Source organism: Teichococcus aestuarii (assembly GCF_042651065.1).
In the GTDB taxonomy this organism is placed as follows: domain Bacteria; phylum Pseudomonadota; class Alphaproteobacteria; order Acetobacterales; family Acetobacteraceae; genus Pseudoroseomonas; species Pseudoroseomonas aestuarii.
The window spans coordinates 1-57,477 of the sequence record NZ_JBHSCH010000011.1 but is presented as its reverse complement, the minus strand read 5'-3'; the positions used below and the strand labels follow the sequence as shown (position 1 = coordinate 57,477).

The window sequence follows — 57,477 nt, the reverse complement described above, 5'->3', positions numbered from 1 at the left end:
CCTGCACGACTATGGGCGCCGCCGCACCGGGCCGTTCGTGGCCATCAACATGGCCGCCATCCCGCGCGAGCTGATCGAGAGCGAGCTGTTCGGACATGAGCGGGGCGCCTTCACCGGGGCGCTGGCGCGCGGCGTCGGCCGCTTCGAGCAGGCGGCGGGCGGCACGCTGTTCCTCGACGAGATCGGCGACATGCCGTCCGAGGCGCAGACCCGGCTGCTGCGCGTGCTGCAGGAGGGGGAGTTCACTACCGTCGGCGGCCGCAACCCGATCAAGGCCAATGTCCGCATCGTGGCGGCGACGCACCGCGACCTGCGGCAGTCGATCCGCGGCGGCATGTTCCGCGAGGACCTGTTCTACCGGCTCAACGTGGTGCCCATCCGCCTGCCGCCGCTGCGCGAGCGGATCGAGGACATCCCGCTGCTGGCGCGCCACTTCCTGGACCGCGCCAAATCCGCCGGCTTGCCCTCCAAGCAGCTCGACCAGGGGGCGGTGGACCGGCTGCGGCAGCACGCCTGGCCCGGCAATGCCCGCGAGCTGGAGAATTTGATGCGGCGCCTCGCGGCGCTGTATCCGCAGGAGGTGATCGGCGCCGATGCCGTGGCCGCCGAGCTGGCCGAGGCGGAGCCGCTGGCCGAGCTGGAGCTGCGCACGCCGGAGACGCTGGAGCAGGCGGTGGAGCGCCACCTCTCCTCCTTCGTCGCCGCGCAGAAGGACGGGCTGCCGGTGCGCGACCTCTATGAGCGGGTGCTGGCCGAGGTGGAGCGGCCGCTGCTGCGCCTCGCCCTGGCCGCCACGCGCGGCAACCAGATCAAGGCCGCCGCCATGCTCGGCCTCAACCGCAACACCCTGCGCAAGAAGATCCGCGAGCTGGACCTGCCCGTGGTGCGCGGCCTGTCGTGAGCGACACGTCCTCCCGCCCCGGGCGCGGGGGGGAGGGCCAGCCTCCCTCCCAGCCGGCGCCGAGGCCCTCCTGGGCGCGGCGGCTGATGGACCTGCTGTTCGGCCGCGCCATGACGCTCGGTCTGGCCGTCGGCGCCCTGCTGCTCGGCATCGGCACCTTCACCCTGCTCTCCGGCGGCAGCCCCTTCGGGCCCACGCGGCCGGGGCAGGTGGTGGCCATGGTGCTGATCAACGCCGCCTTCCTGCTGCTGCTGCTCGTCTCGCTCACGGCCCGGCTGGTGCGGATGTGGGCGGAGCGGCGGCGCGGCTCGGCCGGCTCCCGCCTGCATGTGCGGCTGGTCATGCTGTTCAGCGTGGTGGCGGTGGTGCCGGCGCTGCTGGTGGCCACCTTCGCCGCCGTGTTCTTCAACCTCGGCATCCAGGCCTGGTTCAGCGACCGGGTGCGCGAGACGCTGGAGGCCAGCCTCGTCGCCTCCCGCGCCTATCTGGACGAGCACCGCAACACCATCCGCGCCGACGCGCTGGCCATGGCCGCCGACCTCAACCGCAACGGCCGCCTGCTGGACGACAACCAGTATGTCTTCGCCCGCATCCTGGCCAGCCACACGGCGCTGCGCGGCCTGACGGAATCGATCGTCTTCGAGCCGGTGCTGAACCGCGTGGTGAGCCATGCCGGGCTGACCACCACCGCCGTGCTCAGCCCGCTGCCCGCCTGGGCCATGGAGGTGGCGCGCAGCGGCGAGGTGGCGGTGCTGCCGGGCGAGACGGAGGAGGGGCGGGTGCGCGCCCTCGTCGAGCTGGACATCGGCCCCGGGCTGATGCTGCTGATCGGCCGGCCCGTCGATCCGGGCGTCATCGAGCACATGCAGCGCACCGAGCTGGCCTTCCAGCAATACGACCAGCTCGACCGCAACCGTTCCGGCCTCCAGGTCACCTTCGCGATGATCTTCGCCATCGCCGCGCTGCTGGTGCTGATGGCGGCGGTGCTGATCGGCCTGGTCATCGCCAACCAGATCGCCCGCCCGCTCTCCCGCCTCATCGTGGCGGCGGAGCGGGTGCGCGGCGGCGACCTCTCGGTGCGCGTCATCGAGGGGCAGGGGGATGACGAGGTCGGCTCCCTCAGCCGCGCCTTCAACCGCATGACCAACCAGCTCGCCGCCCAGCGCAGCGAGCTGATGGAGGCCTACCGGCAGATCGACGAGCGGCGCCGCTTCACCGAGACGGTGCTCTCCGGCGTCTCGGCCGGCGTGGTGGGGCTGGACATCGAGGGCCGCATCAACCTGCCCAACCGCCGCGCCGGCGAGCTGCTGGGGCTGGACCTGGAGAACGAGCTGGGCGTGCCGCTGGTGCAGGTGGCGCCGGAATTCGCGCCGCTGCTGGAGCCGGTGCTGGCGGCGCCGGACCGGCCGCGCATGGGCGAGATCCGCATCGGCCCCGCCAGCGAGCGGCGCACCCTGATGGCCCGCATCGGCGCCGAGACGCAGCGCGGCGAGGTGGTGGGCTTCGTCGTCACCTTCGACGACATCACGGAGCTGCTCTCGGCCCAGCGCAAGGCGGCGTGGTCCGACGTGGCGCGGCGCATCGCGCACGAGATCAAGAACCCCCTGACCCCGATCCAGCTCTCCGCCGAGCGGCTGAAGCGCCGCTACCTGAAGGAGATCCAGTCCGACCCCGAGACCTTCAAGGCCTGCACCGACACCATCGTGCGGCAGGTGGGGGATATCGGGCGGATGGTGGACGAGTTCTCCGCCTTCGCGCGCATGCCGCAGCCGGTGATCCGCCCCGAGCCGCTGGCGCAGGTGGCGCGGGAGGCGCTGATCCTGCAGCAGAACGCGCATCACGATCTCGTCTACACCACCCGCATCCCGGAGGATCTGCCGCGCGTGCCCTGCGATCGGCGGCTGATCGGCCAGGCGCTGACCAACCTCCTCGCCAACGCCGCCGATGCCGTCGCTGCCCGCCTCCAGGCCGAGGCGGCGGAGGGGCTGGAGCCCGCTCCGGGTGCCATCATCCTGTCGGTGGAGCCGCAGGGGGAGTGGGTGACGCTGGCGGTGGAGGACAATGGCGTCGGCCTGCCGCAGGGGGAGGAGCGGGAGCGGCTCACGGAACCGTATGTGACACATAAACCAAAAGGGACCGGCCTTGGTCTTGCCATAGTCAAGAAGATCATGGAGGACCATGGTGGACGGCTGTTGCTGGCCGAGCGGGAGGCAACGAAGGACGGCGTCGTGCGTGGTACCCGTGCGGCGCTGGTGCTGCCCCTGCGCGGTGTGCCGGAGGATCCCGGGACGGACATGGCAGGAAAGACTACGGAGATGCAACGGCATGGCGCATGATATCCTGATCGTCGATGACGAGCCGGACATCCGTGCGCTGATCGAGGGTATCCTGTCGGACGAGGGCTACGACACCCGCGTCGCGCAGAATTCGGACAGCGCTCTGGCGGCTTTCCGCGCCCGCCGGCCCAACCTCGTCATCCTCGACATCTGGCTGCAGAATTCGCGCCTCGACGGGCTCGGCATCCTGGAAGCGATGCAGCGCGAGGAGCCGCAGGTGCCGGTGGTGATGATCTCCGGCCACGGCACCATCGAGACGGCGGTGCAGGCGATCCAGCAGGGCGCCTACGACTTCATCGAGAAGCCCTTCAAGTCCGACCGGCTGATCCTGATCGCCGAGCGGGCGCTGGAGGCGGCGCGCCTCAAGCGCGAGGTGAGCGAGCTGAAGCTGCGCGCCGGGCCGGAGACGGAGCTGCTCGGCAGTTCCTCGCTGATCGGCCAGCTGCGCGGCGCCATCGACCGCGTGGCGCCCACCGGCAGCCGGGTGCTGATCTCGGGCCCCGCCGGCGCTGGCAAGGAGGTGGCGGCGCGGATGATCCATGCCCGCTCCCGCCGCGCCAACGAGCCCTTCGTCGCGCTGAACTGCGCCACGCTGAACCCGGGCCGCTTCGAGGAGGAGCTGTTCGGCGTCGAGGCCGGGCCGGATGGCGCGCCACGCCGCGCCGGCGTGCTGGAGCGCGCCCATGGCGGCACGCTGCTGCTGGACGAGGTGGCGGACATGCCGCTGGAGACCCAGGGCAAGATCGTCCGCGCGCTGCAGGAGCAGGGCTTCGAGCGCGTCGGCGGCGCCACGCGGGTGAAGGTGGATGTGCGGGTGCTGGCCACCACCAACCGCGACCTCTCCGCCGAGATCGCCGCCGGGCGTTTCCGCGAGGATCTCTACTACCGCCTCGCCGTGGTGCCGCTGCGCGTGCCCTCGCTGCGCGAGCGGCGGGAGGACGTGCCGGCGCTGGCGCGGCACTTCATGGCCCGCTCGGCCGAGACCTCCGGCGTGCCGGCGCGCGAGCTGTCCGAGGACGTGCTGGCGGCGATGCAGGCCTATGACTGGCCCGGCAATGTGCGCCAGCTGCGCAACCTGGTGGACTGGCTGCTGATCATGGCGCCGGGCGGCCCCGGCGAGCCGATCCGCCCCGAGATGCTGCCGCCCGAGGTGGGCTCGGCCGCGCCCGCCGCGCTGAAGCTCGACCGCTCCTCGGAGATCATGACCCTGCCGCTGCGCGAGGCGCGGGAGCTGTTCGAGCGGCAGTACCTGGAGGCGCAGCTGCTGCGCTTCGGCGGCAACATCAGCCGCACGGCGAACTTCGTTGGCATGGAGCGCAGCGCGCTGCACCGCAAGCTGAAGTTCCTGGGCGTGCAGGCCGAGGACCGCGCCGCGCCGGCCTGAGGCGGGACGGCGCGGCGGGGCCGGGGAAGGGGTGCCTTCCCGGCTTTTTTGCGCCCTGCGCCCATTGCCGCGCCGCGCCGATGGCGCGAAGCTGCGCCCCTCCTGCGAACCACGAGGAAGAGAGTCAGGGCATGTCCCGCATCGCCTATGTCAACGGCCGCTACGTCCCGCAGCGCGAGGCCAGCGTGAATGTCGAGGATCGCGGCTACCAGTTCGGCGATGGCATCTACGAGGTGGTCCATCTCTACAATGGCCGCTTCGTCGACGAGGACCGGCACCTGGACCGGCTGGAGCGCTCGCTGCGCGAGATCCGGCTGCCGATGCCGCTGACGCGCCAGGCGCTCTCCCACGTGCTGCAGGAGGTGGCGCGCCGCAACCGCGTGACCGAGGGGCTGCTCTACATGCAGGTGACGCGCGGCGTGGCGCGGCGCGACCACCCGTTCCCGGCCAGGCCTGTGCCGCCGGCGCTGGTCGTCACCGTCAAGCGCATCGCGCCCTATCCGGCGAGCGTGGACAACTGGGGCGCGGCGGCGATCACCATGCCCGACCTGCGCTGGGCGCGGCGGGACATCAAGAGCATCAACCTGCTGCCCAACGTGCTGGCCCGCCAGGCGGCGCGCGAGCAGGGCGCGGTGGAGGCCATCCTGTTCGAGGAGGCCACCGGCATCGTGACGGAGGGGGCGGCCACCAGCTTCTGGATCGTCGACGAGCACGGCACCATCCGCACCCGCCCGCTCTCGCACGACATCCTGCCCGGCTGCACCCGCGGCGCGCTGATGGCCGAGCTGAAGGAAGCCGGCATCGGCTTCTCCGAGGCGCCCTTCACGCTGGAGGAGATGCGCCGCGCGCGGGAGGCCTTCATCACCTCCGCCACCTCCTTCGTGAAGCCGATCGTCAGGATCGACGGGCAGGATGTGGGCGACGGCAAGCCCGGCCCGGTGGTGCGGCAGCTCTTCGACATCTTCGCGCGCCATGTGAAGGGCGCGGTGAAGAACGCGGCGTGAGCCAGGCCCCGCTGCCCCGCCCGCGGGCGATCCTGTGGGACTGGGACAACACGCTGGTCGATGCCTGGGCCGGCGTGCAGGCGGGGATGAACGCCGCGCTGCGCGGCTTCGGCCTGCCGGAATGGAGCCGGGAGGAGGTGCGGGCGCGCGCCCGCCTCTCGCTCCGTGAATCCTTCCCCGCCATCTTCGGCGCCGAGTGGGAGCGGGCGCGGGAGCTGTTCTACGCCGAGGTGCGCGCCCGCCACCTGGAGGTGCTGATCCCGCTCGCCGGCACGCTGGAGGCGCTGGAGGCCGCGGGCCCCTGGCCACTCGGCATCGTCTCCAACAAGCAGGGGCCGATCCTGCGGGCGGAGGCGGCGCATCTGGGCTGGGCCGAGCGCTTCGGCGCCGTGGTGGGGGCGGGGGATGCCGTGGCGGACAAGCCCGCCGCGGCACCCGTGCTGCTGGCGCTGGAGCGTCTTGGCGTGGCGCCGGGGCCGGAGGTCTGGTTCATCGGCGACACGGGGGTGGACATGCAGGCGGCGCGGGCCGCCGGCTGCTCCGCCGTGCTGCTGGGCGATGCCGCGCATGATGGCGGCGTGGCCGCTCTGGCACCCGATGCCCTCTTTACAGACGGCCATGCGCTCGCCAGATGTCTACGCGGCCTTGCCAAAACCCCCCTCCCTGCGTGATCTTGCGGGCGAACCGACAGGCACACCGCCTGCCGGGGCGGAGCCCCATGCCAGGGTGAAGGCCGGCACAACGCCGCCCGCCCAAAGGTGGCTCGCCAAGAAAAAGAAGGACCGAGCCCATGGCCGCCGAGAAGTCCCAGAATGTTCAGGATGTCTTCCTGAACCATGTCCGCAAGAGCAAGACGCCGGTGACCATCTTCCTGGTCAATGGCGTGAAGCTGCAGGGCATCATCACCTGGTTCGACAATTTCTCCGTCCTGCTGCGCCGGGACGGTCACACCCAGCTGGTCTACAAGCACGCCATCAGCACCGTCATGCCGGGCGCGCCGATCATGCTGTTCGATGCCGCAGCGGCCGGCTCCGGTGCCACCCAGGGCGCTCCCGCCCAGGGCGGCTCCGTGGCCGTGACGCGTGAAGGCACCATGACATTGCAACGTGAGGTCAATCCTGTCGGCTCCTCCGACTGAGAACAACGCGGCGACGGGCGGCAAGCCCACCCTCGCCGCGGTTCTGCTGCCTTTCGAACGCCCGACGCGCCCTGGCGGCGCCGAGGGCATTGTGCCCTTTCCCGAGGCCCGTGCCGCCAGCCGTGCGGCCGAGGCACGGCTGGCCGAGGCCGTCGGCCTCGCCGCCTCGATCGGGCTGACCATCGTGCACAGCGCGGTGTTCCCGCTGCGCGCCCGCCGCCCCGCCACGCTGCTGGGCGAGGGGCAGGTGGAGATGGCGCGCGAAGCCATCGACGAGCACCAGATCGGCGTCGTCGTCGTCGATGCCGCGCTGAGCCCCGTGCAGCAGCGCAACCTGGAGCGCGCCTGGGGCTGCAAGGTGATCGACCGCACCGGGCTGATCCTGGAGATCTTCGGCGAGCGCGCCCGCACGCGCGAGGGCTCGCTGCAGGTCGAGCTGGCGCATCTGGAATACCAGCGCACCCGCCTCGTCCGCTCCTGGACACACCTTGAGCGGCAGCGCGGCGGCTTCGGCTTCCTCGGCGGCCCGGGCGAGAGCCAGATCGAGATCGACCGCCGGCTGATCGGCGAGCGGATCGTCAAGCTCAAGCGCGAGCTGGAGCAGGTGCGCCGCACCCGCGGCCTGCACCGCGCGGCGCGCACCCGCGTGCCATTCCCGGTGGTGGCGCTGGTGGGCTACACCAATGCCGGCAAGTCCACGCTGTTCAACGCGCTGACCGGCGCGGGCGTGTTCGCGCAGGACCAGCTCTTCGCGACGCTGGACCCGACCATGCGGGCCATCCGGCTGCCCTCGGGCCGCACGGTGATCCTGTCCGACACGGTGGGCTTCATCAGCGACCTGCCGACGCAGCTCATCGAGGCGTTCCGCGCCACGCTGGAGGAGGTGGCCTCGGCCGACATCATCCTGCATGTGCGGGACGTGGCGCACCCGGACACCAGCGCCCAGCGGGCCGACGTGATGGGCGTGCTGAACGAGATGGCCACCGGCCCCGACCCGGCGCTGGACGAGAACTGGCCCGCCCGCACCATCGAGGTGCTGAACAAGGCCGACCTGCTGGGCGGCGTGGCGGATGTGCCGGGGGCGGACGATGCCACCTCGGTCGCCGTCTCGGCGCTGACGGGGGAGGGGCTGGAGGCGCTGCGCGCGGCGCTCGACGCCCGGCTGGCGGCGGGGATGGAGACGGTGGACTACACCCTCCCCACCACCGACGGCGCCCGGCTGGCCTGGCTCTACCAGCATGGCGAGGTGCTGACGCGCGAGGATGGGGAGGCGAGCATCCGCCTCAGCGTCCGCCTGACCCCCACTGACCGTGCCCGCTTCGAGCAGCAGAACTGACCGCGACAGGGAATAGAATGCGCTTCAACGAACGGATGGCGACCGAGATCGCCACCCTGCTGCGTGACGCCGCGCTGGCCGAGATCAAGCCGCGCTTCCGCCGCCTGGCGAGCGGCGCCATCCGCGCCAAGAGCAGCGCCACGGACCTGGTGACGGATGCGGACGAGGCGGCGGAGCGGGTCATCACCGCCGCCCTGACCGAGCGCTTCCCCGGCTGCGTGGTGGTGGGGGAGGAGGCCTGCGCCGCCGACCCCGCCGTGCTGGGCCGGCTGGCCGGGGCGGACCTCGCCTTCGTGGTGGACCCGGTGGACGGCACCGCGAACTTCGCTGCCGGCGTGCCGCTGTTCGGCTGCATGGCCGCCGCCGTGGTGAAGGGCGAGGTCGTCGCCGCCTGGATCCACGACCCGATGGGCGACGACACCGCGATCGCGCTGCGCGGCGAGGGCGCCTGGATCGAGGCGCCGGACGGGCACCGCACGGATCTGCGCGTGGCGGCACCGGTGCCGGTGAACCAGATGATCGCCGGTGTCTCCTGGACCTATATCGCCGAGCCGGTGCGCTCGCAGCTGACGGCGCGTCTGCCGCGCTTCGCCGGCGGGGTGCAGTTCCGCTGCGCCGCGCATGAGTACCGGCTGGTGGCCAGCGGCAACGCGCATGTGGTGGTCTACAACAAGCTGATGCCCTGGGACCACCTGCCGGGCTGGCTGCTGCACCGCGAGGCCGGCGGCTACAGCGCCCGCTTCGACGGCAGCGAGTACCGCCCTGAGCACACCGCCGGCGGCCTCATCGCCGCGCCGGACAAGGCGAGCTGGGGCGCGGTTCGAGAGGCGCTGTTCGGCGCCTGACGGCGGGAGGGGCGCGCCAGCGCCCCTTCCTCAGCCTCCGGCCTGCTTCACCTGCTGCCAGAGCGCCTCCATGCGCTCCAGCCCGGCGTCGGCCGGGCTCTGGCCCTCGGCCGCGAGGCGGCTCTCCACCGCGTTGAAACGGCGCTCGAACTTGGCGTTGGCGCCGCGCAGGCAGGCCTCGGGGTCGAGGTCCAGCTTGCGGGCGAGGTTGGCCAGCACGAACAGCATGTCGCCGAGCTCGTCCGCCAGCCGGGCGCGATCGGCGCCGGGCAGCTCGGCCCGCAGCTCGGCGGTTTCCTCGGCCAGCTTGTCCAGCACCGCCTCGGCATCCGGCCAGTCGAAGCCGACGCGGCCGGCGCGGCGGGTCAGCTTGGCGGCGCGGGTCAGGGCGGGCAGGGCGGTGGGAATGCCGGCCAGGGTGCCGGTCTCGGCGCGGGCGGCGCGCTCGGCCTGCTTCTGCACCTCCCAGGCCTGCACCTGGCCCTCCGTGTCGCGCGCCGCGGCCTCGCCGAAGACATGCGGATGGCGGCGGATCATCTTCTCCGAAATGGTGTCGGCCACCGCCGTGAAGTCGAAGGCCCCGGCCTCGCGTGCCATCTGCGCGTGATAGACGACTTGGAACAGCAGGTCGCCCAGCTCGTCCTGCAGCGCCGGCATATCGGCGCGCTGGATGGCATCCGCCACCTCATAGGCCTCCTCGATGGTGTAGGGCGCGATCGAGGCGAAGTCCTGCTCCCGGTCCCAGGGGCAGCCATCGGGAGCGCGCAGCCGGGCCATGATGGAGAGGAGGCGGTTCAGCGCGGCGGAGGCATCATCCAAGGCGGGAATCCTCGTCGGCAGGGTGGTTCACGCAAAACGTATAAGGAAGATTATGACAATTCTCAGGAGGCCAGGACATCGAGGATCAACCCGTCATACGCAGCCTCGATCCCCTCAGGGAGGTTCTGTCCAAGCCAGGACCAGTCGAGGTCATGCCCCATATGCGTCAACACCGTCCGGCGTGGGCGCAGCCTCTCCACCCACTCCCGAACAAGGTCCAGATGCGCATGCACCGCATGCGGCCGGCGCTGGAAGCAGCCCACCACCCAGGTGTCGAGACTGTGCAACTGCTCCAGGCTTTCCTCCGGCATCCGCACCACGTCCGTGGAATAGGCGAAGTTGCCGATGCGCAGCCCGAGCGTCTCCATCACCTTGTGGTCCTGGCGGTAGAGCTGCACGGGCAGCCCCGCCGCCTCCACCACCTGGCCGGGCCGCACCGGGATCGGCGTCAGCGCCGGGCGGAAGAAGGCCGGCGGCGTCGGTGCGCGGAAGGCATAGTCGAAGCGGGCCTTCAGCTCCTCCAGGGTGATCTCGGTGGCATAGACCGGGATGGCCGCGCCGATCGCCCGGTTGAGCGGCCGGAACTCGTCGAGCCCCATGATGTGGTCGGCATGTCCATGGGTGACGAGCAGCGCATCCACCCGGCCGATGCGGTTGGCCAGGAGCTGGTTGCGCAGGTCCGGCCCGGCGTCGATCAGCAGCCGCTGCCCATCCGGCGCCTCGATCAGGATGGAGGAACGGCCGCGGCGGTTGCGCGGCTCGGCGGGGTCGCAAGCGCCCCAATCGCCCGCGCCATCCGGGCCGCCCAGCATCGGCACCCCCGCCGAGCCGCCGCAGCCGAGGATGGTAACCTTCAAGTTCAAGCTCCTACGCAGCCTTCTTGAACAGGCGGCGGAAATTGGCCGTAGTGCTCTCGGCCATCGCCTCGGGGCTCAGCCCGCGCACCTCGGCCAGCACGCGGGCGGTGTGCGGCACATAGGAGGGTTCGTTGCGCTTGCCGCGATAGGGCGCGGGGGCAAGATAGGGGCTGTCCGTCTCCACCAGCAGCCGGTCCGCCGGCATGTCGCGCGCTATGTCGCGGATCTCCTGGGACTTCGGGAAGGTCAGGATGCCGGAGAAGGACAGATAGCCTCCCATTTCAACCGCTTCCTCGGCCAGCTTGCGGCCGGAGCTGAAGCAGTGGAGCAGGAAGTCGAACGGCCCGTCAGCGCGCTCCTCGCGCAGGATGGCGGCAATGTCCGCATCCGCGTCCCGGGCGTGCACCACCAGCGGCAGGCCGGTCTCGCGCGCGGCGCGGATGTGGCGGCGGAAGCCCTCCTGTTGCACCTCGCGCGGCGCCTTGTCGTAGAAGTAGTCGAGCCCGCTCTCGCCGATGCCGATGACCTTCGGGTGGTCGGCGGCGGCGACGATCTCGGCCACCTCCGGCAGCGGCCCCTCGCCCACATTCTGCGGATGCACGCCGACCGTGCCCCAGACCTGGGCAAATCGTTGCGCTATCGTCCTGACCGTTTCGGCCTGCGCCATGCGCACGCCGATGGTGACCATCTCGCCCACCCCCGCCTCGGCGGCGCGGCGCAGGATGTCCTCGATCTCGGCCTCGGAGAAATGGTCGAGGTGGCAGTGGCTATCGACGAGCATCAGGCGGCGGCGTCCTGGATCTTCTGGAACAGCGGGCTGGGCGGCGGCAGCGCCACCCCCTCCGGCAGTGGCGTGGCCAGCGCCGCGAGGTCGCGCGCCCCGGCCGGCACGGCGAGCTGGTCGAGCAGCTTCTCCATGGTCTCCGGCATGAAGGGCCGCAGCACCGTGGCGAAGACGCGCAGCGCGTCGTGCAGGTGGCGCAGCACGTCGCGCATCCGCGCCAGGTCGGTCTTCTTCAGCGCCCAGGGCTGCTCGCGGGTGATGTAGCCATTGGCCTCGCGGATGGACGTGAAGATCAACGTCAGCGCGGCGTCGAATTTCTGCTCGTTCAGCAGGGCATCGACCTTCTCCACCAGCCAGGCGGGGCTGCCGGCGGCGTCGGCATGGCCGGTGGCCGTCAGGAAGGCGGTGTCGGCTTCGGTCGGCGCCGCCACGGGCGCCGGCAGCGCGCCCTCGCAGTTGCGCTGGATCAGGCTGAGGGTGCGATTGGCGAGGTTGCCCAGCGCATCGGCCAGCTCGCCGTTCAGGCGGCCGACCAGCGCCTTGCGCTGGAAGTCGCCATCCTGGCCGAAGGGCACCTCGCGCAGCAGGAAGAAGCGCACTGGGTCCAGCCCGAACTCGTCGATCAGCGCCAGCGGGTCGATGACGTTGCCGAGCGACTTGGAGATCTTCTGCCCCTCATTGGTCCACCAGCCATGGGCGAACACCCGGCGGGGCGTGGGCAGGCCGGCGGCCATCAGGAAGGCCGGCCAGTAGATGGCGTGGAACCGGAGGATATCCTTGCCGACGAAATGAACATCCGCGGGCCAGAAGCGCCACAATGCTTCAGATTCAGAAGGATAGCCGAGCGCGGTGATGTAGTTCGTCAGCGCGTCGAGCCACACATACATCACATGCGCCTCGTCCCCCGGCACCTTCACGCCCCATTTGAAGGAGGTGCGGGAGATGGAGAGGTCGGTCAGGCCGCTCTTGACGAAGCTCATCACCTCGTTGCGTCGGGTTTGCGGCGCGATGAAGTCCGGGTTGGCCTCGTAGAAGGCGAGAAGCTTCTCCTGCCACCGCGACAGGCGGAAGAAGTAGGAAGGCTCCCTCACCCACTCCACCGGCGCGCCGGTCGGGGCGAATTTCTGGCCATCCTTCTCCGTGATCTCGTCCGGGCCGTAGAAGGCCTCGTCGCGCACCGCGTACCAGCCCTCGTAATGGCCGAGATAGATCTCGCCATTCGCCTCCAGCCGCTGCCACAGCGCGGCGCAGGCCCGCTTGTGGCGCTCCTCCGAGGTGCGGATGAAGTCGTCGTTGGAGTAGTTCATCCGAACGGCCAGTTCGCGGAAGCTCTGGCTCACCGTGTCGGTGAAAAGCTGCGGGTCCATGCCGCGTGCCTCGGCCGCCTTCTCCACCTTCTGCCCGTGCTCGTCCGTGCCCGTCAGGAAGTGCACGTCGTGGCCCGACATGCGGTGCCAGCGCGCCAGCACATCCGCCGCCAGCGAGGTGTAGGCGTGGCCGATATGCGGCTTGTCGTTGACGTAGTAGATGGGCGTGGTCAGGTAGATGGAGCGGCGCTCGCCGGTCATGATCAAGGTCCTCAACGCGAGGCCAGCTGCGAGAGACCGCTCAGCACCGCCTGCTTGCGGTCCAGATTCAGGGTTTCGGTCTCATCGGCCAGGCGGCCCAGGGTGTCCCACAGCGTCGCCCATTGGGCAAGCGGGCGGGTGGCGATCCAGGCAGGCGCCGGCTGGCCGCGGCCCGCGGCGCGAATCGCCTCGCCGAGCGACGTGCGCAGCAGCTCCATGAAGGTGACATAGGCGCTGCCGTCGCGCTTCGCCGCCAGCGTGTCGGCCAGGGCGTGCAGGGCGCGCGGGTCGGGGTGTGGCAGGGTGGCGAGGAAGTTCTCCACGCTCTTGTGCAGCAGCAGCCCGTCCCCCTCCGCCAGTTGCAGGGCGCGGCCCGGCGCGCCACCGGCGATGCGCGCCAGCACGGCGCGCTGCTCCGGCGCCAGATCGGGCAGCCAGCCGGCCAGCAGCGCCTCCATCTCCGGCGGCGGCAGCGGGAAGAGATCCACCCGGCGGCAGCGGCTGCGGATGGTGGGCAGCAGCCGGTCCGGCGCCGCGGTGGTCAGCAGCAGCAGGGCGCGGGCGGGCGGCTCCTCCAGCGTCTTGAGCAGGGCGTTCTGCGCCTCGGCGTTCATCGCCTCCACCTGCTCGACGATGACGATGCGCCAGCCGCCCTCGGCGGCGGTGAGGCCGAGGAAGCGCGGCACCTGCCGCACCTCGTCCACGCGGATCATCAGCTTCACGCCGCGCTCGCCGGCATTGGGCGCCAGCGCCCGCAGGTCCGCATGCCCGCCGGCGGCGATGCGGCGGAACACCGGATGGGCGGGCGGCAGGTAGAGCGGCGCTTCCTCCGCCACGCCGGCCGGCCGCTCTGCCAGCAGCCAGCGCGCGAAGCGGTAGGCCAGCGTCGCCTTGCCGACGCCGCGTGGCCCGGCCAGCAGCCAGGCATGGTGCAGCCGGCCGGCGCCGGCGGCCTCGGCCAGGGCGGCGGCGGCGTGGTCGTGGCCGCGCAGCTCGGGGTTGGCGCGGGGCTCGGGCGGAATCACAGCGGCGCCCCCAGCCGCTCCCGCAGCAGGGCGGCGGCGGCCCCGGCCAGGACTTCCGGCGGCTGCGTGGCATCCAGCACGGCGCAGCGCCCCGGCTCGGCGGCGGCGATGGCCTGGAAGCCCTCATGCACCCGGGCATGGAAATCCGCGCCCAGCCGCTCGAACCGGTCCGGCGCGCCGCGGCCGAGGGCACGGGCCATGCCGGCCTCGGGCGGCAGGTCCAGCACCAGGGTGAGGTCCGGCGCGAAATCGCCGAGCGCCACGCGCGCCAGCCCTTCCCACACGGCGCGGTCCAGCCCATGGCCATGGCACTGGTATGCGAGCGTGGAATCCGCGAAGCGGTCGCATACCACCCAGATGCCGGCCTCCAGCGCGGGGCGGATGGTCTTGGCCAGATGCTCCCGCCGCGCGGCGAACATCAGCATGGCCTCGGCCACCGGGTCCCAGGCGATGTCGCCGCCCAGCATCAGGCCGCGCAGCAGCTCGGCGCCGGGCGCGCCGCCCGGCTCGCGGGTGCGCAGCACGGGCAGGCCGGCGGCGGCGAGGCGGGCGGCCAGGGCACGCGCCAGGGTGGTCTTGCCGGCCCCTTCCCCGCCCTCCAGCGTGATGAAGACGCCGGGTTCGACCCTCCTCACCTCAGCCCGAGACCATGCGCGAGATCACCGCCGGGATGCGCGGGATCAGGCCGAGCTTGCCGACATCGGCCCCCGCATAGAGCGGCATCACCATGGGCGGCACGCCCTGCCCGGCAATGTCGAGCTGGCCCACCTCCTGCCCCTTGGCGATCGGCGCCGGGATCGGCCCGTTGTAGCGCAGCGTCACCTGCAGGTTGCGGCGCCACTGGCGCGGCAGGGTCAGCACCAGGTCCTTGCCGCCTACCAGCGGCACGGTCGGCGCCTCGCCCAGATAGACCGGCGCGGCCTCCACCGTATCGGCGGCGCGGAACAGCACCACGTTCTCGAACTCGCGGAAGCCCCACTCGATCAGCCGCTCGGATTCCTCGCCGCGCGCGCGCATCGAGGGCAGGCCGTTCACCACCAGGATCAGCCGGCGCTCGCCGCGCTTGGCCGTGCCGGTCAGGCCGTAGCCGGCATCCTCGGTGTGGCCGGTCTTGAGGCCATCGGCGCCGGGGACGCGGCCGAGCAGCGGGTTGCGGTTCTCCTGGTTGATGTCGTTCCAGCGGAAGGCGCGCTCGCTGTAGATGCTGTAGTGGTCCGGGAAGTCGTGGATCAGGCGGGAGGCCAGGATGGCGAGGTCCCGGCAGGTCATGCGGTGCTCGGGGTCGGGCCAGCCGGTGGCGTTGCGGAAATTGCTGTCCTTCAGCCCGATGCGCTTGCCGTACTCGTTCAGCAACTCGGCGAATTGCTGCTCGCTGCCGCTGATCGCCTCGGCCAGCACCACGCAGGCGTCGTTGCCCGACTGGATGATGACGCCGCGCGCCAGATCCTCGACCTTGATGCTGCTGCCCAGCTCGACGAACATCTTCGAGCCGCCCATGCGCCAGGCGCGCTCGCTCACCGGCAGGGCCTGGTCGGGGCGCAGCCGGCCCTGCTTCAGCATGTCGAAGACCACATACATGGTCATCAGCTTCGACATGGAGGAAGGCGGCATACGCTCGTCCGCGTTCTTCTCCAGCAGCACGGCGCCGGTGTCGGCGTCCACGAGCAGCGCCTGGCGGGCGATGGTGTCCACCGGGCCGAGGGGCGTGCTGGCGGGCGAGGTCGGCGGCGCGGCGGGCGCGGCGGCGAGGCCGGCGGGGCGGCGCTGCTGCGCCAGGCCAGGCGTGGCGAGCGGGCCGGCGGCCAGGACCGCGGCGGCACCGCCCAGCAGTTCGCGGCGAAGCGGCATCGCGGAAATCTCCTCGTTCAGTCTGGAACTGCGGTGGACCACGGCCTGCGGGCAGGCCGCTAGTCGATCAGGATACGGGCATCGGATACGCCCGAACGGAGTGCCCGCTCAAGGGCTGTATCCGCCTCGGCGACGGTTGCAAAGGGGCCAAGGCGGACCCGGTATTCCGGCCGCCCCGGGCGGCCCGTGCCTTCCACCCGCGCGCCGATGCGCGCCGCCTGCCGCTGCGCGTCGGCACGGCTGAGGAAGGTGCTGGCCTGCAGGTAGAGCCGCCCCGGCCGGGCGGGGCCCTGCCACAGGGTCTCCGGCAGGCGCTCGGGCGGCGGTGCCGGCGGCGCCTCCTCCGGGGCGGTGGCAACGGCCGCGCCGGAGAGGGCGCGCAGGGGCGCCGCGCGGGTGCCGGGCGGCGGCGCCAGCGCCTCGCTCTGCACCGGCCCGCGCGGCGCGGCGGCGATCTCCAGCCGCGTGCCCTCCGGCTGCGGCAGCGCGGCGGCGAGGTGGCGGGAGGGCTCGGCCTCGATGGCCAGCGCCACCTGCGCCGTGCCGCCTTCCGGCACGCCGAGCAGCGCGGCAGCGCGGCGGGACAGCTCCAGCACGCGCCCGGGCCGGGCCGGGCCGCGGTCATTCGCGCGGACCAGGATCTCGCGCCCCGTCTCCAGGTTGGTGACGCGCAGGATGGCGGGGAGCTGCACGGTGCGGTGCGCCGCCATCAGCAGGCCAGGGTCGTGGATCTCGCCATTGGCGGTGCGGCGGCCGGCGCGGGCATCGGCCGCCACAACGGCGAGGCCGGTCTCGCGCAGGGTGAAATCCTCGCGCGGGTAGGACCAGACGCCGCCCATCGCATAGGGCTCGCCCACCGTGTAGCGCGGCTGCGCGGCACTGGCCTGCGGCGGTGGCGGCCGCACGCAGGCCGAGGCCAGCAGCGGCAGCGCCGCCGCCAGCAGCGCGCCGCGCGCGGCGGCGCCCCCTCGCCTTCCCCCGCCGCTCACGCCACCCGGTCGGAGAGCATGCCGACCACCAGCGCGTAGTAGTCGGAGGGGTTGTAGCGGCGGATGACGTTGAAGTTCTGGTAGACAGCGAAGGCCTGCCCGCCCGCCCCGCCCGGCAGCAGGATGGAGGTCGGCATATCGAGCGGCGGCAGCGCCGTGCCGTCGGCGGCGGTGACGCCCAGGCGAAGCCACTCGCGCAGCGGCTTGCGGGTGCCGCGCCCGGCCAGGGCGGCGTCGAAGCCCGCCGGCACCAGCACCTCGCGGCCCCAGCGCTCCGTCTCGTCCCAGCCGCTGCGGCCGAGATAGTTGGCGATCGAGGCCAGCGCGTCGGCGCGGTTGTCCCAGATGTCGCGGCGGCCGTCGCCGTCGAAATCCACCGCCAGCCGCTCGAAGCTGGTGGGCATGAACTGCGGGTGGCCCATGGCGCCGGCGTAGCTGCCGCGCATCCGCTCCGGCGCCACGTCGCCGCGCTCCAGGATGCGCAGCGCGGCCATCAGCTCGGCGCGGAAGAAGGCGCTGCGGCGGCCATCCCAGGCCAGCGTGGCGAGCGCCTCGATGGTGTTGTAGTTGCCGGTGAAGCCGCCATAGTTCGTCTCCAGCCCCCACACCGCCACAACGATGCGCGGCGAGACGCGGAAGCGCGTGGCGATGGCGTCCAGCAGCGTCGCGTTCTCGGCATAGGCCTGGCGGCCGCGCTCGACCCGCTGGGCGGTGATGCGGCCGTCGCGGTACTGTTCCCAGGTCAGGGTGAACTCGGGCTGGCGGCGGTCGAGCTCCAGCACCTTGTCGTTGGGGCGGATGTTGGCGAAGGCCCGCTGCAGCGTGGCCTGGGACACGCCGGCGCCCCGGGCCTCGCTGGCGACGCCCTGCAGGAAGGCGTCGAAGCTGGCCGTGGCGGCATGGGCCGCGCCGCCGGAGAGGACGGAGAGCGCGGCGACTCGGGTCAGCAGGGTGCGGCGGTTCAGCATGGGGGAGAGGTGCCACGACCGGCGCCCGCCCTGCAACCGCTGGTGGGCCCCCGGCCGCGCACGGATCAGAACCGGAACGAGACGCTGAGCGAGCCGAAGCTCTGCACGCCTTCCTGCCCGTAGAATTCCTCCGAGCGCCAGACCTGCGTGTAGGCGAAGCGCATGCCGCGCCAGAGCACCGCCACGCCGGCCTGCGCGTCGCCCACCAGGATGCGCTTGTCCACGCTGCGGCTTTCGCGCCAGGTGTTGCCGTCGAGGAAGATGTCGCGGGCGATGGCGCGGCCATCGAGCCCGGCGAAGACATACCAGCCGAAATCCTGGCGCGGCTGGAAGGAGGCGCTGCCGGCCAGCGCCGGGCGGATGCGCGGCGGCCCGAAATCCGCCTCCAGCCCCTGCCCCAGCCGCAGCACCCCGCCCGCGGCGGCATAGGTCTGCACATTGCCCAGGCTGATGGTGGCCGAGGGGATGGCCTCGACATCGATCCCGCCGACCTGGCCGAGCGGCATGCGCCACTTGCGCTCGTACAGCGCGGTGATGGCCGGCTCGTCCTTCAGCTGGGAGCGCCAGCCATTGGTCTGATCGATGTTGATGATGTCGTGATAGTTGTTCTGCACGAACTCGCCGAGCGCCGAGGGGCCGACCACGCCGAGCTGCAGCTCGAACAGGTTGGCGGTGTATTCGGAGATCCGCGACAGCGAGGCGGCGCCGTAGAGATAGGCGGCGTAGGGCCGGTCGCGCGGGTCCGGGGCCACCCGCTCGGTGTCCTTCGGCGTGTAGATGCTCTGGCCGAAGGCCAGGCCCCAGCGCAGCGTGCCCGGGCCCATCAGCCAGCCCAGCCGGTCGTTCAGCCAGTCGAGCGGCCCCGGCAGGTCGGCCGAGGGGGAGCGCCAGGCGAACTGGAAGCCGTTGGTGTAGTAGCGGTCGCTGCCGCCGAACATGTCGTTCTCGAGGGCGAAGTTCAGCGTGCCCTTCGGGTCCGGCGGCGGCGCCTGGTCGCCGGGGATGCCCTGCGCCATGGCCGGGCCCGAGGCGCCCATGGCCAGCAACAGCAGAAGGGTCGGCGATCGGCGGGCGCGCATGCGGAGTTCCTTGCTCGCGGCGGCGGAGAGGCCGCGCCGCCGGGACGAATCGTGCCGCGCCGCGGGGCCGGGCGAAGCCGAGGCAGGGGTTGTGGCGAGGCACAACCGAAGCTGCAAGTTGCGTTTTATTGCAGCAATGGAGAGGGTGCGCGCCCTGCCCGCCCCGCCGCCCGTCCCGCCGCCCGCTCCACCGGTCGAGGCACCACGCGGCAGTCTTTGTTCATCATCGGGCCACAGGATGGAGGCTCCAAGCAGCCTGGATGAGGTTGAGGCGCCCATGTCCATTCGTAACCGCATTCTCGCCACCATGGCGTTCATCATGCTCTGCTTCGTCGGGCTCGGCGGCTTCGCCCTCCAGCGGCTGACCGCCGTCCAGGCCGAGGTGGAGCAGATGGCCGACAACTGGCTGCCCAGTATCAATCTCATCAACGAGGCGCAGAAGGACGCCCTCACCCTGCGCACGCATATCCTGCGGCACGTCATGGTGACAGAGGACGACAAGATCCGTGAGGCGGACGGCCTCATCGCCCAGTCCCGCGCCGACGTTGAGAAATTCTTCGTACAATACGCGCCGATGGTGACCGGCCCGCAGGAAGCGGCGCTGGCCGCGGCGGTGCGGAACGAGTGGAATACCTATCTCGGGCTCTCCGACGCCACGCTGGCGCTGAGCCGCGCGCAGCGGAAGGACGAGGCTACCCGGCAGCTCAATGGCCCGAACCGCGAGGCCTTCCAGCGCTTCCTGGCCGCGGATGAGAAGCTCATCGAGTTCAACCAGAAGGGCGCCGAGACCAGCAGCGTCACGGCACGCCGCACCGTCACCATGGCGGCCTGGATCATCGGCATCGCCGGCCTGCTCGGAATCGCGGTGCTGTCCCTGATCGGGCTGTCGCTGGTCCGCGGCATCTGCAGCCCCGTCGGCCGGCTGACGGAGACCATGCGGCGCATGACCGGCGGCGCGCTCGACACGCCGGTGGCGGACCAGGAGCGGACGGACGAGATCGGCAGTATGGCCAAGGCGCTGGAGGTGTTCCGCGCCAAGGTGCAGGAGGGCGAGCGGCTCGCCGCGGAGCAGGCGCGGGCGGACCAGAAGGCGCGGGAGCGCGCCGCCCGGCTGGAGAAGCTGGTGACCCGCTTCGGCCAGGACGCCGGCCAGGCCCTGGAGACCCTGCGCGGTGCCGCCGAGCGGATGCGCGGCAGCTCGGGCGAGATGAGCCAGGCGGCCCATGCCTCGGCCCAGCTCACCAGCACCCTCAGCCACGCCTCCGAGGAAGCCTCCAGCAACGCCCAGACCGCCGCCGCCGCGACCGAGGAGCTGACCGCCTCGATCGGCGAGATCACCCGCCAGGTCAGCCGCTCGGCCGAGGTGTCCCGCCGCGCCGTGGCGGAAACCCAGCGCACCGAGCACACGATGCGCGAGCTGGCCGGCACCGCCAACAAGATCGGTGATGTGGTGCGGCTGATCGCCGACATCGCCGGGCAGACCAACCTGCTGGCGCTGAACGCCACCATTGAGGCGGCCCGCGCCGGCGAGGCCGGCAAGGGCTTCGCCGTGGTGGCCTCCGAGGTGAAGAACCTCGCCAGCCAGACCGCCAAGGCCACCGAGGAGATCAGCCAGCAGGTGAGCGCCATCCAGGGCGCCACGGGCCAAGCGGTGGAGGCCATCAACAGCATCGCCGGCGTGGTGGCGGAGATCGACCAGACTGCCGCCGCCATCGCCGCTGCCGTCGAGGAGCAGGGCGCGGCGACCCAGGAGATCGCCCGCAACATCGCCGGCTCCGCGGAGGCCGCCGCCTCCGTCTCGCGCGAGACGAATGTGGTGCGCAACGCCGCCGAGGTCAGCGGCCGCACCGCCGGCGTTGTGCAGACCACATCCGCCGAGGTGAGCGACACGACCGGCCGGCTGCGCGGGCAGGTGGAGCAGTTCCTCAGCGAGGTGCGGGCCGCGTAACCCCTCGACCGGGCAGGCCGAAACGGCTATCGGGGCCGCACGCGCCGGCCCCGCGGATGGATGGCCGAGTGGTTTAAGGCAGCGGTCTTGAAAACCGCCGTGGGGGCAACCTCACCGTGGGTTCGAATCCCACTCCATCCGCCATCGGCGCTGGCCTGCCAGGAAAGCGCCGATCGCCGCCGCCTGCACCAGGGCGGCGAGCAGGAACAACGCCTCCCCCCGCTCCGCCACGCCCCGCAGCAGCCCGAAGATGGCGGGCGCGAAGGCATAGCAGGCTTGGCCCGTGGCCACGATCCACGGCACCACGCGCCGCGCATCCTGCGCCGTGAACTCGCCCTGCGCGATCAGGGGCGGCAGCGAGGTGGCATTGCCGATGCCGAGGCCGAACAGCGCCAAGCCGAGCAGCAGGCCCGGCAGCACCCAGGCGCCGCCGCCCGCCACGGCCGCCAGCAGGAGCAGCGAGCCGGCCAGCTGCACGGCATGGCTGAGGCAGGCCACATGGCGCCGGTCCGCCCAGGCCGGCATCCACCAGCTCACCGCGCTGCGGCCGAGGATGGCCGCCAGCGTGGCACCACCCATCGCCAGCCCGGCCGCCGCGCCGAGGGCCGGCACCAGCAGCGAGAACAGGTGCGCCAGCAGGCCGATCTGCGCGAACAGGCCCAGCGCCATGCCCGCCGCCAGGGTGAGGAGGCGGCGGTCGCGCCAGGGCGGGCCGGCGGGCAGCGGGCGCGCCGCCGGCGCGGCGGCGGCCGGGGCGGGCATGGCGGCGGCCTCGCCATCGGGGTGCTGGCCCAGGCCCTCGGGCGTGCGCGTGAAGACCAGCGCCGCCAGCAGGCCGACCACCGGCAGCATGACCGCCCCCACCGCCAGCGCCGCCAGGGGAAAACCGAGGCCGCCGATCAGCGCCGCCCAGAGCGGGGAGAACACCATGCCGCCCAGGCTGGCGCCGTTGTAGGCCAGGCCGAGCGCCGCCGGGCGGCGGCGTTCGAACCAGGGGGCGACCAGGGCGTTCACCGCCGCCGCCCCCATCGCCACCCAGCCCGTGCCGCTGGCCAGCGCGGCGGCGAAGAGCTGCCACGGCGCCGCCGCGACGGCCCAGCCCAGCACGCCGAAGCCGAGCAGGCCGGCACCGAGGCTGGTGACCAGCGGCACGCCCAGCGCGCGGTAGAGCCGGGGCAGGTTGGCCACCACCGCGGCGCCCACCAGGAAATGCGCCGTGACCGCCGCCGAAACCAGCTCCACCGGCCAGCCGGTGCGCGCCACCACCGCATGCAGGAAGACCGGCGGCCCGTAGAATCCGACGCCCCAGCCGAAGGCCGCCAGCACGAAGGTGGCCGCCACCACGCGCCAGCCGAAGAATGGTGGGGAGGATGCAGGGGTGGTCATGCGGGTGCTCCGTCGGAAAGGGCCGGGCTGGAAAGCCTGGCATGGCTTATGCCGGCACGGCGCCGGCCGATGCTTCGGGCCTTGCCGAAGCATCGGCCGGCGGCCCCTGCTATGCTGCGGACGGATGGCGGGAGGGGCGCATGGTCACGGCCAACAGGATCGCCGAAATGGCTGCCGCGATGGGCGAGCCTGCCCGCGCGGCGATGCTCGCGGCGCTGATGGATGGCCGGGCGATGACAGCCACCGAGCTGGCCCGGGTGGCCGGCATTGCGCCGCCGACAGCGAGCGGCCACCTCGCGCGGCTTGTCGCCGCGCGCCTCGTGGCGGCCGAGCGGCACGGGCGGCACCGCTACCACCGGCTGGCCGGCCCCGAGGCGGCGCGGCTGATCGAGAGCATGATGCAGATGGCCGGCGCGGCGCCGGTGCCCCATGCGGTGCCGCGCTTCGGGCCGCGCGACGCGGCGCTGCGCCAGGCGCGCACCTGCTACGACCATTTGGCCGGCCGGCTCGGCGTCGGCCTTGCGGATGCGCTGGTGGCGGGCGGCTGGGTGGCGATGGAAGGCGAGGCTGCCTGGATGACGGAAGCCGGCCAGGCGCGGTTCGGCGCGCTCGGCATCCCGCTGCCGCAGGCGGCGCGGCACGGCCGGCCGGGTTGCCGCCCCTGCCTGGACTGGAGCGAGCGGCGGCCGCATCTGGCAGGCCGGCTCGGCGCGGCGCTGTGCAGCCACGCCTTCGGCCAGGGCTGGGTGCACAGGGTGGAGGGCACGCGGGCCGTGACCGTGACGCCCAAGGGGCGGCTGGCGCTGCGGGAGGCCTTCGGGCTGGCCGAGAGCGGCTAAGCCGGGCTCCGCCCCAGCGCAGGTTGGCCCAGCGCAGGTTGGCCCAGCGCAGGTTGGCCCAGCGCAGGGGGGCTCAGCGCAGGGGGGCTCAGCGCGAGGGGGTTCAGCGCAGGGTGGGGCCGAGCGCCGCGGCGCCCTGCCGGGCGAGCACCGTCTCGCCGGCGCCACGGGCCCTGTCCCACAGGGCGCCGATCCCCGGCCCGCCGGGCAGCGCGGCCGAGGAGCCGGGCGGGCAGAGCGCCGGCATCATCCCTTCCGCCACGCGGCAGATGCCGGTGGCGCGCAGCCCGGCGGCGAAGTTCACCTTTTCCGAGGTGCTGCCCCAGGCCCAGGAGAGCACCAGCGCCACCACCAGCGGCTCGAAGGCCGAGCCGGTGCGGCAGAGCGGCAGCGCATAGGTGCCCCGCAGCGGCCAGGCCAGGCGCAGCCCCGCCGGCGTCAGCAGATCCGCCCCCAGATGCGAAAGATAGCCCACCACGAGAGGTGCGGTGATGGCCATCGGCACATCCTGGCTGAGCAGCAGCACGGTGCAACCGAGCACCGCCAGGGCGGAATGGGTGATGCCGCGGTGGCCCAGCAGCCGCGCGCACAGCAGCGAGACCGGCCAGAGCTTCTTGCCCACCCAGGATTTGGGATGGTCGATATCGGGCAGCAGCGCGCCGAACACGGCAAGGCCGAGCAGGGCCGGGTCGAGCGCCGGCAGGCCCAGCCGCGGCGCGGCCGCGAACCAGGCAGCCGCGCCCAGCGCGATATGCGACCCTGCCATCATTCCTGGGTTTCAAGGCTCCTGCTACGCAAGCCTCAAACTAGGAGTCAGGATTCCTGCCTACAAGCCTGATTCCACGGCTTTCCAACCGCAGGTAGCAGAAAAACCATGACTTGCCTGCTCCTCGGAGCGGTGGGCGAAGGGCAAGTCTTCGCCTATCATGGAGCGGTGAACCTGCTCTCGCCGCCCCGCAGCCGCCTCGACATCGAGGTGGTGTTCGACCTAGTCTGCCCCTGGTGCTTCCTCGGCACGCGCCGGCTGCGCCGGACGCTGGAGCGGCGCACCGACGTGCTGGCCGAGATCCGCTGGCGTCCCTTCCTGCTGAATCCCGATCTCGGCCTCGGCGGCACCGGGCGGCAGGACTACATGGCGCGCAAGTTCGGCGGCGAGGAGCGCGCCCGCCGCCTGCACGCCACCATGACCGATCTCGGGCGGCCGGAGGGCATCGCCTTCCGCTTCGACCGCATCCAGCGCGTGCCCGCCTCGATCGACGCGCACCGGCTGGTGCGCTTCGCCGCCCAGCACGGCCAGGCCGATGCGCTGGTGGACGCGCTGTTCACCGCCTATTTCTGCGAGGGCGCCGATATCGGCCGGCCGGAGAACCTCGCCGCCCTGGCCGCCCGGCACGGGATGGAGCCGCGCGTGGTGCAGCGCTTCCTGGCCAGCGGGCTGGAGGCGGAGGCGGTGCACGCCGAGAACCTCCGCGCCCACCGCCTCGGCATCAACGGCGTGCCCTGCTTCGTCATCTCCGGCCAGCAGGGCCAGGGCGCGGGCCATGCCATCGCCGGCGCGCAGGAGCCGGAGGTGCTGGAGCGGCTGATCGACGTGGCGCTCTCCGAGGCCGGCGAGTTCTAGCCGCCCTCCCCCTCAGGCGGCCTTTGCCTGGCGGGAGACCTTCACCAGCGACTTCAGCATGTCCTTGGCCGCGCGCAGGCGCGTGGGCAGGTCCATCTCCCGCACCATGGCCAGCTTGTGGTCCGGCCGCAGTTTTATCAGTCCCTTCTGGGCGCCGACCCAGGTGACCAGCCCGCCTGGATTGGCGAAGTTGTTGCGGCGGAAGGCGGCGACGATGCCCTTCGGCCCCGCATCCAGCTTCTCCACCCCCGCCTGCCGGCAGAGATGCTTGATGGAGACCACCTGCAGCAGGTTCTCCACCTCCTGCGGCAGCGGCCCGAAGCGGTCGGCCAGCTCGGCCGCCATCGCCTCCACCTCGGCATCGCCCGCGAGGCCGCCGATGCGGCGGTAGAGGCCGAGCCGCACCGGCAGATCCGCCACATAGGTCTCGGGGATCAGCACCGGCAGGCCGAGATTGATCTGCGGCGTCCAGTCGCGGTTGTCGGCGCCGTCGCGCCGCCCCTGCCCGGCCTTGATGTCGGCCACCGCCTCCTCCAGCATCTGCTGGTAGAGCTCGATGCCCACCTCGCGGATATGGCCGGACTGCTCGTCGCCCAGCAGGTTGCCGGCGCCGCGGATGTCGAGGTCGTGGCTGGCGAGGGTGAAGCCGGCGCCGAGGTTGTCGAGCGTCTGCATCACCGCCAGCCGCTTCTCGGCAGCCACCGACAGGCGCTGCGTGGCCGGCCAGGTGAGGTAGGCGTAGCCGCGCTGCTTGCCGCGCCCCACCCGCCCGCGCAGCTGGTAGAGCTGGGCGAGGCCGAACATGTCGGCGCGGTGGATGATCAGCGTGTTCACCGCCGGCATGTCCAGCCCGCTTTCCACGATGTTGGTGGCGAGCAGGATGTCGTACTTGCCGTCGCCGAACTCGGTCATCACCCGCTCGAGCTCGGTCGGCGTCAGGCGGCCATGCGCCTGCACGGTGCGCGCCTCGGGCACGATGTCGGCCAGCCGCGTGGCCATCTTCGGCAGGTCTTCCAGCCGTGGCACGACGCAGAAGATCTGCCCGCCGCGCAGCCGCTCGCGCTGGATGGCCTCGCGCACCACCACCGCATCGAAGGGCATGATGAAGGTGCGCACCGCCAGCCGGTCCACGGGAGGCGTCGCGATGACGCTCATCTCCCGCACGCCGGTCAGCGCCAGCTGCAGGGTGCGCGGAATGGGCGTCGCCGTCAGGGTGAGGACATGCACATCGGCCTTGAGCGATTTCAGCCGCTCCTTGTGCGCCACGCCGAAATGCTGCTCCTCGTCGACGATGACGAGGCCGAGATCGGCGAACTCCACGCCCTTGGCCAGCAGCGCGTGGGTGCCGACGACGATGTTGATGGAGCCGTCCGCCAGCCCCGCCTTCACCTGCGCCGCCTCCTTCGCCGTGACCATGCGGGAGAGCTGGGCGATGCGGATCGGCAGCCCCTCGAAGCGGGCGGTGAAGGTGCGGAAATGCTGGCGGGAGAGCAGCGTGGTGGGCACCACCACCGCCACCTGCGCCCCCGTCATGGCGACGACGAAGGCGGCGCGCAGCGCGATCTCGGTCTTGCCGAAGCCGACATCGCCGCAGATCAGGCGGTCCATCGGCCGGCCGGCGGAGAGGTCCTCCAGCACGTCGGCGATGGCGCGCTGCTGGTCCTCCGTCTCGGCGAAGGGGAAGCGGGCGCAGAACTCGTCCCACGCGCCCTCCGGCGGGGTGGCGAGGTGGCCCTCCTTCACCCGCCGCTCGGCGGCGATGCGGATGAGCTGGCCCGCCATGTCGGCGATGCGCTGCTTGGCGCGGGCCTTGCGGTTCTGCCAGGAGGTGCCGCCGAGCTTGTCGAGCGCGACGCCCGCGCTGTCGCTGCCGAAGCGCGAGAGCAGCTCGATGTTCTCGACCGGCAGGAACAGCTTGTCCCCGCCATCGTAGATCAGCCGCAGGCAGTCATGCGGCGCGCCGGAGACGCCGATGGTCTCCAGCCCGTCATAGCGGCCGATGCCGTGGTCCTGGTGCACCACCAGGTCGCCCTCGGCGATCTCGGTGGCATCGGCGATGAACTGGTCCGCCCGCTTGCGGCGGCGCGGCGGCCGGGCGATGCGCTCGCCCAGCAGGTCCTGCTCGCCGGTCAGGGCGATGGCGCCGCTGCCCTTGGTGCCTGCGGCGGGGCCGGTGAAGCCACGCTCCACGCCATAGACCACCAGCGCCACCACGCCCGCCGGCAGCGCCTGGGCGGCGGCCCAGTCCTCCACCGCCTGGGCGGGCACGCGGTTCTCCCGCAGCAGATTGCCCAGCCGCTCGCGCGAGCCGCGCGTCCAGGCGGCGACCACCGGGCGCATGCCGCCCTTGGCCTGCGCCTCGGCATGCTGGTGGTAGAGGTGGAAGACGTTCTCGCCCGCCGTGCGGGCCTCGGCATAGAGGCCGCCGGGGCGGCCGCCGGCCTCGATGCCCTCGGCGCCGTCGGGCTTCGGGAAGGGGCTGAAGCGCAGCAGCGGGCCGCCCGCGAGCATCGCGTCCCAGCCCTTGCGGTCCAGGTAGAGGCGGCGCGGCGGCACGGGGCGGTAGGGCACCTCGCCTTCCCGCGCCGGCATGCGGCGGGCCTCGTAATGGTCCTCGACCATCTCGAGCCGCACCTCCAGCGCCTCCTCCGCCTGGTGGTCCAGGCTGACCGAGGCGCCGGGCATGTAGTCCAGCAGCGTCGCCATGCTCTCGTGGAAGAGCGGGACGTAGTGCTCCATGCCGAGGTGGCGGCGGCCGGCGGAGATGGAGACGTAGAGCGGGTCCTCGGCCGCGGCGTTGCCGAACAGGTCGCGGTAGCCGGCGCGGAAGCGGGCGATGGACTCCTCGTCGAGGAACACCTCGCCCACCGGGCGCAGCCACAGCCCGTCCATCGGCTTGCCGCTGCGCTGCGTCTCGGTGGAGAAATGCCGCAGGCTCTCGATCTCGTCGCCGAACAGGTCGAGCCGCACCGGCTCCGGCTCGCCGGCCGGGTAGAGGTCGACGATGCCGCCGCGCACCGCGTATTCGCCCGGCTCCATCACCGTGGCGACGCGGCCATAGCCATTGGCCTCCAGGAAGCCGGCCAGCTTCTCCGGCGTGATGCGCCCGCCGCGCTTCAGGTGCAGCGTGGCGCCCTCGAACACGGCGCGCGGCGGCACGCGCTGCACCAGCGCGTTCACCGTGGTCAGCACGATGCGCGGGCGGTCGCCCTTCTCCAGCAGCCGGGTGAGGGTCGCCACGCGCTCGGCCACCAGCTCGGCATGGGGCGAGACGCGGTCATAGGGCAGGCAGTCCCAGGCCGGGAAGCGCAGCACCTCGATCCCCGGCGCGAAGAAGGCCAGCCCGTCCTGCATCCGCGCCATGCGGGAATCGTCGCGGCAGACATGCAGGACGAAACCCTCCGCCTCGGCGCGGCGGCGGCTGAGCAGCAGGGCGTCGAAGCCCTCGGGGGCGCCGTGGATGGTGAGCGCGCTCATGCCCGGCGCGCGGCCTCCGGCACCCCGGCGCCCAGCATCGAGCATTCCTCGGACATGCGGGTCAGCATCGGAGTCATCACCTCGGGCGGAATGGGGCGGCGGCCCGAGAGCCAGTCGGCGAGATCGACATCCAGCAATTCCAGCACCGCCTCCAGCTCGTCCAGCTCCGCCTCGGTGAAGCTGGCGATGTGACGGGTGACAAAGCCGCCCACCATGAGGTCGGTTTCCTTGGTGCCGCGATGGTGCGCGCGGAACAGCAGGCGCCGGCGGCGCGGGGAGAGCGCCGGCGGCGGCTCCGCCGGGGACGCAGCGGCGGCATTCGGATCGGGGGGCGTATCGTTGCTCTGGGACATGTCGTCGGCGCCTTGTGGGGCTGGCATATAAGGGCAGATGGGAATCGTGTCAGCCCAAGAGGCGGAAATGGACCTGCCGGCCGGGCTTCTCGCGCCGCTGGACAGCCTGCCCTTGCCCGAGGAGAAGCGGAAGCGCCTGGCGCAGGCGGTGGAGGGCGGCCGCGTGCTCGACCTGCTGCTGCACCTGCCCGAGCGCTACCAGGACCGCCGCGCCACCACCCCGCAGGAGGGCGAGGTGGCCACCCTGCCCCTGCGCGTGGTGCAGGTCCAGCCGCCGCGCACGCCGACCCAGCCCTGGTCGGTCTGCTGCGAATCGCCGGCGGGGCCGCTGGACCTGATCTATTTCGGCCGCCGCTCCTGGCTCGGCGCCTGGCTGGCCCGCACCTATCCGGAAGGGGCGGTGCGCCGCGTCTCGGGGCGGATGAAGCGCTTCCGCGACCGCTGGCAGATGGACGCGCCGGATTTCGTCGAGCCGCCCGACGCCATCCCCGGCATCCAGCCCATCTGGCCGCTGGTGAAGGGGCTGGGGCAGCGCGATGTGGGCCGCGCCATGGCGGCGGCGCTGGCGGCGCTGCCCGAGCTGCCCGAGTGGCAGGACCGCACCCTGCTCGCCCGCCGCCGCTGGCCGGGCTTCGGCGCCGCGCTGCGCGCCATCCAGGCGCCGGAGGCCGCCGCGCCGGAGGACAGCGCGCGCGACCGCCTGGCCTATGACGAGCTGCTGGCGGGGCAGCTGGCCGTGGGCCTCGTGCGGCGGACGGTGCTGCAACGCCCCGGCCGGGCGCTGCGGGGCGACGGAAGGCTGCGCGACGCGGCGCTGGCCGCCTTCGGCCACCCCCCCACCCCCGGCCAGGCCATGGCGCTGGCCGAGATTGACGCCGACCTCGCCGCGCCGCGCCGGATGCTGCGGCTGCTGCAGGGCGATGTCGGCGCCGGCAAGACGCTGGTGGCGGTGCTGGCCATGCTGCGCGCCGTCGAGGGCGGCGCCCAGGCCGCCATCATGGCGCCCACCGAGCTGCTGGCGCGCCAGCACCTCCGCACGCTGGAGAAGCTCGCCGGCGCCGCGGGCGTGCCCTGCGCCCTGCTGGCCGGCTCGGTGAAGGGGAAGGAGCGCAAGCGCGTGCTGGCCGGGCTGGCCGATGGCTCCATCCCGCTCGTCGTCGGCACCCATGCGCTGATCGAGGAGGGCGTGGCCTTCCGCGACCTCGGGCTGGCGGTGGTGGACGAGCAGCACCGCTTCGGCGTGGCGCAGCGCCTGGCGCTGACCGAGAAGGGCACCACCGACGTGCTGGTGATGACCGCCACCCCCATCCCCCGCACCCTGCTGCTGACCCAGTGGGGCGAGATGGCGGTGAGCCGGCTGGAGGGGCTGCCCGCGGGCCGCCAGCCCATCGTCACCCGCATCGTCAGCCGCGAGCGGCGCGAGGAGCTGGTGGCCCGGCTGCGCGCCGCCTTCGCACAGGGGCACCGCGCCTATTGGGTGGTGCGCGCCGTGGAGGAAGGCGAGAAGCACGACAACGCCGCCGCCGAGACCACCTTCGCCGAGCTGGCCGCCATTTTCGGCGACAAGGTCCGCCTCGCCCATGGCGCACAGAAGCTGGATGTGCGCGAGGCGGCGCTGCACGACTTCGCCGCCGGCCGCGCGCAGCTGCTGGTGGCCACCACGGTGGTGGAGGTGGGGGTGGACGTGCCCGAGGCCACCATCATGATCATCGAGCAGGCGGAGCGCTTCGGCCTCGCCGCGCTGCACCAGCTGCGCGGCCGCGTCGGGCGCGGCAAGGCCCAGAGCTTCTGCCTGCTGCTGCCCTCGGCCGAGCTGAACGAGAGCGAGCAGCGGCGCCTCGCCGTGCTGCGCGAGACGCAGGACGGCTTCGTCATCGCCGATGCCGACCTCGAATACCGCGGCGGTGGCGACGCGCTGGGGATGCGGCAGGCGGGGCGCATCGGCCGCCGGCTGGCCGACCCGCAGCGGCATGGCGGGCTGGTCCGCATGGCGCACCAGGATGCGGCGCTGCTGCTGGAGAAGGACCCGGATCTGGCCGCCACCCCGCGCGGCGCGGCGGCGCGGCTGCTGCTCGGCGTGTTCGGCCATGACCTGACGCTGGCGCCGCTGGCCGCCGGCTGAGCGCCTCCGCCGGGCACGCTTCGATACAGGCGGAGGGGTTGCAATGCCCCCTGCCCTGGTTAAACCCGATCACAATTCGGCCATAGCAGGGGGTACGCCCGGTTGTCCGCGCTGATCGAGATCGACCGCCTGAGCAAACGCTTCGGCGCCTTCACCGCCGTCGACGACGTGTCCTTCGCCGTGGCGCGCGGCGAGGTCCTGGGCTTCCTGGGGCCGAACGGCGCCGGCAAGTCCACCACCATGAAGATGCTGGCCGGCTTCGTGACCCCTTCCGCCGGCACCGCCCGCATCTGCGGCGAGGATGTGGTGGAGCGGCCCGTGGCCGCCAAGAAGCATCTCGGCTACCTGCCCGAGGGCGCGCCCACCTACCCCGAGATGACGGTGGCGGGCTTCCTGGGCTTCGCCGCGCGGGTGCGCGGCTACCGCGGCTCCGAGGCGGCGGATCGGGTGGCGCACGCCATGCGCCTCACCACCCTGGAAGGGGTGCGGCTGCAGCCGATCGAGACGCTCTCCAAGGGCTTCAAGCGGCGCGTCGGCCTGGCGCAGTCCCTGCTGCACGACCCGCCGGTGCTGGTGCTGGACGAGCCGACCGACGGGCTCGACCCCAACCAGAAGCACGAGGTGCGGCGGCTGATCGGGCAGATGGCGCCCAACAAGGCCATCATCATCTCCACCCACATCCTGGAGGAGGTCTCGGCCATCTGCACCCGCGCCATCATCATCGCGCGCGGGCGGGTGCTGGCCGATTCCACGCCCGCGGAACTCTCCCGGCGCGGCCCCTCGCTCGATGCCGTGTTCCGCGAACTGACCATGGCGCCCAGACCCGCGCCGGAGGCTGCCTGAATGCGCACCGCGCTGACCATCGCCCGGCGCGAGCTGGCCGGGTATTTTGCGACGCCCGTGGCGTATGTGTTCATCGTCATCTTCCTGGTGATGACGGGCGCGCTCACCTTCACCCTCGGCAATTTCTTCAACCGCGGCACGGCCGACCTCCAGCCCTTCTTCGGCTTCGTGCCCTGGCTGTTCCTGTTCCTGGTGCCGGCGCTGACCATGCGGCTCTGGGCGGAGGAGCGGCGCCTCGGCACCATCGAGCTGCTGCTGACCCTGCCGGTGACGCAGGGCCAGGCGGTGCTGGGCAAGTTCCTGGCCGCCTGGGCGTTCTGCGGCATCGCCCTCGCCCTCACCTTCCCGCTGGTCATCACCGTCAACTACCTGGGCAACCCGGACAATGGCGTCATCGCCACGGGCTATATCGGCTGCCTGCTGGTGGCCGGCGCCTATCTGGCGGTGGGCGCGGCCATCTCGGCGCTGACCAAGAACCAGGTGGTGGCCTTCGTGCTGGCCGTGGCGGTGTGCTTCGTCTTCGCCGCCGCCGGCAGCCCCGTGGTCACCGAGTTCCTCTCCGTGCGCCTGCCCGTGCTGGCCGAGATCGCCCGGGGCGTCTCCGTCACCGACCGCCTCTCCGGCTTCTCGCGCGGCGTGGTGGCGCTGCGGGACATCGTCTTCTTCGCCAGCTTCATCGGCTTCTGGCTGTTCGCCAATGCCGTGGCGGTCGATCATCGCAAGGCGGACTGAGCCCATGAGCGCCGAAAGCCCCGCCCCGCGCGCCCCCGCGCGCGCCCCGTCCCGCCGCCTCTCCTATGCGGCGGGCGGCCTCGCCGCCGCGCTGGTTCTGGCCGTCTCCGCCAACCTGCTCACCGAGCGCCTGCTGCCGCGCGCCCAGGTCGACCTCACCGCGCAGCGCCTCTACACCCTCTCGGACGGCACCCGGCAGGTGCTCTCCGGGCTGCAGGACCCGGTGACGCTGCGGCTGTTCTACTCCCGCCGCCTCGGCGGCAGCATCCCCGTCTATGGCGCCTATGCCGACCGGGTGCGGCAGATGCTGGAGGAGTACGCCGCCCTCTCCAACGGCAAGGTGCGGCTGGAATACCTCGACCCTGAGCCCTTCTCGGAGACCGAGGACCGGGCGCTCGCCTATGGCATCCAGGGCGTGCCGGTGGACCAGTCCGGCGAGCAGGTCTATTTCGGCCTCGCCGGCACCAACCTGCTGGACGACGAGCGGGTGCTGCCCTTCCTCCAGCCCGACCGCGAGCGCTTCCTCGAATACGACCTGACGCGGCTGGTCCACGACCTGTCCAACCCGCGCCGCCCCGTGGTGGGGCTGCTCTCAGCCCTGCCGCTGAACGGCGACCCGCGGGCGATGATGATGCGCGTCCCCGGCGCCGGGCAGCCCTTCGTCATCGCCAACCAGCTTCGCCAGTTCTTCACCCTGCGCGACGTCGCCGCCGACGCGCAGGCGATCCCCGAGGACACGCAGGTGCTGATCGTGGCGCAGCCGCAGGGGCTGGCGGACGCCACGCTCTACGCCATCGACCAGTTCGTCATGCGCGGCGGCAAGCTCTTCGTGCTGACCGACCCGCACAGCGAGAGCCAGGCCAGCCGCCCCGGCCCCAACGGCCAGCCGCCCGCCGACACCGCCTCCGGCCTCGACCGGCTGCTGAACGCCTGGGGCATCGAGGCCCCGCGCGACCAGGTGGTGCTCGACCAGCGCGGCGCCTGGCGGGTGCGCGCCAACCCGCAGGACCGGGTGCAGGCGGTGGACTACCCCGCCTGGTTCAACGCCACGGGCGACAGCCTGAGCGCCGCCGACGTGGCGACGGCCGAGTTGCAGCAGGTCACCTTCGCCTCCGCCGGCCAGGTGCGGCGGCGCGAGGGGGCGGGCATCGAGTTCACTCCGCTCATCACCAGCAGCCCCGAGGCGATGCTGGTGGACACCGCGCGGGTGCGCGAGAACCCCAACCCCGCCCGGCTGCTGGCCGAGTTCCGCCCCTCCGGGGAGCGCTACGTGCTGATGGCGCGCGCCCGCGGCATGCTGAAATCCGCCTTCCCCGACGGCCCGCCGCCGCCGCCCGAGGGCGCCGAGCGCCCGGCCGACCTTCCCGCCCACCGGGCGCAGAGCGAGGGCCCGGCCAACCTCGTCATCGCCAACGACGCGGACCTGCTGGAGGACCGCTTCTGGGTTCGTGTGCAGGATTTCTTCGGCCAGCAGACGGCCACGCCCTTCAGCGACAATGGCGCGCTGGTCGCCAACCTCACCGACACGCTGGCCGGCGGCGACGCGCTGATCGGCCTGCGCTCGCGCGGCGAATCCCTGCGCCCCTTCGGCCGCGTCGAGGCGATGCGGCGGGAGGCGGAGGCGCGCTACCGCCAGACCGAGCAGGCCCTTACCCAGCGGCTGGAGGCCACCGAGCGCCGCCTGCGCGAGCTGCGCCAGGGAACAGGGCAAGGCGGCGCGCAGAGCGTCATCACCCCCGAGCAGCGCGCCGAGATCGACAAGGCGCGGGCCGAGATCGTCGCCACGCGCGGCCAGCTCCGCGCCGTGCAGCTCGACCTGCGGCGGGACATCGAGGGGCTGGAGCGCACCCTGCGCATCCTCAACATCGCGCTGGTGCCGGTACTGGTCACGCTCTTCGCCATCGGGCTGGCGGTGGCCCGCAGCCGCCGCCGCGCCGCCGCCCGCGCCTGAGGGAAAGCCAACGATGCAACGCCGATCCCTCCTGATCCTGGGCGGTGCCGCCCTCGCCTCCGCCGCCGCCGTGGTGGCGCTCGGCCCCGGCGGCCCGCCGCCGGCCGAGACCGGCGCGGCGCCGCTGATGTTCCGCGACCTCGCCACCCGCCTGCAGGGCGCCATGCGCATCGAGGTGGTGCGGCACGCGCAGAGCCTCGCCGTGCAGCGCCAGCCTGGCGATAGCTGGGTGCTGCCCGAGGTGGCGGGCTACCCGGTGCGGCCCGAGAAGGTGCGCGAGCTGCTGGTGGGGCTGACCGAGCTGCGCCTGGTGGAGCCGCGCACCGCCAACCCCGAGATGCTGGAGCGCCTCGGCCTGCAGGACCCGGACAAGCCGGGCTCCACCGGCGCCCTGCTGCGGGTGCTGGACGGCACCGGCGCGCCGATCGTGGCGCTGGTGGTGGGGCGCCGCCGCGTCCGCACCCAGGGCAACGTGCCGGAGAGCGTCTATGTCCGCCGCGCCGGCGAGACCCAGTCCTGGCTGGCGGAGGGCCGCCTGCCGCTGGATGCCGACGCGCAGCTCTGGATCGACCGCGACCTCGCCAACCTCCCGCGCGAGCGGGTGCTGCGGGTGCGGGTGGAGCGCGAGGATGCCCCCGCCCTGGTGCTGGCCAAGGGCGAAGGGCCGGATGGCCGCCTCGCCCTCGCCGAGCCGGCCGCCGCGCCGCCGCTGGAGCCGACGCGGCTCGACGCCGTGGCCAACGCCTTCGAATTCCTGACGCTCACCGATGTGCAGCGCGCCGCCGACATCCCCGGCACGCGGCTGGGCCGGGCGCGGTACACGCTGACCGACAATCTCGGCATCACCGTCACGCTGCACGAGCAGGGCGAGCAGGTGTGGGTGCTGCTGGAGGCCAGCGGCGATGCCGAGGCGGAGCGGCTGAACGCCCGCTGGCGCGGCTGGGCCTATCAGCTCGGCGCCTGGAAGCGCCGCGCCTTCCTGCCGACGCTGGAGGAATTGCGGCCGGAGGAAGCCCCCGCCGCGCCCGCCCCTGCCCCCCGGCCGGCGCCGTGAGCAGCCGGGAATATCCGGACCGGCCCTGGGTCGGCATCGGCGTCATCGCCTTCCGCGGGGAGGATGTGCTGCTGGTCCGCCGCAGCAAGCCGCCGCGCATGGGGGAATGGTCGATCCCCGGCGGCGCCCAGCACCTGGGCGAGACGGCCGAGGCCGCGGCGCGGCGCGAGCTGATGGAGGAGGCCGGCATCACCGTCGGCCCCCTCACCGTGGCGGTGGTGGTGGACGCGCTGAACCATGACGAGGCCGGGCGCGCCCGCTTCCACTACACCATCATCGACTTCGCCGGGCAGTGGACGGGCGGCGAGCCGGTGGCCGGCGACGATGTCAGCGAGGCGCGCTTCTTCCCGCCGGAAGAACTCGCTGGCCTCGGGCTGTGGGAGGAGGCGGTCCGCGCCATCGCCGAGGGGCGGAAGCGGCTGGCCGGCTGACCCCCGCCGGAGGCGAGACTCGCCGCAGCCCGCGCCCTATGCTGGGTCCGGCCTCAAAGGTGGACCATGGCTGAGCACATCGATTTCGGCTCGCTCAAGCTGCGCTTCCTGCGCGACCGGCACGAGACGGGCGGCAGCCTCGACATGTTCGAGATGACCCTCCAGCCGGAGGGGCGCATGCCGGTGCCGCACTACCATGAAAGCTGGGAGGAGACGGTCTATGGCCTCTCCGGCACCGTGACCTTCACGGTGGAGGGCCAGGACCGGGAGGTGGGGCCGGGCGAGAGCCTGTTCATCCCGCGCGGCGCGGTGCATGGCTTCAGCAACCGCAGCGGGGCGCCGGCCAGCTGCCTCTGCATCCTCACCCCGGGCGTGCTCGGCCCCGAATACTTCCGCGAACTGGCGGCCCTGCTGAAATCCGGCAGGCCGGACCCGGCGAAGGCGCGCGAGATCATGCTGCGGCACGGGCTGGTGCCGGCCTGAGCGGCAAGGCCGAGGCCGTGCAGCAGCCGCCGTGCCGCAGCCTCAGAGGTAGAGCTTTTCCTTCTCCAGCCCCGCATAGAGGCTGGCGACGTACTCGCCATAGCCGTTGAACAGCTTCGTCGGCACGCGCTCGTTGCTGCCGAGCAGCCGCTCATGCGCCTGGCTCCAGCGCGGATGCGGCACCTCGGGGTTCACATTGGCCCAGAAGCCGTATTCCGTCGGCTGCAACTGCTCCCAGAAGGAGACGGGGCGCTTGTCGGTGAAGCGGATGGTGGTGATCGCCTTGCCGCTCTTGAAGCCGTACTTCCACGGGAACAGCACACGGATGGGGCCGCCATTCTGCGGCGTCACCGGCTTGCCGTAGAGGCCCACCGCCATGAAGCACAGCTCGTTCGCCGCCTCGGCCAGTGTGCAGCCCTCGACATAGGGCCAGGGGTACCAGCTCTGCCGCAGGCCGGGCATGGTGCCGCGGTCGGCCACCGTGTGGAACTCGACGAACTTCGCGCCGGATTGCGGCCCGGCCAGCTTCAGCAGCTCGGCCATCGGAAAGCCGGTCCAGGGCACGGTCATCGCCCAGGCCTCGACGCAGCGGTGCCGCAGCACCCGCTCCTCCAGGCTCACCTTCTTCAGCAGGTCGTCGAGGCCGAGCTCCTGCGGGTTGTCCACCATGCCTTCCAGCTTCAGCGTCCAGGGGCGCTGCGGCAGGCGGGCGGCGGCGGAGGCCACGTTCTTGCTGCTGCCGAACTCATAGTAGTTGTTGTAGCTGGTGGCGTCCTTCTCCGGCGTCAGGGCGCGCTCGGGGCGGAAGGCGGGGTTGCGCATGGCGGCCATCGGGCTGGCCGCCTGCGCCCGCGCGCCCTGCCAGGGCAGCGCCGCGCCAGCGGCGATCAGCCCGCCGAGGCCCAGCGCCTTGCGCCGCCCCAGCACCAGATGCTCCGGCGTGGCGGCGGATTCGGGCAGTTCCCAGCCCCGGGGAATGCGGATCGGCATGGCTCGTCTCCCTGAACCTTTCCCAGCATGTAGGCCGCCCGCGGGAGAGGGAAAGGCCTCAGCGGCGGGCGGGCAGCAGCACCAGCGGCGGGGCCGCCGCATCCGCCGGCACCACCACGCGGTGCAACCGGTAGCGTTCGGCCTCGATGCCATGCCGGGCGCGCGTCACGCCCCCCTCCTCCACCGCACCCGGCCAGAGCGGCGGACCGCCGCGACGCTCGCTGCGCACCAGCAGCCCGGTGCCGCCGGGCGGCGGCGCGGCGAGGTCGAACAGGTCCCACCGGTCGCCGAGGGCGACGACGCGGGTGGCGGGCGGCAGGTGCAGCGCCAGCTCGCTGGCCAGGCCGTATTCCTCGGCGGCGATGAAGGCGGCGCCGCGCGCCGCGCGCTCCGCCTCCAGCGTGGCGGCGAATTCGGCCCAGCCGCCGAGCCGCGCCAGGGTGGGATCGCTGCGCCGGGGCAGCGGCAGCGGCGCGAAGGCGGCCTGCACCAGCACCAGCAGGGTCAGCCCCAGCCCCAGCGCCACGCCCGGCCGGCGCCAGCGTGCCCAGCGGGCGCCGAGGCAGCCCGCGGCGGCGAGGCAGGCCGTGGGATAGAGGATGGCCGGCCAGTTGCCCTGCACCCGGCTGCCGGTGGCCTGCCACAGGAACAGCAGCGCCGTGGGCACGGTGATGGCGGCCAGCAGCCCGGCCGCCGCCGCGCCCTCGCCCCGGCGCCACCACAGGCGGCAGGCGGCCACCGTGCCGGCAGCGCAGAGCAGGAAGATGATGGGTGTGGCCAGCCCCGCCTGCCCGCCCACCAATTCGCCCAGGTAGCGCAGCGCGGAGCCGGTGGCGGTGGCGCCCGCCCGTCCGCCCTGCTTGGCGAAGCTCACCCAGTCGTGCTGGGCGTTCCAGAGGATGACGGGGCTGAACACCAGCAGCGCCAGCGCGCCGCCGGCCCAGAGGCGCCAATCGGCCAGCCAGCGCCGCGCGCCTGGTTCCAGCAGCAGCCACAGCACCACGCCGCCGCCCAGCAGCACGGTGGTGTACTTGGACAGCAGCCCGAGCCCCGCGAGCAGGCCGAAGGCCAGCCACCAGCGCCCGTCCTGGCTGGCCTGCAGCCGCGCCAGCGCCCAGAGGGCGGCGCACCAGAACACCAGCAGCGGCGTGTCCGGCGTCATCAGCACCGCGCCGGCACCGAAGAGCAGCGTGGCGTTCAGCAGCGCCGCGGCCCAGGGCCCGGCCTGCCGGCCGGGAAAGAGACGCTCCCCCGCATCGGCCAGCAGCAGCGAGGCGGCGGCGACGCCCAGCGGCCCGAGCAGCCGCAGCCCCAGCGCCGTGTCGCCCGCCAGGGCTGAGCCGAGCGCCGTCCACAGCGCCACCATCGGCGGGTGGTCGTAGTAGCTGAGCGAGAGGGCACGGCCCCAGACCCAGTAATAGGCCTCGTCCGGCGCCGGCGGCAGCCACCACGCGGCGGCGAGGCGCAGCAGGGTCAGCGCCGCCAGCGCCCACAACCAGGTGGCGCCGCTCCAGCGCGCACCCATCAGCGGGCCCGCCAGACGAGGGTGGCGGAGACGGCGTAGTTCCACACCACCGTCAGCAGCGCGCCGGCCGCGCCGGCCAGGCCCCAGCTCGCCAGCTCGTCGCGCATCAGCAGGTCGGCGATGCCGACATTGGCCGCCACGCCGACGCCGCAGACCAGGTAGAACACCGCCAGCCCGCGCCACAGCGCGGCACCCCGCAGCCGCACGTCGCTGTAGGTGATGCGGTTGTTCAGCACGAAATTCGCCGTCATCGCCACGAGGCTGGCCACCCATTGGGCCTGCGCGAAGGGCAGCGGCCCGAGCGCCAGCGAGAGCACCGCCAGATGCACCACGATGCCGATGGCGCCCACGGCGGCGAAGGCCAGGAAGCGCAGCGGCAGCAGCCCATGCGACCACTTGTCCAGCAGCAGGGCCAGGAAATCGAGCAGCACCGTGGCGTCGAGCTTGGATTCGCCGGCCTGGCGCGGGCGGAAGGTGTAGGGCAGTTCCACCACGCGCAGCTTGCGGCCGGCGGAGAGCAGCAGGTCCAGCAGGATCTTGAAGCCCCGGCCGGTCAGGCGCGGCGCGATCTCCTCGGCCAGCGGGCGCGGCAGCATGAAGAAGCCGCTCATCGGGTCGGCCACCGGCACGGGAAGGAAGAACTGCGCAAGCGTGGTGCCGCCATCGCTGATGCGCCGCCGCAGGGAGGAGAAGCCCTCCGCCGCCTCGCCCCCCGCCACATGGCGGCTGCCGATGGCGACATCCCCCTCGCCCGCCCGCAGCGCTGCCAGCATGCGTGGCAGCAATGTCTCGTCGTGCTGCAGGTCACCGTCGATGACGGCAACATAACTGGCCGAGGAAGCAAGCATGCCCTCGACGCAGGCCGAGGACAGGCCGCGCCGGCCGACGCGCCGGATGCAGCGGATGCGCGGGTCCCGCGCCGCGATGCCGCGCGCCACCTGGGCCGTGCCGTCGGGGCTGTTGTCATCGACGAAGATGGCTTCCCAGGCGATTCCGCCAAGCGCCGCCTCCAGCCGTTCCACCATGGGCGCGACGTTGGGGGCCTCGTTGTAGCAGGGAATCACGACGGTGAGTTCGGGCGACGGCATGGTGGGGCGTGCTTAGCGCCCTTGCCGCCGAGGCACCAGCAACGGAGCGTGACGCGGCTTTCCGCTGGCCGCGAACCGGAGGATGTGCCGGTCCTCCTGCCCTGCCTGCGGCTGTGATGGTGCAGGCCCGGGCAGTCCCCATGCCTTCAGGGTCGTGCCAGAGGTCTTCCCGGGCGGCCCAGCCTTTCCGGCGGGCCTGGCGGGCGAATGCTGCTGTGCCGGTGACGTGCCGCGCGGTGGCGGCCGGGACCCCTCTCTTTCGTTGCTTGTCGGCCGCTTTGTGTGGTGGGTGCGTTTGCGGGGAAAGTTCGGGCTTTGCGGGGCGATAGTTTACAATAATTTTCTTTATACGATTATCGACAGGAAGTGGATGAGGCGGGAGAGACATAGGGAGTACCGCATTGTTGCGGCAGGCGATGGGACACATCCTGGGACGGCCCGCAGGGCACCAGGCAAGCGGCCACAGGCGGGCATGCAGGGGAAAGGCTTCGTGGTGGTCCCTGGCCTGCCGTGACGGCTGGAGAAAGCGCCGGCCTTTCCCTTCCCCCAAGCGGCGGTGGAGATGGCGGCGTGCCGTGCCAGCGCCACGTCCCGGTCGGCCGTGGCGTGCGTCCAGTGGTGCAGGGGGACGGGCTCTGCGCCCGAAAGGCCCGGTGTGGCGAGAAGAGCATCACCCCCTCCCCTCCCTGGGCAAATCCCATCGCCGGGCAAGTCGCGCCCTGGCGGCACCTGGCCCTTCCTTTCCGCGCCAGGTGCCGCTCGCCTGCCGGCCCGTACTCGCCTGCCGGCGCGTCCTCAACGCCAGTTTCGGTCGTGCTCGGCATGGGTGCGGAGATAGGCTTCCGGCGTGAAGTACCGATCGTAGAACTCGGTGTCGAGCCGATGGGCCTGCAGGTAGGTTTTGAGGAAGACCGGCGGCACCGTCGCGGGGAAGCGGCCGAAGGTCGTGAACACATACTCGGCCATCAGCGCGGCAATCTCGATCGCCTCGGCGTCGATCGCGGCGGCGCCGGAGCGGATCGCGGCATTCTCCCGGTAGGGCCCGCCCTGCTTCGGGTCGAAGGGGCCGCCCGCGCCGAATTTGCGCGCGACCGCCGCCTCCACCGCCGCGCGCATGCTGGCGTGGTGCGGCGGCACATGCGCCTCGAACACCCCGGGCAACCCGGTGATATGCGGCAGCGGGTTGTTCGGCAGCATGTCGAAGCGGAAGCCGAGGCCCGGCACGGCCGGATCGCCGCTCGCCCCCAGCACCGTGAAGGGATTGAGCCCGGTGTACATCCACCCGCCGAGGCCGAGCGCCTGCAGCATCAGCGCGCCCGCATAGCAGGCCGTGCCCATCTCCACCGACACGTCCGTGAGCGCGACCTGCTCGAGGAAGGTCATGGGGTAGGCCGCCTCCAGCTTCAGCCGGTGCGCGTAGCGCTCCAGCCCGGGGATCGGCCGGCCGTTCACGTCGTCGTAGATGCCGGTGCCGTTCTGCACGAGGTAGAGCAGCAGCAGGATGACGTGTTGCGCGAGGTCGGCCACCGGGAACACCAGGGTCGAGCCCGGCACGTTCGCGCACCAGGTATTGTGGCCTTCCATATGCGGCATCGCCGCCGGGATGTTGAGCCGGCCATCGGCCAGCTTCACGATCCGCGCGCGGTGCGCGTCGAGCCAGGCACCCAGCTCCGTGCCCGCAGCGGCCGGCACCGGGGTCATGTCCCGCGTCGGCAGGAAATACACCCCGGTGTCATCGGTGAAGAAGAACTCCAAGGTGTTGAAGCCGGCTGAGGACGGAAAGCTGCGCCCGCCCGCGGCGGTGATGTAGTTGGGCAGGCGGGGCGCGTAGCCGGGGTGGTGGGCGAACAGCTCCACCCAGCCGGTGTTCCCGGCGATGGTGGCGATGAGCAGCATCTGCTCAAGCGGATCCAGCGCTTCCGGCGCCTGGCGCGAGGCGAAGGCGAGCGGCCCCGCGGGGATCGACGCGCCCTTGGCGAAGCGGCGGGACCGGCGGCCGTGGATCGCCTCGATCAGCGGGAAGGCGGCCGCCTTCGCCAGGCCGCGCGGGCGGTTGCCAAGTGAATCCAGCAGGGTCCTGCCGCGCGCGCCCAGGGCATCCGCCTGGGCAAGACCCAGCCCGCCGAGGACCGCGCCGGCGCCGAGCAGCGTCGCGCCGTACAGCTTGCGTCTAGTGGTGTCGAGCATCGAAGCCTCCGTTCCGCATGGTTGCGGTGCCTGTCCTTCGCATGCGGCCTTCGCGAGGCGTCAGACGCGGAATCGACGAAACCGGTCCGGACATGCCAAGCTGGCCTCATGATCGCGCCTCGTGCCCCGGCCCGCATCTCGGTCTGTCTCGTGGCCGTGCCCGAAATCGCCACGGGCGTGCTGAACGGCCTCTACGAGGTGTTCTCCTTCGTGGGCTCGGGCTGGGAGATGCTGACGGGCTGGCCACCAGGACCGGCCCGCTTCCTGCCGCGGATCGTCGCTGCGGACCGGGCGCCATTCCGCAACCTGGCCGGGCTGCCCATCGCTCCGGAGCTCGGCTTCGCCGAGGTGAAGCGGACGGATATCGTGGTCGTCGGCGACCTCGCCCTGGCGCGGGACGAGGACACCCGTGGACGGTGGCCGGAGGCGGTGGCGTGGCTTCAGCGCCAGCATGCGCAGGGCGCGCTGGTCTGCTCGGTCTGCACAGGGTCGCTCATGCTGGCCGAGGCGGGGCTGCTGGAGGGCGAGGAGGCGACCTGCCACTGGGCGGCAACCGACCAGATCCGCCGCCGCTATCCCGGTGTCCGCCTGCATCCCGAGCGCGTGCTGGTGACGGCGGGGGTCGGTCACCGGCTGGTCACCGCCGGTGGTTCGGCCTCCTGGACCGACCTTGCGCTCTACCTCGTGGCCCGCTTCTGCGGCGAGGAGGAGGCGCGGCGGACCGCCAAGCTGTTCCTGTTCGGGGACCGCAGCGACGGGCAGCTGCCCTTCGCCGCCCGCGTCCGGCCACGCCAGCACGAGGATGCTGCTGTCGCGGCGGCTCAGCTCTGGATTGCCCGGAACTACGACTGCGCCCATCCGGTGGCCGGGATGACGCAGGTCTCCGGCCTGGCGCCCCGAACCTTCATCCGCCGCTTCCAGGCAGCGACGGGCTATGTTCCGCTCGACTACGTCCAGTCGCTCCGCATCGAGGAAGCCAAGCAGATGCTGGAAACCTCGGACGCGCCGATCGACGCGGTTGCCGCGGAGGTCGGCTACACCGAGCCCGCCGCCTTCCGCCGTGTCTTCAAGCGCGCGACCGGTATCGCTCCGAACCAATACCGGCAGCGCTTCCGCTGGATGTCGGCGGCCTGACCGCCCTGGGAGGAGCTGCTGTTCCGCGGGCTTGGAGGGCGAGCGCGTGCCCCCGGTGCGCCGGCTCTCCGGCGATGACTTCGCCGCCAAGGATGCGGCCTGGCAAGGCCACACCGTGGAGGGGCGGCCATCCACCTCGGCCAATCGGCTGTGCCCCGCAGCAGGCGGGCGGTGTCATGCGCCTTCGGGCACCCATGCCGGCCTGATCGGCACCAGGCCCGGGCGCGGCCTGCGTTTGGGGCATCGGCCGTGGCGCGGCACTGTCCTGCTCGCCAGGCCCGGCCCACCTGCGGGCGGGAGGCTTGAGCTTCGCCTTGAAGGCAGGTCCCACGCCCCTCCTCCGCAGGAACCCAGGGGCCATGCCGATCCGCTTCCCTTTTGGGGAGCAGCAATGAATTCCTGATTTTACAGGGTCAGGGAGATCGGGATCCAATCGTCCAGATCCCCAGCTCTGGAGAAGGTCCGTTCCAGACCCGGGATCACTCCGCCAACCCAGGCGGAACCTGGATCTCCAGACGGCCTCGGCTTGGCCACAGAGCGAGTTTCCGAGAAGGGAATGGTGTGCCCGCAGGGACTCGAACCCTGGACCCCAAGATTAAAAGTCTCGTGCTCTACCGACTGAGCTACGGGCACATGGGGAGACGGGCGGGAGAAACCCTCCCGCGCCGCCCCTGTCAAGTCTCGCGATATGCCGCGAGGGCGGTTCAGGCCGCGTCGGCGGCGATCTGCGCCTTCATCAGGCGGTCCGGCTCGCGCACCATGCCGCTCTGGCCGGCGCCGCGCTTGATCTTGTCCACGAACTCCATGCCCGAGGTCACCTGGCCCCAGATCGTGTACTGGCCGTCCAGGCTGGAGGCCGGCGCGAACATGATGAAGAACTGGCTGTTGGCGCTGTTCGGGTTGGCGGTGCGGGCCATGCCGCAGACGCCGCGCAGGAAGCGCGCCTTGGCCGGCGGGCTGAACTCGGCGGGAAGGTCGGGCAGCTGGCTGCCGCCGGTGCCGGTGCCGGTCGGGTCGCCGCCCTGCGCCATGAAGCCTTCGATCACGCGGTGGAAGGGCGTGCCGTCATAGAAGCCCTGGCGCACCAGGGTCTTGATGCGCTCGACATGCTGGGGCGCGAGGTCGGGGCGCAGCTTGATGACGACGCGGCCATCCTTCAGATCGAAGAACAGCGTGTTCTCGCGATCGTCCTGGGCGGCGGCCTCGTTGGTGGTGGCTTCGGTCATCATGATCCCCGTGATGGCGATGGAACTGGCGAGCAGGCTGCGACGGCGCATCCTGTGTCACTCCCCTTGGTGTGGCGCGCGTACCCGGGCAAGGGTGCGCTCACGCGTCAGATGCGGCACGAAGGTGGAGATATCCCCCCCCAGCCGCGCGATCTCCTTGACGAAGCGCGAGGAGATGAAATGGTTGCCCTCGCTGGCCATCAGGAACAGCAGCTCGATCTCGGGATCGAGCCGGCGGTTCATGCCGGCCATCTGGAACTCGTAGTCGAAATCGGTGACGGCGCGCAGGCCGCGCACGATCACCTCGGCGCCAACGTCCCGCGCGAAGCCGACCAGCAGCCCCTCGAAAGGCACCACCTCGATGATGGTGCCGGTGCGCCGGGCGATGATCTCCGCCTCGGCGCGCACCAGCTCCACGCGCTCCTCCAGCGGGAAGAGAGGCCCCTTCCCCGCATTCATCGCCACGCCTACCACCAGCCGGTCCAGGATGCGGGCGGCGCGGTGGATGATGTCGACATGCCCGTTGGTGATCGGGTCGAAGGTGCCGGGATAGATGCCGCTGCGCGGTGGGCGCCTCGTCTCAGACACCGGCCTCGTCCTCCACATCCGCCTCGGGCGCCGCGCCGGCCGGGTCCTGCACCTGGTCCTGATCCTGCCCCTGCTCCTCGACGACGGTGAAGCAGGAGGTGACACGCTCCTCCCCATCCAGCCGCAGCATCATCACGCCCATGGCCGAGCGGCCGGTGACGCGCACCTGATCGACCGGCAGGCGGATCAGCCGGCCATTGTCGGTGACGAGCATCACGTCGTCGCCCGGACGCACCGGGAAGGTGGCCACCACCTCGCGCCCCGTGCGCTTGACCAGGGTGATGTTGGCGATGCCCTGCCCGCCCCGGCCGGTGACGCGGTACTCATAGGCGGAGCTGCGCTTGCCGAAGCCGCCATCCGTCACGGTGAGCAGGATCTCCTCCTGCTCCTCCAGCTCGGAGAATCGCTCGGGCGAGAGGGCGATCTCGGTGCCCGCCTCCTCGGCATTCTCCTCAGCGAGCGAGGCCTCGGCCTCGGCCGCCGCCTCGGCGCTTTCCTCGGCGGTGCGGCGCTTCTGCGCGGCCTGCTTCAGGTAGGCGGCGCGCTCCTCGACGCTGGCATCCACATGCCGCAGCACGGAAAGCGCGATGACCTCGTCCTTCGGCGCCAGCCGGATGCCGCGCACGCCGGTGGAATCGCGGCCCGCGAAGACGCGCAGCGTGTCCACATCGGCGACGAAGCGGATGGCCCGCCCGCCGCGCGTGGCCAGCAGCACATTGTCGCCCTCGCGGCAGGTGGAGACGCCGATCAGGCTGTCCCCCTCGTCCAGCTTCATGGCGATGAGGCCGGAGGAGCGGACATTCTTGAAGTCGGACAGCCGGTTGCGGCGGACATTGCCCTGCGCCGTGGCGAAGACGAGGTGCAGGTTCTCCCACAGCCCCTCATCCTGCGGCAGCGGCAGCACGGCGGTGACGTATTCCTCCGCCTGCAACTGGAGAAGCTGGCGCAGCGAGCGGCCGCGCGCGGTGGGGCCGGCCTCGGGCAGCTTCCACACCTTCTCGCGGAAGGCCATGCCGCGGCTGGTGAAGAACAGCACCCACTGGTGGGTGTGCGCGTTGAAGCTGCGGATGACGACGTCGTCCTGCCGCATGTTGGCGCTGCTGCGGCCGCGCCCGCCGCGATTCTGCGCGCGGAAGGTCTCGAGCGGCGTGCGCTTGACGTAGCCGTCGCGCGTCAGCGTCACCACCATCAGCCCGGGCTCGATCAGGCTCTCATCGTCCTGGTCGGCGAGGCCGTCGACGATCTCGGAGAGGCGCGGATTGGCGATCTGCGCGCGCACGGCGCGCAGCTCCTCCGCCATCAGCTCCAGCCGGCGCGGGCGGGAGGAGAGGATGTCCAGCAGCTCGCGGATGCGCCCCGCCACCTCGTCCAGCTCGGCGTTGATCTTGTCGCGCTCGAGTCCGGTCAGGCGCTGCAGGCGCAGCTCCAGGATGCCGCGCGCCTGCGCCTCGGTCAGCTTCACCGTCTCGTCGACGACGATGTTGCCGGAATCATCCACCAGTTCCAGCAGCGGCCCGACATCGGCGATCGGCCAGTCGCGCGCCATCAGCGCGGTGCGGGCGGTCACCGCGTCCGGGCTCTCGCGGATCAGCCGGATCACCTCGTCGATGTTGGCCACGGCGATGGCGAGGCCCACCAGCAGGTGGCCACGGTCGCGCGCCTTGGCGAGGCGGTAGCGCGAGCGGCGGAGGATCACCTCCTCGCGGAAGTCGATGAAGGCGAGCAGCGCCTGGCGCAGCCCCATCTGCTGCGGCCGCCCCTCGTGCAGGGCGAGGAAGTTCACCGCGAAGGAGGTCTGCAGGTTGGTGTACCGGTAGAGGTGGTTCAGCACCACCTCGGCCGTCGCGTCCTTCTTCAGCTCGATGACGATGCGCAGGCCGGAGCGGTCGCTCTCGTCGCGCAGGTCGCTGATGCCCTCGATCTGCTTGGTCCGCACCAGATCGGCGATGCGCTCGATCAGCGTCGCCTTGTTCACCTGGTAGGGGATCTCGGAAATGGCGATCAGGCTGCGCCCGCCGCGCATCTCCTCGATCTCGGCGCGCGCGCGCAGGATGACGCTGCCGCGCCCCGTCTCGAAGGCGGAGCGGATGCCGGCGCGGCCGAGGATCAGCGCCCCGGTCGGGAAATCCGGCCCGGGGATGATCTGCATCAGCGCTTCGAGGGTGGTGTCGGGGTCCTCGATCAGCTTCAGCGTCGCGTCGATCACCTCGCCCGGGTTGTGCGGCGGGATGTTGGTCGCCATGCCGACGGCGATGCCGTTGGCGCCGTTCACCAGCAGGTTCGGGAAGGCGGCGGGGAGGACGCGCGGCTCCTCGGCGCTCTCGTCGTAGTTCGGCGCGAAGTCGACGGTGTCCTCGTCGATGCCTTCCAGCAGCGCGGCGGCGGATTTGCCGAGGCGGGCCTCGGTGTAGCGCATGGCCGCCGGCGGGTCGCCGTCCATCGAGCCGAAATTGCCCTGGCCGTCGATCAGCGGCACGCGCAGCGAGAAGGTCTGCGCCATGCGCACCATGGCGTCGTAGATCGCGCTGTCGCCATGCGGGTGGTACTTACCCATCACGTCGCCGACGACGCGGGCGGATTTCTTGTACGGCTTGTCCGAGGTGAAGCCGTTCTCGTTCATCGAGAACAGGATGCGGCGGTGCACCGGCTTCAGCCCGTCGCGCACATCCGGCAGGGCGCGCGCGACGATGACGCTCATCGCATAGTCGAGGTAGGAGCGGCGCATCTCCTCCTCGAGCGCGATCGGCAGGGTGCCTTCCGGCGGAATATGGGCGGCGCGCCCGGTTCCGTTGTCGCCCGTGCCGTTGTCGCTCTCGCTCACGCGGTCATCCCATGCAGCAAAGTGGGGGGTGGGCCGGCCCGGCGCGAGGCGCGCGGTGGCGGGGTCTTCCTCCACGGAAAATCCCAGCCCTTATAGCCGCTTTGGCGCGTTCCGCCAAACGCCGCCGGGCGGGATTTTCACCCCGCCCAGCCAAGGGCTTAGGCTGCCGCGGCCACCGGCGAGTTGCGCTTCAGCACCGCCACCGCCAGCGCGGTGACGGCGGTGCCGGCCAGGATGGCCAGCAGGTAGCCCAGCGGGTTGCCCACCGCGCCGGGGATGCCGACGACGAAGATGCCGCCATGCGGCGCCCGCAGCGTGCAGCCGAACAGCATCGACAGCGCCCCGGCCACGGCGGAACCCGCGATCAGCGCCGGGATGACGCGCACCGGGTCCTTCGCCGCGAAGGGGATGGCGCCCTCGGAGATGAAGGCGGCGCCGAGCACGGCGGCGGCCTTGCCGGCATCCCGCTCCTCCTGGCTGAAGCGGCTGCGGGCGATGAAGGTGGCCACCGCGATGCCGAGCGGCGGCGTCATGCCGGCGGCCATCACCGCCGCCATCGGCGCGTAGGTCTCGGAGCCGAGCAGGCCGACGCCGAAGGCATAGGCGGCCTTGTTCACCGGCCCGCCCATGTCCACCGCCATCATCGCGCCGAGCACGAGACCGAGGATGACGGCATTGGAGGTGCCCATGCCGCGCAGGAACTCGGTGAGCCAGGCCAGCGCCGCCGCGATCGGCGTGCCGAGCACATAGATCATCAGCAGGCCGGTGATCAGCGAGGCCAGCAGCGGGATGACGAGGACGGGCTTGAGGCCCTCCAGGCTTTCCGGGAAAGGCAGCCTGTCGCGCAGGAACTTGGCCACATAGCCGGCCAGGAAGCCGGCGACGATGCCACCCAGGAACCCCGCCCCCACCGCGCCGGCCAGCGAGCCGCCGACGAAGCCCGGCGCCAGCCCCGGCCGGTCGGCGATGGAGAAGGCGATGAAGGCGGCCAGCACCGGCACCATCAGGGCAAGGGCCGACTGCGCGCCGATCTGGAACAGCGCCGCCGGCAGCGTGCCCGGCTCCTTGAAGGCCTCGATGCCGAAGGCGAAGGAAAGCGCGATGCAGAGGCCGCCCGCCGTGACCAGCGGGATCATGTAGGAAACGCCGGTCATCAGGTGCTTGTAGGCGCCCGGCGCCTGCCCGGCCTTGGCGGGCGCGGGCGTGGCGGCGCCGCCGGCCGGGGCGCCGCCCTGCGGCTCGGCGGCCAGCGCCCGGTTGATCAGCCCGGCGCCGTCCTTCAGCGCGTCGCCCGTGCCGGCGGTGATCAGGCGCTTGCCGGCGAAGCGGGCGATGTCCACGCCGGTGTCGGCGGCGATCACCACGGCATCGGCGGCGGCGATCTCCTCCGGCGTCAGCGCGTTCTTGGCGCCGACCGAGCCCTGCGTCTCCACCTTGATCGTGTGGCCGAGCCTGGCCGCCGCCTTCTCCAGCGCCGCCGCCGCCATGAAGGTGTGGGCGATGCCGGTGGGGCAGGCGGTGATGGCGACGAGCTTTCTCGGCCCCTCGCCGCCCGCGGCGGTGGCAGGGCTGGCGGCCGGAGCGCCAGCCGGGGCGGCCTGCGGCGCGGCCGCCACCGGGCGCGGCAGCAACGCCAGCGAGGCGGCCGAGCGCAGCGCCTGCTCCGGCCGGCGGATCGCCTCGATGATGGTGGTGGCGATCAGCGGCCGGCCGGCATGGCGCGCGGCATCGGCGGTGGCGTCGCCCACCAGCAGCACGGCATCGGGCGTGAAGTTCGGGGCGGGGGCCCCGGCGGTGTCGAGGGTCAGGTCCAGGGCGGCCCGTTCCGCCGCGTCGCGCAGCGCCTCGGCGGCCATGGTGGCATGCGGGGCGCTGGCGGCGTGGCGGATGACGGCGAGCAGCCGGGTCGGCGCGGCATGGCCGGGATCAGAGGGCATGGCACTCGTCCTGCTGAGAAAGGCGGAAGCGCCCGGCGATGCGCCGGGCAGGCGATGGGTGCGGCAAGGGCTCAGAGCCGCTCGACATGGGCGGCTTCGGCCAGGCGGGTGATCTCGGCCAGGGCCGGGCTGCCGCCCACGGGGCGGGAGACGGCGGCGGCGGCACACCCCGTGGCCAGCCGTGCCATCGCCTCCGGCGGCAGGCCGCGCGCCAGGGCGGCGGTGAGCCCGGCCACCATGGCATCCCCGGCGCCGACCGTGGTGGTCAGGCGCACCCGGGGCGGCGTCACCCAGAGCGCGGCCTCCGGCAGGGCGAAGAGCGCGCCCTCGCCGCCGGCCGAGACCACCACGCTGCCGATGCCCTGTGCCTGCATCTCCCGCGCGGCGGCCAGCAGCGCGGCGCGGTCCGGCAGGGCGCGGCCGAGCAGCGCGGAAAGCTCATCCCGGTTCGGCTTGATCAGAGTGGGCTTCGCGGCCAGCGCGGCCTCGAAGGCGGGGCCGCTGCTGTCCAGCACCACGCGGGCGCCCTGGCCGCGCAGCCGTTCCGTCAGCCAGGCCAGGGCACCGGGCGCCAGCCCCGGCGGCAGGCTGCCAGACAGCACGGCGATGGCAGGGCCATAGGCCAGCTTCGCCGCCACCGCCTCCAGCGCGCCTTCCGGCGTGGCGGCACCGGGCGGGTTGATGTCGGTCACAGCCCCCCCTTCAGCCTCGGTCTCCACCAGCTTGACGTTGATGCGGCAGCGGCCCGGCACGGGCACGAAATCCGCGGCGACCCCCTGCCCGTCCAGGAACTCGGCGAAGGCGGGGATGTCGGCGGCGCCGAGCAGGCCGGTGGCGAGCGACGCCTCGCCCAGCACGCCCAGCATGACGGAGACGTTGACCCCCTTCCCCGCCGGCCGCAGCTCCGCCGCGCCTGCCCGGTTCACCTCGCCCCGCGCCAGCCGGGGCAGCGGGATGGTGAGATCGAGCGCCGGGTTCAGGGTGACGGTGGCAATGGAAGGATGGGCGATGCGGGGCGGCATCAGCCGGCCTCGCCCAGGGCGCGCAGCGCGGGCAGCGCCCGCACCTCGGCCGCCGTGGCGCAGCCCAGCGCGGCGCGCGCCACCGCCTCGGCCTGCGCCATGGAAAGGGCGCGGATCTGCGCCTTCAGCGCGGCCACGTTCGGGATGGAGACGGAAAGCTCATCCACGCCAAGGCCCACCAGGATCGGCGCCGCCATCGGGTCCGCCGCCATGTTGCCGCAGACGCCCACCCAGCGGCCGCGCGCATGGGCGGCCTGCACCGTCATCTGGATCAGCCGGAGCACGGCGGGGTCCAGCGCGTCCGAGCGGGCGCCCAGCGTCGGGTGCAGCCGGTCCACCGCCAGGGTGTACTGCGTCAGGTCGTTGGTGCCGATGGAGAAGAAATCCGCCTCGCGGGCAAGCTGGTCCGCCATCACCGCCGCCGAGGGCACCTCGACCATAATGCCCACCTCGACCGGCGGGGTGGCGAGGGAGAGGCGCTCCTTCTCGATCAGCTCGCGCGCCGCGCGGAGATCGGCCAGGCCATCGACCATCGGCAGCATGATGCGGATGTCGCCGTGGCGGGCAGCACGCAGCGCGGCGCGGATCTGGGGGCGGAACAACGCCGGCTCGGCCAGCGACAGGCGCAGTCCCCGCAGGCCGAGGAAGGGGTTGGCCTCGGCGGGGTGGTTGACGAAGCGCAGCGGCTTGTCGCCCCCCGCATCCAGCGTCCGCAGCACCACGGGCAGGCCGCCGAAGCCCTCGGCCAGCCGGCGGTAGAGCTCGTACTGCTCCTCCTCGGAGGGCGGCTCGGCGCGCTCGTCGAACAGGAACTCGCTGCGGACCAGGCCGGTGCCCTCGGCGCCGGCGGCCACCGCCTCGATGGCCTCCTCCGGGCGGCGGACATTGGCCGCGACCTCGACGCGGTGGCCGTCCTGGGTGATGGCGGGGCGGAAGGCGGCGCGCTTCGCCGCCTCGGCGCGCTCGGCGCCGCGCGCGCGGGCGGCCTCGGCGCGGCGGATTGCATCCGCGTCGGGGTTGGGAATCAGCCGGCCCCGGTCGCCATCCAGCACCACGGGGGTGCCATCGGCCAGCGCCAGCACCCCCTGCCCGGCCGCGACCACGGCGGGGATGCCCAGTGCGCGGGCCAGGATGGCGGTGTGCGCCGTCGGCCCGCCCGCCGCCGTCACCAGCCCGACGACGCGGGCGGGGTCGAGATTGGCGGTCTCGGAGGGGGTGAGGTCCTCGGCGGCGATGACGGCGCGCTCCGGCACCGGCGCCACCGTCTCGCTGCCACCCACCAGGTGGCGCAGCACGCGGCGCGCCACGTCCTTGAGGTCGGTAGCGCGCTCGGCCAGCAGCGGGTCGCCGATGCCGGCCAGGGCCGTGGCGCGCGACCTCGCCGCGCCATCCCAGGCGGCGGGGGCGGAGGCGCCACCCTCGATCGCGCGGTGCGCCTCGGCCAGCAGCTCCGGGTCCTCCAGGAACTCGGCGTGAGCGGCGAAGATGGCGGCGTGCTTGTCGCCCACGCGCTGCGCCATCTCGGCGGAGACGGTCTTCAGCTCGGCGCGGGCGGCCTCCAGCGCCGCCTCCAGCGCCGCCTTCTCGCCCGCCGGGTCGGCCGCCGTCTCGGCATAGCCGGCGGCCTCGGAGCGGAAGCGGTGCAGCACGCCGATGGCGATGCCGGGGCTGGCCGGCAGGCCGGCGATGGCGCCCGCCTCCAGCGGCTCGTCGGCTGCGGCGGCGGGCGCGGCATCGGCGGGGGTGGCCGGGGCCTCGTCGCGGTCGCCCAGCTCGTCGGCGAAGGCGGCGCGCAGCTTCTCCACCGCCAGCGCCGCCTCGGGGCCGATGGCGCTCAGCGTCATCGCCGCGCCGGGCCCGGCGCCGAGCTGCAACAGGGCGATCATGCTCCTGGCGTCGGCCCGGCGGTCGCCATGCGTCAGGGTGATGCGGGCATCGAAGCCCTTGGCGAGCTGCGCCAGCAGCTTGGCCGGGCGGGCGTGCATGCCGGCGGCGGCGGGGGCGTGCACCTCGGTGGTCAGCGTCTCGCCCGGCGCCGCTGCGGGAGCCTGGGCGGGAGCGGCATCGGCGGCGGGCAGCGGCGCATCCGGGTCCAGCGCGGCCAGAATCGCCTGCTTGTCGCCGGTGCGGGCCAGCCGGGCGGCCAGCGCCTCCTCACCCAGCACGTCGGTCAGGCGGCGCAGCACCGCGATGTGCTCATCCCCCTGCGCCGCGATGGCCACCACCAGATGCGCCACATCCTCGCCGTTCCAGCGCACCCCCTCCGGCACCTGCAGCACGGCGATGCCGGTGCGGGCGATCAGCCCGCGGTCGCCCCGCTGCCCGTGCGGAATGGCGATGCCGTTGCCGAGGAAGGTGTCCGCCTCGCCTTCCCGGCGCAGCATGCTGTCGGCATAGGCGGCATCGATGGCGCCGGACTCGACCAGGAGCTGCGCGGCCTCGCGGATCGCAGCCTCCTTGTCGGCGGGCTGGGCGGCGAGGCGGATGCGGTCTGCGGTGAGGATCACGGGCCTGCTGGTTCCTGTCGTCCGGCGGTCGAAATGCGTCGGCCCGCGCGAGGCGGGCCGGGCATAGATTGCAATGCGATCAGGAAAAGGCAATCGGCGGCGGCCTTTCCCGGCCGCCCCCCGGTTCAGAACGGGATGTCGTCGTCCAGGTCGCTGCCGCCGCCCTTGGGGGCGTCCCAGCCGCCGCGCTGCGGGCGGGCGGCCCCGCCGCCATTTCCGCCAGCACCGCCAGCACCGCCACCGCTGCGGCCGCCGCCATAGCCGCCGCTGCGCTCGCCGCCGCCCTCATAGCCGCCGCCACCGCCGCCCCCGGCGCCACCGCCGCCCTCGCCGCCGCGGCCGTCGAGCAGGGTCAGCTCACCGCCGAAATTGCGGATCACCACCTCGGTGGAATAGCGGTCCTGGCCGGCCTGGTCCTGCCACTTGCGGGTCTCCAGCTTGCCCTCGACATAGACCTTGCTGCCCTTGCGGAGATACTTCTCGGCGATCTCGCCCACCTTCTCGTTGAAGATGGCCACCGAATGCCATTCGGTGCGCTCCTGCCGGTTGCCTTCGCGGTCCTTGTAGGTGTCGGTCGTGGCGAGGCGCAGGTTCACCACCCGCCCGCCATTCTGGAAGTTCCGCACCTCCGGGTCCCGACCCAGGTTGCCGATCAGGATCACCTTGTTGACGCTGCCGGCCATGCTGCCCGGTCCTTCATCCGTTCTCGCCCGCCAGGCCGGGCGCACCCCGCCGCGACGGGCGGGGCACGGTCCGGTCCCGGCGGGCCCGTTTCACATTCATGTGCGTGCCCGGACGGTGCCCGCGAAGGGGCCGGAGGGCGCGCATCGGTGCAACCTAGCCATACCAACTTGGCTCGGCCAGCCCCGTTACCGGAACCTTGTCCTGTCCGCGCGCACGCCCACTTCCCGCGAGCACTTCCCGTGGGCGGCGGATACTGGCACAAAGCGCACCGGAACACAATGTGAACGCCCCTTCCCGTCCCCCCGATGCCCCTGAGCAGGAGCCGCCGTTGAAGACGCTGCCGAAGACCTCGCTGGCCCCCGCCGGGCAACCCCAGGGCCAGAAGGACCAGATCCGCATCCGCGGCGCGCGTCAGCACAACCTGAAGAATGTCGACATCGACATTCCGAAGCACACGCTGACGGTCATCACCGGCCTCTCCGGCTCGGGCAAATCCTCCCTCGCCTTCGACACCATCTATGCCGAGGGGCAGCGCCGCTACGTCGAGAGCCTCTCGGCCTATGCGCGGCAGTTCCTGCAGCTGATGCAGAAGCCGGACGTCGATTCCATCGAGGGGCTCTCCCCGGCCATCTCGATCGAGCAGAAGACGACGAGCCACAACCCGCGCTCGACCGTCGGCACGGTGACCGAGATCCACGACTACATGCGCCTGCTCTGGGCGCGTGCGGGCGTGCCCTACTCCCCCGCCACCGGCCTGCCGATCGAGGCGCAGACGGTGAGCCAGATGGTGGACCGGGTGCTCGCCATGCCCGAGGGCACGCGGCTGCTGCTGCTGGCCCCCGTGGTGCGCGGCAAGAAGGGCGAGTTCCGCAAGGAGCTGGCCGAGTACCAGCGCCGTGGCTTCGAGCGCGTCAAGATCAACGGCACGCTGATGCGCGTCGAGGAGGCGCCCAGCCTCGACAAGCGCAAAAAGCACGACATCGAGGTGGTGGTGGACCGCGTCGTCGTCGGCAATGAGGGCCTGTCGCAGCGGCTGGCGGACAGCTTCGAGACGGCGCTGGCCCTGGCCGACGGCGTGGCCTACGCGGAGGATGCCGACAGCGCCGAGCGCACGGTGTTCAGCAGCCGCTACGCCTGCCCCGTCTCCGGCTTCACACTCGAAGAAATCGAGCCGCGGCTGTTCTCCTTCAACTCGCCGCAGGGCGCCTGCCCGGTCTGCGACGGCCTCGGCACGGAAAGCTTCTTCGACCCCGCCCTGGTGGTGCCGGACGACACCCGCAGCATCGCCGACGGCGCCATCGCCGCCTGGGCCGGCAACAGCGCGCCCTATTACGACCAGACGCTGGAGAGCCTGGCCGGGCATCTCGGCGTCAAGACCAGCATCCCCTGGGGCGAGCTGCCCGAGCGGGCGCGGGACGCCATCCTGAACGGCACGGGCAGCGAGGTGGTGAAGCTGCGCTACAAGGACGGGCTGCGCGCCTACGAGGTGAAGAAGCCCTTCGAGGGCGTGCTGCCCAACCTCGCCCGCCGCCTGCGCGAGACGGACAACCCCTGGGTGCGCGAGGACATGGCCCGCTACCAGGCGGACCGGCCCTGCCATGCCTGCTGCGGCGCCCGCCTCAAGCCCGAGGCGCTGTCGGTGAAGGTGGCGGGGATGCACATCGCCGGGGCCAGCGAGCTGTCCATCCGCAAGGCGCTGCCCTGGTTCGAGGGGGTGGAGGAGACCCTCACCCCGCAGCGCGCCGAGATCGCCCGCCGCATTCTAAAGGAGATCATCGAGCGGCTGCGCTTCCTGCTCGATGTGGGGCTGGACTACCTCTCCCTCGCCCGGTCCTCCGCCACCCTCTCGGGCGGCGAGAGCCAGCGCATCCGGCTGGCCAGCCAGATCGGCTCCGGCCTCACCGGCGTGCTCTACGTGCTGGACGAGCCCTCCATCGGCCTGCACCAGCGCGACAACGAGCGGCTGCTCGGCACGCTGCGGCGGTTGCGCGACCTCGGCAACACCGTGCTGGTGGTGGAGCATGACGAGGACGCCATCCGCACCGCCGACCACCTGATCGACATCGGGCCGGCCGCCGGCGCGGGCGGCGGGCGCGTCATCGCCCAGGGCACGCCGGAGGAGGTGGCGCGGCACCCGGACAGCGTGACGGGCGCCTATCTCTCCGGCCGCCGCGCCATCGCCGTGCCCGAGAAGCGGCGCCCGGTGGACGGGAAGCGGATGCTGCGCGTCGTCGGCGCCACCGGCAACAACCTGCGGGGCCTGAGCGCGGGCATCCCGCTCGGCACCTTCACCTGCGTCACCGGAGTCTCGGGCGGCGGCAAGTCCACCTTCGTCATCGAGACGCTCTACAAGGCCGTGGCGCGCCGGCTGATGGGCGCGGGCACCGTGCCCGCGCCGCATGAGCGGATCGAGGGGCTGGAGCATCTCGACAAGATCATCGACATCGACCAGTCGCCGATCGGCCGCACGCCGCGCTCCAACCCGGCCACCTATACCGGCCTGTTCGCGCCGATCCGCGACTGGTTCTCGGAACTGCCGGACAGCCGCTCGCGTGGCTACAAGCCCGGGCGCTTCAGCTTCAACGTCAAGGGCGGGCGCTGCGAGGCCTGCCAGGGCGACGGCGTGCTGAAGATCGAGATGCACTTCCTGCCCGATGTCTACGTCACCTGCGACACCTGCAAGGGCAAGCGCTACAACCGCGAGACGCTGGAGGTGAAGTTCCGCGGCAAGTCGATCGCCGATGTGCTGGAGATGACGGTGGAGGAAGGGCTGGAGTTCTTCTCCGCCGTGCCCGCCATCCGCGAGAAGCTGCGCGTGCTGAGGGAGGTGGGGCTCGGCTACATCCATCTCGGCCAGCAGGCCACCACCCTCTCGGGCGGCGAGGCGCAACGCATCAAGCTTTCCAAGGAGCTGTCCCGCCGCGCCACGGGCCGCACCCTCTACATCCTCGACGAGCCGACCACCGGCCTGCATTTCGAGGATGTGCGCAAGCTGCTGGAGGTGCTGCACCAGCTGGTGGAGCAGGGCAACACGGTGGTGGTGATCGAGCACAACCTCGAGGTCATCAAGACCGCCGACTGGCTGCTCGACCTCGGCCCCGAGGGCGGCGATGGCGGCGGGCAGATCGTCGCCGAAGGCACGCCGGAGGAGGTGGCGGCGGTGCCGGAGAGCCACACCGGGCGCTTCCTCGCCCCGCTGCTGCCGGCCAGGCCCGCCAGGAAGCGCAAGCGCGCCTGAACTGACCACGCCTGACATGGGAAAGCTCGGGGAGGACGCCCTCCCCGGGCTTTCCTGCGCTTCCGGGCCGGCTCAGCGCACCGAGAAGCGGACCGGCACCGTCAGCGTCACCGGGTCTCCCATCTCGGGCGGCGGCGCGGGCAGCGGCGAGGCGCGCTGGATCATGGCCAGGATCTCCTCGTCCAGCTCGGCATGGCCGGTGCCGCGCACCAGGCGCCAGCCCGTCACCGTGCCATCGCCCCGCATGCTGAAGGTCAGCACGCCGGTGCCCTCCTGGCGGCGAAGCCGGGCGGCGGTGGGGTAGCGCTTGGCCCGCTCCAGCGCGCTGCTGAGGCGGCTGACATAGCTGGCCGGCGGCGCGGCCGGGCGGGCGGGCGCCGCCTGAGGCGCGGCGGGGCCGGCCGCCACG

Annotated in this window: 46 protein-coding genes and 2 tRNA genes (1 of these 48 only partly in view); 21 read left to right on the top strand and 27 right to left on the bottom strand. The window is 72.3% G+C overall.

What is annotated here, in order from left to right; translation table 11 throughout:
* The 8 genes from ntrC to ACFOY6_RS07110 form a co-directional block, all read left to right on the top strand.
* Positions 1-901 carry the 3' portion of a nitrogen regulation protein NR(I) gene (gene ntrC, locus ACFOY6_RS07145; RefSeq protein ID WP_379649821.1) on the top strand. Its footprint begins 539 nt before the window's first position, so 901 of the gene's 1,440 nt are visible here — the last part of the coding sequence; the start codon falls outside the window, past its left edge; its stop codon occupies positions 899-901.
* 86 nt (positions 902-987) lie between these two features.
* Positions 988-3,237: a sensor histidine kinase NtrY-like gene (locus ACFOY6_RS07140; RefSeq protein WP_379649819.1), complete on the top strand. Its 2,250-nt coding sequence runs from the start codon at positions 988-990 to the stop codon at positions 3,235-3,237.
* Positions 3,227-4,621: a nitrogen assimilation response regulator NtrX gene (ntrX, locus tag ACFOY6_RS07135; RefSeq protein ID WP_109518362.1), complete on the top strand. Its 1,395-nt coding sequence runs from the start codon at positions 3,227-3,229 to the stop codon at positions 4,619-4,621. The genes ACFOY6_RS07140 and ntrX overlap by 11 nt, the downstream gene beginning before the upstream one ends.
* Positions 4,622-4,752: 131 nt before the next feature.
* Positions 4,753-5,625 carry a D-amino-acid transaminase gene (locus ACFOY6_RS07130; RefSeq protein WP_379649817.1) on the top strand — a complete coding sequence of 291 codons (873 nt, stop codon included), beginning with the start codon at positions 4,753-4,755 and terminating at the stop codon, positions 5,623-5,625.
* Positions 5,622-6,296 (top strand): HAD family hydrolase, encoded by a 675-nt coding sequence (locus ACFOY6_RS07125; RefSeq protein ID WP_379649815.1) that lies wholly within the window; start codon positions 5,622-5,624, stop codon positions 6,294-6,296. The genes ACFOY6_RS07130 and ACFOY6_RS07125 overlap by 4 nt, the downstream gene beginning before the upstream one ends.
* A 119-nt stretch (positions 6,297-6,415) precedes the next feature.
* Complete coding sequence (gene hfq / locus ACFOY6_RS07120; protein ID WP_109518365.1) at positions 6,416-6,763, top strand: RNA chaperone Hfq; 348 nt, start codon at positions 6,416-6,418, stop codon at positions 6,761-6,763.
* On the top strand, positions 6,741-8,099 hold the full coding sequence (gene hflX, locus ACFOY6_RS07115; RefSeq protein ID WP_379649858.1) for a GTPase HflX: 1,359 nt from the start codon (positions 6,741-6,743) through the stop codon (positions 8,097-8,099). The genes hfq and hflX overlap by 23 nt, the downstream gene beginning before the upstream one ends.
* A 17-nt stretch (positions 8,100-8,116) precedes the next feature.
* The gene (locus ACFOY6_RS07110; protein ID WP_109518366.1) at positions 8,117-8,944 is read left to right on the top strand and encodes an inositol monophosphatase family protein; all 828 of its coding nucleotides are present in this window, start codon (positions 8,117-8,119) and stop codon (positions 8,942-8,944) included.
* A gap of 30 nt (positions 8,945-8,974) precedes the next feature.
* On the opposite strand, the gene mazG is transcribed toward ACFOY6_RS07110, so the two are convergent.
* From mazG to ACFOY6_RS07060, 10 genes are all read right to left on the bottom strand, one after another.
* On the bottom strand, positions 8,975-9,763 hold the full coding sequence (gene mazG / locus ACFOY6_RS07105; protein WP_379649812.1) for a nucleoside triphosphate pyrophosphohydrolase: 789 nt from the start codon (positions 9,761-9,763) through the stop codon (positions 8,975-8,977).
* A 62-nt stretch (positions 9,764-9,825) separates the two neighbouring features.
* Complete coding sequence (locus ACFOY6_RS07100; protein WP_379649810.1) at positions 9,826-10,620, bottom strand: MBL fold metallo-hydrolase; 795 nt, start codon at positions 10,618-10,620, stop codon at positions 9,826-9,828.
* Positions 10,621-10,630: 10 nt separating this feature from the next.
* On the bottom strand, positions 10,631-11,401 hold the full coding sequence (locus ACFOY6_RS07095; RefSeq protein WP_379649808.1) for a TatD family hydrolase: 771 nt from the start codon (positions 11,399-11,401) through the stop codon (positions 10,631-10,633).
* Complete coding sequence (gene metG, locus ACFOY6_RS07090) at positions 11,401-12,972, bottom strand: methionine--tRNA ligase (protein ID WP_379649806.1); 1,572 nt, start codon at positions 12,970-12,972, stop codon at positions 11,401-11,403. Before metG ends, ACFOY6_RS07095 begins: the two co-directional genes overlap by 1 nt.
* A gap of 11 nt (positions 12,973-12,983) precedes the next feature.
* Positions 12,984-13,997, bottom strand: coding sequence for a DNA polymerase III subunit delta' (locus ACFOY6_RS07085; RefSeq protein WP_379649804.1), 1,014 nt, complete (start codon positions 13,995-13,997; stop codon positions 12,984-12,986).
* Positions 13,994-14,632 (bottom strand): dTMP kinase, encoded by a 639-nt coding sequence (tmk, locus tag ACFOY6_RS07080; protein ID WP_379634187.1) that lies wholly within the window; start codon positions 14,630-14,632, stop codon positions 13,994-13,996. The genes ACFOY6_RS07085 and tmk overlap by 4 nt, the downstream gene beginning before the upstream one ends.
* A 1-nt stretch (position 14,633) precedes the next feature.
* Positions 14,634-15,845: a D-alanyl-D-alanine carboxypeptidase family protein gene (locus ACFOY6_RS07075; protein ID WP_379649802.1), complete on the bottom strand. Its 1,212-nt coding sequence runs from the start codon at positions 15,843-15,845 to the stop codon at positions 14,634-14,636.
* A 59-nt stretch (positions 15,846-15,904) separates the two neighbouring features.
* Positions 15,905-16,834, bottom strand: coding sequence for a septal ring lytic transglycosylase RlpA family protein (locus ACFOY6_RS07070; protein ID WP_379649800.1), 930 nt, complete (start codon positions 16,832-16,834; stop codon positions 15,905-15,907).
* Positions 16,831-17,802: a lytic murein transglycosylase gene (locus ACFOY6_RS07065; RefSeq protein WP_379649798.1), complete on the bottom strand. Its 972-nt coding sequence runs from the start codon at positions 17,800-17,802 to the stop codon at positions 16,831-16,833. Before ACFOY6_RS07065 ends, ACFOY6_RS07070 begins: the two co-directional genes overlap by 4 nt.
* A gap of 65 nt (positions 17,803-17,867) precedes the next feature.
* Positions 17,868-18,881: a lipid A deacylase LpxR family protein gene (locus ACFOY6_RS07060; protein WP_379649796.1), complete on the bottom strand. Its 1,014-nt coding sequence runs from the start codon at positions 18,879-18,881 to the stop codon at positions 17,868-17,870.
* Positions 18,882-19,158: 277 nt separating this feature from the next.
* Between ACFOY6_RS07060 and ACFOY6_RS07055 the strand changes: the two genes are divergently transcribed.
* Both ACFOY6_RS07055 and ACFOY6_RS07050 read left to right on the top strand, forming a co-directional pair.
* Positions 19,159-20,829 (top strand): methyl-accepting chemotaxis protein, encoded by a 1,671-nt coding sequence (locus ACFOY6_RS07055; protein ID WP_379649794.1) that lies wholly within the window; start codon positions 19,159-19,161, stop codon positions 20,827-20,829.
* Between the two features lie 54 nt (positions 20,830-20,883).
* A tRNA-Ser gene (locus tag ACFOY6_RS07050) sits at positions 20,884-20,973 on the top strand.
* Here the strand turns inward: ACFOY6_RS07050 and ACFOY6_RS07045 are convergent.
* Positions 20,941-22,215, bottom strand: a complete 1,275-nt coding sequence (locus ACFOY6_RS07045) for an MFS transporter (RefSeq protein WP_379649792.1) — start codon at positions 22,213-22,215, stop codon at positions 20,941-20,943. The two genes, ACFOY6_RS07050 and ACFOY6_RS07045, sit on opposite strands and share 33 nt — an antisense overlap.
* Positions 22,216-22,382: 167 nt before the next feature.
* Between ACFOY6_RS07045 and ACFOY6_RS07040 the strand changes: the two genes are divergently transcribed.
* Positions 22,383-23,054: a helix-turn-helix domain-containing protein gene (locus ACFOY6_RS07040; protein ID WP_379649790.1), complete on the top strand. Its 672-nt coding sequence runs from the start codon at positions 22,383-22,385 to the stop codon at positions 23,052-23,054.
* Between the two features lie 103 nt (positions 23,055-23,157).
* Here ACFOY6_RS07040 and ACFOY6_RS07035 read toward each other — a convergent pair whose 3' ends face one another.
* Positions 23,158-23,820, bottom strand: a complete 663-nt coding sequence (locus tag ACFOY6_RS07035) for a metal-dependent hydrolase (protein WP_379649788.1) — start codon at positions 23,818-23,820, stop codon at positions 23,158-23,160.
* A 108-nt stretch (positions 23,821-23,928) separates the two neighbouring features.
* On the opposite strand from ACFOY6_RS07035, the gene ACFOY6_RS07030 reads away from it, so the two are divergent.
* On the top strand, positions 23,929-24,675 hold the full coding sequence (locus ACFOY6_RS07030; RefSeq protein ID WP_379649786.1) for a DsbA family oxidoreductase: 747 nt from the start codon (positions 23,929-23,931) through the stop codon (positions 24,673-24,675).
* A gap of 12 nt (positions 24,676-24,687) precedes the next feature.
* On the opposite strand, the gene mfd is transcribed toward ACFOY6_RS07030, so the two are convergent.
* Both mfd and ACFOY6_RS07020 read right to left on the bottom strand, forming a co-directional pair.
* Positions 24,688-28,152: a transcription-repair coupling factor gene (mfd, locus tag ACFOY6_RS07025; RefSeq protein ID WP_379649785.1), complete on the bottom strand. Its 3,465-nt coding sequence runs from the start codon at positions 28,150-28,152 to the stop codon at positions 24,688-24,690.
* Positions 28,149-28,505 (bottom strand): succinate dehydrogenase assembly factor 2, encoded by a 357-nt coding sequence (locus ACFOY6_RS07020; RefSeq protein WP_109518382.1) that lies wholly within the window; start codon positions 28,503-28,505, stop codon positions 28,149-28,151. Before ACFOY6_RS07020 ends, mfd begins: the two co-directional genes overlap by 4 nt.
* Positions 28,506-28,542: 37 nt before the next feature.
* On the opposite strand from ACFOY6_RS07020, the gene ACFOY6_RS07015 reads away from it, so the two are divergent.
* From ACFOY6_RS07015 to ACFOY6_RS06985, 7 genes are all read left to right on the top strand, one after another.
* Complete coding sequence (locus ACFOY6_RS07015; RefSeq protein WP_379649782.1) at positions 28,543-30,627, top strand: ATP-dependent DNA helicase RecG; 2,085 nt, start codon at positions 28,543-28,545, stop codon at positions 30,625-30,627.
* Between the two features lie 102 nt (positions 30,628-30,729).
* Positions 30,730-31,470 carry an ABC transporter ATP-binding protein gene (locus tag ACFOY6_RS07010; RefSeq protein ID WP_379634169.1) on the top strand — a complete coding sequence of 247 codons (741 nt, stop codon included), beginning with the start codon at positions 30,730-30,732 and terminating at the stop codon, positions 31,468-31,470.
* Positions 31,471-32,202, top strand: coding sequence for an ABC transporter permease subunit (locus ACFOY6_RS07005; protein ID WP_109518385.1), 732 nt, complete (start codon positions 31,471-31,473; stop codon positions 32,200-32,202).
* Between the two features lie 4 nt (positions 32,203-32,206).
* Positions 32,207-34,153, top strand: a complete 1,947-nt coding sequence (locus ACFOY6_RS07000; protein WP_379649780.1) for a GldG family protein — start codon at positions 32,207-32,209, stop codon at positions 34,151-34,153.
* Positions 34,154-34,166: 13 nt separating this feature from the next.
* Entirely contained in the window at positions 34,167-35,207 is a 1,041-nt protein-coding gene (locus ACFOY6_RS06995) for a DUF4340 domain-containing protein (RefSeq protein ID WP_379649778.1), read from the top strand.
* Positions 35,204-35,638 carry an NUDIX hydrolase gene (locus ACFOY6_RS06990; protein WP_109518388.1) on the top strand — a complete coding sequence of 145 codons (435 nt, stop codon included), beginning with the start codon at positions 35,204-35,206 and terminating at the stop codon, positions 35,636-35,638. The genes ACFOY6_RS06995 and ACFOY6_RS06990 overlap by 4 nt, the downstream gene beginning before the upstream one ends.
* A 66-nt stretch (positions 35,639-35,704) precedes the next feature.
* On the top strand, positions 35,705-36,121 hold the full coding sequence (locus ACFOY6_RS06985; protein WP_379634165.1) for a cupin domain-containing protein: 417 nt from the start codon (positions 35,705-35,707) through the stop codon (positions 36,119-36,121).
* Between the two features lie 42 nt (positions 36,122-36,163).
* On the opposite strand, the gene msrP is transcribed toward ACFOY6_RS06985, so the two are convergent.
* The 4 genes from msrP to ACFOY6_RS06965 form a co-directional block, all read right to left on the bottom strand.
* Positions 36,164-37,111, bottom strand: a complete 948-nt coding sequence (msrP, locus tag ACFOY6_RS06980; protein ID WP_379634163.1) for a protein-methionine-sulfoxide reductase catalytic subunit MsrP — start codon at positions 37,109-37,111, stop codon at positions 36,164-36,166.
* Between the two features lie 58 nt (positions 37,112-37,169).
* Positions 37,170-38,636 carry a glycosyltransferase family 39 protein gene (locus ACFOY6_RS06975; RefSeq protein WP_379649776.1) on the bottom strand — a complete coding sequence of 489 codons (1,467 nt, stop codon included), beginning with the start codon at positions 38,634-38,636 and terminating at the stop codon, positions 37,170-37,172.
* Positions 38,636-39,724, bottom strand: a complete 1,089-nt coding sequence (locus ACFOY6_RS06970) for a glycosyltransferase family 2 protein (RefSeq protein WP_379649774.1) — start codon at positions 39,722-39,724, stop codon at positions 38,636-38,638. Before ACFOY6_RS06970 ends, ACFOY6_RS06975 begins: the two co-directional genes overlap by 1 nt.
* 795 nt (positions 39,725-40,519) lie before the next feature.
* Positions 40,520-41,911, bottom strand: coding sequence for a hypothetical protein (locus ACFOY6_RS06965; protein WP_379649772.1), 1,392 nt, complete (start codon positions 41,909-41,911; stop codon positions 40,520-40,522).
* Between the two features lie 108 nt (positions 41,912-42,019).
* On the opposite strand from ACFOY6_RS06965, the gene ACFOY6_RS06960 reads away from it, so the two are divergent.
* Entirely contained in the window at positions 42,020-43,045 is a 1,026-nt protein-coding gene (locus ACFOY6_RS06960; RefSeq protein WP_379649770.1) for a GlxA family transcriptional regulator, read from the top strand.
* Positions 43,046-43,602: 557 nt separating this feature from the next.
* Here the strand turns inward: ACFOY6_RS06960 and ACFOY6_RS06955 are convergent.
* From ACFOY6_RS06955 to ssb, 8 genes are all read right to left on the bottom strand, one after another.
* Positions 43,603-43,678, bottom strand: a tRNA-Lys gene (locus tag ACFOY6_RS06955).
* Between the two features lie 71 nt (positions 43,679-43,749).
* On the bottom strand, positions 43,750-44,271 hold the full coding sequence (locus ACFOY6_RS06950; RefSeq protein ID WP_109518413.1) for a peptidylprolyl isomerase: 522 nt from the start codon (positions 44,269-44,271) through the stop codon (positions 43,750-43,752).
* Positions 44,272-44,328: 57 nt separating this feature from the next.
* The gene (gene coaD / locus ACFOY6_RS06945) at positions 44,329-44,859 is read right to left on the bottom strand and encodes a pantetheine-phosphate adenylyltransferase (RefSeq protein ID WP_379649768.1); all 531 of its coding nucleotides are present in this window, start codon (positions 44,857-44,859) and stop codon (positions 44,329-44,331) included.
* Positions 44,852-47,626: a DNA gyrase subunit A gene (gyrA, locus tag ACFOY6_RS06940; RefSeq protein WP_109518414.1), complete on the bottom strand. Its 2,775-nt coding sequence runs from the start codon at positions 47,624-47,626 to the stop codon at positions 44,852-44,854. The genes coaD and gyrA overlap by 8 nt, the downstream gene beginning before the upstream one ends.
* A 212-nt stretch (positions 47,627-47,838) precedes the next feature.
* The gene (locus tag ACFOY6_RS06935) at positions 47,839-49,617 is read right to left on the bottom strand and encodes a fructose-specific PTS transporter subunit EIIC (RefSeq protein ID WP_379649766.1); all 1,779 of its coding nucleotides are present in this window, start codon (positions 49,615-49,617) and stop codon (positions 47,839-47,841) included.
* Between the two features lie 71 nt (positions 49,618-49,688).
* Entirely contained in the window at positions 49,689-50,639 is a 951-nt protein-coding gene (locus tag ACFOY6_RS06930; RefSeq protein ID WP_379649764.1) for a 1-phosphofructokinase family hexose kinase, read from the bottom strand.
* Entirely contained in the window at positions 50,639-53,146 is a 2,508-nt protein-coding gene (gene ptsP, locus ACFOY6_RS06925) for a phosphoenolpyruvate--protein phosphotransferase (protein WP_379649762.1), read from the bottom strand. Before ptsP ends, ACFOY6_RS06930 begins: the two co-directional genes overlap by 1 nt.
* A 125-nt stretch (positions 53,147-53,271) precedes the next feature.
* Positions 53,272-53,829: a single-stranded DNA-binding protein gene (ssb, locus tag ACFOY6_RS06920; RefSeq protein ID WP_109517742.1), complete on the bottom strand. Its 558-nt coding sequence runs from the start codon at positions 53,827-53,829 to the stop codon at positions 53,272-53,274.
* A gap of 338 nt (positions 53,830-54,167) precedes the next feature.
* Between ssb and uvrA the strand changes: the two genes are divergently transcribed.
* Positions 54,168-57,068, top strand: a complete 2,901-nt coding sequence (uvrA, locus tag ACFOY6_RS06915; RefSeq protein WP_379649855.1) for an excinuclease ABC subunit UvrA — start codon at positions 54,168-54,170, stop codon at positions 57,066-57,068.
* A 72-nt stretch (positions 57,069-57,140) separates the two neighbouring features.
* On the opposite strand, the gene ACFOY6_RS06910 is transcribed toward uvrA, so the two are convergent.
* Positions 57,141-57,477 (bottom strand): energy transducer TonB family protein (locus ACFOY6_RS06910; protein WP_379649760.1); only part of this gene is annotated, 337 nt, incomplete at its 5' end.

Bases quoted from the DNA above. Each gene is read 5' to 3' on its own strand.
- ACFOY6_RS07140 (WP_379649819.1), top strand. From the start codon at position 988: ATGGACCTGCTGTTCGGCCGCGCCATGACGCTCGGTCTGGCCGTCGGC.
- ntrX (WP_109518362.1), top strand. From the start codon at position 3,227: ATGGCGCATGATATCCTGATCGTCGATGACGAGCCGGACATCCGTGCG.
- ACFOY6_RS07130 (WP_379649817.1), top strand. From the start codon at position 4,753: ATGTCCCGCATCGCCTATGTCAACGGCCGCTACGTCCCGCAGCGCGAG.
- hfq (WP_109518365.1), top strand. From the start codon at position 6,416: ATGGCCGCCGAGAAGTCCCAGAATGTTCAGGATGTCTTCCTGAACCAT.
- ACFOY6_RS07110 (WP_109518366.1), top strand. From the start codon at position 8,117: ATGCGCTTCAACGAACGGATGGCGACCGAGATCGCCACCCTGCTGCGT.
- ACFOY6_RS07095 (WP_379649808.1), bottom strand. From the start codon at position 11,401: ATGCTCGTCGATAGCCACTGCCACCTCGACCATTTCTCCGAGGCCGAG.
- metG (WP_379649806.1), bottom strand. From the start codon at position 12,972: ATGACCGGCGAGCGCCGCTCCATCTACCTGACCACGCCCATCTACTAC.
- ACFOY6_RS07075 (WP_379649802.1), bottom strand. From the start codon at position 15,845: ATGCCGCTTCGCCGCGAACTGCTGGGCGGTGCCGCCGCGGTCCTGGCC.
- ACFOY6_RS07065 (WP_379649798.1), bottom strand. From the start codon at position 17,802: ATGCTGAACCGCCGCACCCTGCTGACCCGAGTCGCCGCGCTCTCCGTC.
- ACFOY6_RS07060 (WP_379649796.1), bottom strand. From the start codon at position 18,881: ATGCGCGCCCGCCGATCGCCGACCCTTCTGCTGTTGCTGGCCATGGGC.
- ACFOY6_RS07055 (WP_379649794.1), top strand. From the start codon at position 19,159: ATGTCCATTCGTAACCGCATTCTCGCCACCATGGCGTTCATCATGCTC.
- ACFOY6_RS07045 (WP_379649792.1), bottom strand. From the start codon at position 22,215: ATGACCACCCCTGCATCCTCCCCACCATTCTTCGGCTGGCGCGTGGTG.
- ACFOY6_RS07040 (WP_379649790.1), top strand. From the start codon at position 22,383: ATGGCTGCCGCGATGGGCGAGCCTGCCCGCGCGGCGATGCTCGCGGCG.
- ACFOY6_RS07035 (WP_379649788.1), bottom strand. From the start codon at position 23,820: ATGGCAGGGTCGCATATCGCGCTGGGCGCGGCTGCCTGGTTCGCGGCC.
- ACFOY6_RS07030 (WP_379649786.1), top strand. From the start codon at position 23,929: ATGACTTGCCTGCTCCTCGGAGCGGTGGGCGAAGGGCAAGTCTTCGCC.
- mfd (WP_379649785.1), bottom strand. From the start codon at position 28,152: ATGAGCGCGCTCACCATCCACGGCGCCCCCGAGGGCTTCGACGCCCTG.
- ACFOY6_RS07020 (WP_109518382.1), bottom strand. From the start codon at position 28,505: ATGTCCCAGAGCAACGATACGCCCCCCGATCCGAATGCCGCCGCTGCG.
- ACFOY6_RS07015 (WP_379649782.1), top strand. From the start codon at position 28,543: ATGGGAATCGTGTCAGCCCAAGAGGCGGAAATGGACCTGCCGGCCGGG.
- ACFOY6_RS07005 (WP_109518385.1), top strand. From the start codon at position 31,471: ATGCGCACCGCGCTGACCATCGCCCGGCGCGAGCTGGCCGGGTATTTT.
- ACFOY6_RS07000 (WP_379649780.1), top strand. From the start codon at position 32,207: ATGAGCGCCGAAAGCCCCGCCCCGCGCGCCCCCGCGCGCGCCCCGTCC.
- ACFOY6_RS06995 (WP_379649778.1), top strand. From the start codon at position 34,167: ATGCAACGCCGATCCCTCCTGATCCTGGGCGGTGCCGCCCTCGCCTCC.
- ACFOY6_RS06985 (WP_379634165.1), top strand. From the start codon at position 35,705: ATGGCTGAGCACATCGATTTCGGCTCGCTCAAGCTGCGCTTCCTGCGC.
- msrP (WP_379634163.1), bottom strand. From the start codon at position 37,111: ATGCCGATCCGCATTCCCCGGGGCTGGGAACTGCCCGAATCCGCCGCC.
- ACFOY6_RS06975 (WP_379649776.1), bottom strand. From the start codon at position 38,636: ATGGGTGCGCGCTGGAGCGGCGCCACCTGGTTGTGGGCGCTGGCGGCG.
- ACFOY6_RS06970 (WP_379649774.1), bottom strand. From the start codon at position 39,724: ATGCCGTCGCCCGAACTCACCGTCGTGATTCCCTGCTACAACGAGGCC.
- ACFOY6_RS06965 (WP_379649772.1), bottom strand. From the start codon at position 41,911: ATGCTCGACACCACTAGACGCAAGCTGTACGGCGCGACGCTGCTCGGC.
- ACFOY6_RS06960 (WP_379649770.1), top strand. From the start codon at position 42,020: ATGATCGCGCCTCGTGCCCCGGCCCGCATCTCGGTCTGTCTCGTGGCC.
- ACFOY6_RS06950 (WP_109518413.1), bottom strand. From the start codon at position 44,271: ATGACCGAAGCCACCACCAACGAGGCCGCCGCCCAGGACGATCGCGAG.
- ACFOY6_RS06935 (WP_379649766.1), bottom strand. From the start codon at position 49,617: ATGCCCTCTGATCCCGGCCATGCCGCGCCGACCCGGCTGCTCGCCGTC.
- ACFOY6_RS06930 (WP_379649764.1), bottom strand. From the start codon at position 50,639: ATGCCGCCCCGCATCGCCCATCCTTCCATTGCCACCGTCACCCTGAAC.
- ssb (WP_109517742.1), bottom strand. From the start codon at position 53,829: ATGGCCGGCAGCGTCAACAAGGTGATCCTGATCGGCAACCTGGGTCGG.